The sequence below is a fragment of the Allobosea sp. P4_H5 genome, from assembly GCF_056400825.1.
Genome location: NZ_JBFUKM010000006.1, coordinates 54,328 through 105,874 on the forward strand (window position 1 = coordinate 54,328; position 51,547 = coordinate 105,874).

68 protein-coding genes (2 of these 68 running past the window's edge) are annotated in these 51,547 nt (G+C 65.9%); 13 read left to right on the top strand and 55 right to left on the bottom strand.

All coding sequences use genetic code 11. The annotated features are described in order from the left end of the window. On the bottom strand, positions 1-868 hold the 5' portion of the coding sequence (locus tag AC1DS0_RS13715; RefSeq protein ID WP_476814890.1) for a replication-associated recombination protein A. Its footprint begins 440 nt before the window's first position; only the first 868 of its 1,308 coding nucleotides appear in the window; the start codon lies at positions 866-868; the stop codon falls past the left edge of the window. 1 nt (position 869) lies between these two features. Next, positions 870-2,288: a DegQ family serine endoprotease gene (locus tag AC1DS0_RS13720; RefSeq protein ID WP_476815168.1), complete on the bottom strand. Its 1,419-nt coding sequence runs from the start codon at positions 2,286-2,288 to the stop codon at positions 870-872. Positions 2,289-2,459: 171 nt separating this feature from the next. On the opposite strand from AC1DS0_RS13720, the gene AC1DS0_RS13725 reads away from it, so the two are divergent. Beyond that, the gene (locus AC1DS0_RS13725) at positions 2,460-2,879 is read left to right on the top strand and encodes a BLUF domain-containing protein (protein WP_476814891.1); all 420 of its coding nucleotides are present in this window, start codon (positions 2,460-2,462) and stop codon (positions 2,877-2,879) included. 3 nt (positions 2,880-2,882) lie between these two features. On the opposite strand, the gene AC1DS0_RS13730 is transcribed toward AC1DS0_RS13725, so the two are convergent. The 7 genes from AC1DS0_RS13730 to AC1DS0_RS13760 form a co-directional block, all read right to left on the bottom strand. Beyond that, complete coding sequence (locus AC1DS0_RS13730; protein ID WP_476814892.1) at positions 2,883-3,839, bottom strand: tripartite tricarboxylate transporter substrate-binding protein; 957 nt, start codon at positions 3,837-3,839, stop codon at positions 2,883-2,885. Positions 3,840-3,974: 135 nt separating this feature from the next. Then, positions 3,975-4,955 carry a lysostaphin resistance A-like protein gene (locus AC1DS0_RS13735; RefSeq protein WP_476814893.1) on the bottom strand — a complete coding sequence of 327 codons (981 nt, stop codon included), beginning with the start codon at positions 4,953-4,955 and terminating at the stop codon, positions 3,975-3,977. A 115-nt stretch (positions 4,956-5,070) separates the two neighbouring features. Then, positions 5,071-5,490 carry a 50S ribosomal protein L17 gene (gene rplQ / locus AC1DS0_RS13740; RefSeq protein ID WP_100962331.1) on the bottom strand — a complete coding sequence of 140 codons (420 nt, stop codon included), beginning with the start codon at positions 5,488-5,490 and terminating at the stop codon, positions 5,071-5,073. Between the two features lie 113 nt (positions 5,491-5,603). Beyond that, complete coding sequence (locus AC1DS0_RS13745) at positions 5,604-6,620, bottom strand: DNA-directed RNA polymerase subunit alpha (RefSeq protein ID WP_152013690.1); 1,017 nt, start codon at positions 6,618-6,620, stop codon at positions 5,604-5,606. Between the two features lie 92 nt (positions 6,621-6,712). After that, the gene (rpsK, locus tag AC1DS0_RS13750) at positions 6,713-7,102 is read right to left on the bottom strand and encodes a 30S ribosomal protein S11 (protein ID WP_043237079.1); all 390 of its coding nucleotides are present in this window, start codon (positions 7,100-7,102) and stop codon (positions 6,713-6,715) included. A gap of 122 nt (positions 7,103-7,224) precedes the next feature. Beyond that, complete coding sequence (gene rpsM / locus AC1DS0_RS13755) at positions 7,225-7,593, bottom strand: 30S ribosomal protein S13 (RefSeq protein ID WP_057193225.1); 369 nt, start codon at positions 7,591-7,593, stop codon at positions 7,225-7,227. 227 nt (positions 7,594-7,820) lie between these two features. Then, positions 7,821-9,017: an ABC transporter substrate-binding protein gene (locus AC1DS0_RS13760; RefSeq protein WP_476814894.1), complete on the bottom strand. Its 1,197-nt coding sequence runs from the start codon at positions 9,015-9,017 to the stop codon at positions 7,821-7,823. Between the two features lie 279 nt (positions 9,018-9,296). Here AC1DS0_RS13760 and AC1DS0_RS13765 point away from each other — a divergent pair, with 279 nt between their 5' ends. Together AC1DS0_RS13765 and AC1DS0_RS13770 are read left to right on the top strand one after the other, a co-directional pair. Further along, entirely contained in the window at positions 9,297-9,533 is a 237-nt protein-coding gene (locus AC1DS0_RS13765) for an antitoxin (RefSeq protein WP_476814895.1), read from the top strand. After that, positions 9,530-9,931: a PIN domain-containing protein gene (locus tag AC1DS0_RS13770; protein WP_476814896.1), complete on the top strand. Its 402-nt coding sequence runs from the start codon at positions 9,530-9,532 to the stop codon at positions 9,929-9,931. The genes AC1DS0_RS13765 and AC1DS0_RS13770 overlap by 4 nt, the downstream gene beginning before the upstream one ends. 12 nt (positions 9,932-9,943) lie before the next feature. On the opposite strand, the gene AC1DS0_RS13775 is transcribed toward AC1DS0_RS13770, so the two are convergent. The 27 genes from AC1DS0_RS13775 to AC1DS0_RS13905 form a co-directional block, all read right to left on the bottom strand. Then, positions 9,944-10,246, bottom strand: coding sequence for an alkylphosphonate utilization protein (locus tag AC1DS0_RS13775; protein WP_152013687.1), 303 nt, complete (start codon positions 10,244-10,246; stop codon positions 9,944-9,946). A 76-nt stretch (positions 10,247-10,322) separates the two neighbouring features. Beyond that, entirely contained in the window at positions 10,323-10,904 is a 582-nt protein-coding gene (locus tag AC1DS0_RS13780; protein ID WP_152013686.1) for an adenylate kinase, read from the bottom strand. Further along, positions 10,904-12,241 (bottom strand): preprotein translocase subunit SecY, encoded by a 1,338-nt coding sequence (gene secY / locus AC1DS0_RS13785; RefSeq protein WP_476814897.1) that lies wholly within the window; start codon positions 12,239-12,241, stop codon positions 10,904-10,906. Before secY ends, AC1DS0_RS13780 begins: the two co-directional genes overlap by 1 nt. Positions 12,242-12,339: 98 nt before the next feature. Further along, positions 12,340-12,819, bottom strand: a complete 480-nt coding sequence (gene rplO, locus AC1DS0_RS13790) for a 50S ribosomal protein L15 (protein WP_152013684.1) — start codon at positions 12,817-12,819, stop codon at positions 12,340-12,342. A 13-nt stretch (positions 12,820-12,832) separates the two neighbouring features. Then, positions 12,833-13,027: a 50S ribosomal protein L30 gene (gene rpmD / locus AC1DS0_RS13795; protein WP_091842304.1), complete on the bottom strand. Its 195-nt coding sequence runs from the start codon at positions 13,025-13,027 to the stop codon at positions 12,833-12,835. A 10-nt stretch (positions 13,028-13,037) separates the two neighbouring features. Continuing rightward, positions 13,038-13,601 carry a 30S ribosomal protein S5 gene (gene rpsE, locus AC1DS0_RS13800; RefSeq protein ID WP_091842240.1) on the bottom strand — a complete coding sequence of 188 codons (564 nt, stop codon included), beginning with the start codon at positions 13,599-13,601 and terminating at the stop codon, positions 13,038-13,040. Between the two features lie 134 nt (positions 13,602-13,735). After that, a complete protein-coding gene (rplR, locus tag AC1DS0_RS13805; RefSeq protein ID WP_110489260.1) occupies positions 13,736-14,098 on the bottom strand; it encodes a 50S ribosomal protein L18 in 363 nt (120 codons plus the stop codon). Between the two features lie 11 nt (positions 14,099-14,109). Beyond that, the gene (gene rplF, locus AC1DS0_RS13810) at positions 14,110-14,643 is read right to left on the bottom strand and encodes a 50S ribosomal protein L6 (protein WP_476814898.1); all 534 of its coding nucleotides are present in this window, start codon (positions 14,641-14,643) and stop codon (positions 14,110-14,112) included. A 35-nt stretch (positions 14,644-14,678) separates the two neighbouring features. After that, positions 14,679-15,077 (bottom strand): 30S ribosomal protein S8, encoded by a 399-nt coding sequence (gene rpsH, locus AC1DS0_RS13815; protein ID WP_057193248.1) that lies wholly within the window; start codon positions 15,075-15,077, stop codon positions 14,679-14,681. Positions 15,078-15,089: 12 nt separating this feature from the next. Then, a complete protein-coding gene (gene rpsN / locus AC1DS0_RS13820) occupies positions 15,090-15,395 on the bottom strand; it encodes a 30S ribosomal protein S14 (RefSeq protein WP_057193250.1) in 306 nt (101 codons plus the stop codon). A 36-nt stretch (positions 15,396-15,431) separates the two neighbouring features. Continuing rightward, a complete protein-coding gene (rplE, locus tag AC1DS0_RS13825) occupies positions 15,432-15,998 on the bottom strand; it encodes a 50S ribosomal protein L5 (RefSeq protein ID WP_091842249.1) in 567 nt (188 codons plus the stop codon). After that, positions 15,991-16,308, bottom strand: coding sequence for a 50S ribosomal protein L24 (gene rplX / locus AC1DS0_RS13830; protein WP_057193254.1), 318 nt, complete (start codon positions 16,306-16,308; stop codon positions 15,991-15,993). The genes rplE and rplX overlap by 8 nt, the downstream gene beginning before the upstream one ends. Further along, complete coding sequence (rplN, locus tag AC1DS0_RS13835; RefSeq protein WP_091842252.1) at positions 16,308-16,676, bottom strand: 50S ribosomal protein L14; 369 nt, start codon at positions 16,674-16,676, stop codon at positions 16,308-16,310. The genes rplX and rplN overlap by 1 nt, the downstream gene beginning before the upstream one ends. 110 nt (positions 16,677-16,786) lie before the next feature. After that, positions 16,787-17,029 (bottom strand): 30S ribosomal protein S17, encoded by a 243-nt coding sequence (gene rpsQ / locus AC1DS0_RS13840; RefSeq protein WP_091842255.1) that lies wholly within the window; start codon positions 17,027-17,029, stop codon positions 16,787-16,789. Between the two features lie 13 nt (positions 17,030-17,042). Continuing rightward, the gene (gene rpmC / locus AC1DS0_RS13845) at positions 17,043-17,255 is read right to left on the bottom strand and encodes a 50S ribosomal protein L29 (protein ID WP_476814899.1); all 213 of its coding nucleotides are present in this window, start codon (positions 17,253-17,255) and stop codon (positions 17,043-17,045) included. Between the two features lie 10 nt (positions 17,256-17,265). Continuing rightward, the gene (gene rplP / locus AC1DS0_RS13850; protein ID WP_057193262.1) at positions 17,266-17,679 is read right to left on the bottom strand and encodes a 50S ribosomal protein L16; all 414 of its coding nucleotides are present in this window, start codon (positions 17,677-17,679) and stop codon (positions 17,266-17,268) included. 18 nt (positions 17,680-17,697) lie between these two features. Continuing rightward, on the bottom strand, positions 17,698-18,414 hold the full coding sequence (rpsC, locus tag AC1DS0_RS13855; RefSeq protein WP_152013680.1) for a 30S ribosomal protein S3: 717 nt from the start codon (positions 18,412-18,414) through the stop codon (positions 17,698-17,700). A gap of 10 nt (positions 18,415-18,424) precedes the next feature. Continuing rightward, positions 18,425-18,808 carry a 50S ribosomal protein L22 gene (gene rplV, locus AC1DS0_RS13860; RefSeq protein ID WP_091842262.1) on the bottom strand — a complete coding sequence of 128 codons (384 nt, stop codon included), beginning with the start codon at positions 18,806-18,808 and terminating at the stop codon, positions 18,425-18,427. A 3-nt stretch (positions 18,809-18,811) separates the two neighbouring features. Continuing rightward, positions 18,812-19,090, bottom strand: a complete 279-nt coding sequence (rpsS, locus tag AC1DS0_RS13865) for a 30S ribosomal protein S19 (protein ID WP_057193275.1) — start codon at positions 19,088-19,090, stop codon at positions 18,812-18,814. A gap of 8 nt (positions 19,091-19,098) precedes the next feature. Further along, positions 19,099-19,941 carry a 50S ribosomal protein L2 gene (gene rplB, locus AC1DS0_RS13870; protein ID WP_057193278.1) on the bottom strand — a complete coding sequence of 281 codons (843 nt, stop codon included), beginning with the start codon at positions 19,939-19,941 and terminating at the stop codon, positions 19,099-19,101. A gap of 16 nt (positions 19,942-19,957) precedes the next feature. Next, positions 19,958-20,266, bottom strand: coding sequence for a 50S ribosomal protein L23 (locus AC1DS0_RS13875; protein WP_091842271.1), 309 nt, complete (start codon positions 20,264-20,266; stop codon positions 19,958-19,960). Beyond that, complete coding sequence (rplD, locus tag AC1DS0_RS13880) at positions 20,263-20,883, bottom strand: 50S ribosomal protein L4 (RefSeq protein WP_091842274.1); 621 nt, start codon at positions 20,881-20,883, stop codon at positions 20,263-20,265. Before rplD ends, AC1DS0_RS13875 begins: the two co-directional genes overlap by 4 nt. After that, complete coding sequence (gene rplC, locus AC1DS0_RS13885) at positions 20,883-21,617, bottom strand: 50S ribosomal protein L3 (RefSeq protein WP_152013679.1); 735 nt, start codon at positions 21,615-21,617, stop codon at positions 20,883-20,885. The genes rplD and rplC overlap by 1 nt, the downstream gene beginning before the upstream one ends. A 69-nt stretch (positions 21,618-21,686) precedes the next feature. Then, positions 21,687-21,995, bottom strand: coding sequence for a 30S ribosomal protein S10 (gene rpsJ, locus AC1DS0_RS13890; RefSeq protein WP_043237115.1), 309 nt, complete (start codon positions 21,993-21,995; stop codon positions 21,687-21,689). Positions 21,996-22,061: 66 nt separating this feature from the next. After that, the gene (tuf, locus tag AC1DS0_RS13895) at positions 22,062-23,252 is read right to left on the bottom strand and encodes an elongation factor Tu (protein ID WP_476814900.1); all 1,191 of its coding nucleotides are present in this window, start codon (positions 23,250-23,252) and stop codon (positions 22,062-22,064) included. Positions 23,253-23,338: 86 nt separating this feature from the next. Continuing rightward, positions 23,339-24,121, bottom strand: coding sequence for a hypothetical protein (locus AC1DS0_RS13900; protein WP_476814901.1), 783 nt, complete (start codon positions 24,119-24,121; stop codon positions 23,339-23,341). Between the two features lie 108 nt (positions 24,122-24,229). After that, positions 24,230-25,135 carry a DUF1444 domain-containing protein gene (locus AC1DS0_RS13905; RefSeq protein ID WP_476814902.1) on the bottom strand — a complete coding sequence of 302 codons (906 nt, stop codon included), beginning with the start codon at positions 25,133-25,135 and terminating at the stop codon, positions 24,230-24,232. 145 nt (positions 25,136-25,280) lie between these two features. On the opposite strand from AC1DS0_RS13905, the gene AC1DS0_RS13910 reads away from it, so the two are divergent. Continuing rightward, entirely contained in the window at positions 25,281-25,592 is a 312-nt protein-coding gene (locus tag AC1DS0_RS13910; protein ID WP_336530991.1) for an Rdx family protein, read from the top strand. A gap of 177 nt (positions 25,593-25,769) precedes the next feature. Here the strand turns inward: AC1DS0_RS13910 and cysE are convergent, their stop codons facing one another. Together cysE and AC1DS0_RS13920 are read right to left on the bottom strand one after the other, a co-directional pair. Beyond that, positions 25,770-26,618, bottom strand: a complete 849-nt coding sequence (gene cysE / locus AC1DS0_RS13915) for a serine O-acetyltransferase (RefSeq protein WP_476814903.1) — start codon at positions 26,616-26,618, stop codon at positions 25,770-25,772. A gap of 173 nt (positions 26,619-26,791) precedes the next feature. After that, entirely contained in the window at positions 26,792-27,559 is a 768-nt protein-coding gene (locus AC1DS0_RS13920; RefSeq protein ID WP_476814904.1) for an alpha/beta fold hydrolase, read from the bottom strand. A 130-nt stretch (positions 27,560-27,689) separates the two neighbouring features. Here AC1DS0_RS13920 and AC1DS0_RS13925 point away from each other — a divergent pair, with 130 nt between their 5' ends. From AC1DS0_RS13925 to AC1DS0_RS13940, 4 genes are all read left to right on the top strand, one after another. Then, positions 27,690-28,661: an acetyltransferase domain-containing protein gene (locus AC1DS0_RS13925; protein ID WP_476814905.1), complete on the top strand. Its 972-nt coding sequence runs from the start codon at positions 27,690-27,692 to the stop codon at positions 28,659-28,661. A gap of 121 nt (positions 28,662-28,782) precedes the next feature. Next, the gene (locus AC1DS0_RS13930; protein WP_057191132.1) at positions 28,783-29,037 is read left to right on the top strand and encodes a zinc-finger domain-containing protein; all 255 of its coding nucleotides are present in this window, start codon (positions 28,783-28,785) and stop codon (positions 29,035-29,037) included. A 37-nt stretch (positions 29,038-29,074) separates the two neighbouring features. After that, positions 29,075-30,271, top strand: coding sequence for an FAD-dependent monooxygenase (locus AC1DS0_RS13935; RefSeq protein ID WP_476814906.1), 1,197 nt, complete (start codon positions 29,075-29,077; stop codon positions 30,269-30,271). Between the two features lie 91 nt (positions 30,272-30,362). Continuing rightward, the gene (locus AC1DS0_RS13940; RefSeq protein ID WP_476814907.1) at positions 30,363-30,674 is read left to right on the top strand and encodes a hypothetical protein; all 312 of its coding nucleotides are present in this window, start codon (positions 30,363-30,365) and stop codon (positions 30,672-30,674) included. A 3-nt stretch (positions 30,675-30,677) separates the two neighbouring features. On the opposite strand, the gene AC1DS0_RS13945 is transcribed toward AC1DS0_RS13940, so the two are convergent. From AC1DS0_RS13945 to AC1DS0_RS13970, 6 genes are all read right to left on the bottom strand, one after another. Further along, positions 30,678-31,310: a pyridoxamine 5'-phosphate oxidase family protein gene (locus AC1DS0_RS13945; RefSeq protein WP_476814908.1), complete on the bottom strand. Its 633-nt coding sequence runs from the start codon at positions 31,308-31,310 to the stop codon at positions 30,678-30,680. A gap of 95 nt (positions 31,311-31,405) precedes the next feature. Continuing rightward, positions 31,406-31,774 carry a hypothetical protein gene (locus AC1DS0_RS13950; RefSeq protein ID WP_476814909.1) on the bottom strand — a complete coding sequence of 123 codons (369 nt, stop codon included), beginning with the start codon at positions 31,772-31,774 and terminating at the stop codon, positions 31,406-31,408. 1 nt (position 31,775) lies between these two features. Beyond that, the gene (gene chrA, locus AC1DS0_RS13955) at positions 31,776-33,176 is read right to left on the bottom strand and encodes a chromate efflux transporter (RefSeq protein WP_476814910.1); all 1,401 of its coding nucleotides are present in this window, start codon (positions 33,174-33,176) and stop codon (positions 31,776-31,778) included. Between the two features lie 10 nt (positions 33,177-33,186). After that, on the bottom strand, positions 33,187-34,005 hold the full coding sequence (locus AC1DS0_RS13960) for a chromate resistance protein ChrB domain-containing protein (protein ID WP_476814911.1): 819 nt from the start codon (positions 34,003-34,005) through the stop codon (positions 33,187-33,189). 110 nt (positions 34,006-34,115) lie between these two features. Continuing rightward, positions 34,116-34,655 carry a 2'-5' RNA ligase family protein gene (locus tag AC1DS0_RS13965; RefSeq protein WP_476814912.1) on the bottom strand — a complete coding sequence of 180 codons (540 nt, stop codon included), beginning with the start codon at positions 34,653-34,655 and terminating at the stop codon, positions 34,116-34,118. 49 nt (positions 34,656-34,704) lie between these two features. Beyond that, entirely contained in the window at positions 34,705-35,964 is a 1,260-nt protein-coding gene (locus AC1DS0_RS13970) for a hemolysin family protein (RefSeq protein WP_476815169.1), read from the bottom strand. 108 nt (positions 35,965-36,072) lie between these two features. Between AC1DS0_RS13970 and AC1DS0_RS13975 the strand changes: the two genes are divergently transcribed. After that, the gene (locus tag AC1DS0_RS13975) at positions 36,073-36,696 is read left to right on the top strand and encodes a DUF938 domain-containing protein (protein WP_476814913.1); all 624 of its coding nucleotides are present in this window, start codon (positions 36,073-36,075) and stop codon (positions 36,694-36,696) included. A gap of 4 nt (positions 36,697-36,700) precedes the next feature. On the opposite strand, the gene AC1DS0_RS13980 is transcribed toward AC1DS0_RS13975, so the two are convergent. The 6 genes from AC1DS0_RS13980 to dps form a co-directional block, all read right to left on the bottom strand. After that, the gene (locus AC1DS0_RS13980) at positions 36,701-37,378 is read right to left on the bottom strand and encodes an SH3 domain-containing protein (RefSeq protein ID WP_476814914.1); all 678 of its coding nucleotides are present in this window, start codon (positions 37,376-37,378) and stop codon (positions 36,701-36,703) included. Next, the gene (locus AC1DS0_RS13985) at positions 37,365-38,309 is read right to left on the bottom strand and encodes a hypothetical protein (protein ID WP_476814915.1); all 945 of its coding nucleotides are present in this window, start codon (positions 38,307-38,309) and stop codon (positions 37,365-37,367) included. Before AC1DS0_RS13985 ends, AC1DS0_RS13980 begins: the two co-directional genes overlap by 14 nt. Before the next feature lie 206 nt (positions 38,310-38,515). Beyond that, entirely contained in the window at positions 38,516-39,097 is a 582-nt protein-coding gene (locus AC1DS0_RS13990; RefSeq protein ID WP_326874163.1) for a YqaA family protein, read from the bottom strand. Between the two features lie 171 nt (positions 39,098-39,268). Continuing rightward, the gene (locus tag AC1DS0_RS13995; RefSeq protein ID WP_476814916.1) at positions 39,269-40,897 is read right to left on the bottom strand and encodes an alkaline phosphatase D family protein; all 1,629 of its coding nucleotides are present in this window, start codon (positions 40,895-40,897) and stop codon (positions 39,269-39,271) included. Positions 40,898-40,967: 70 nt separating this feature from the next. Beyond that, positions 40,968-43,796 carry a valine--tRNA ligase gene (locus AC1DS0_RS14000; protein WP_476814917.1) on the bottom strand — a complete coding sequence of 943 codons (2,829 nt, stop codon included), beginning with the start codon at positions 43,794-43,796 and terminating at the stop codon, positions 40,968-40,970. A gap of 133 nt (positions 43,797-43,929) precedes the next feature. Continuing rightward, the gene (dps, locus tag AC1DS0_RS14005) at positions 43,930-44,409 is read right to left on the bottom strand and encodes a DNA starvation/stationary phase protection protein Dps (RefSeq protein ID WP_152013641.1); all 480 of its coding nucleotides are present in this window, start codon (positions 44,407-44,409) and stop codon (positions 43,930-43,932) included. A gap of 131 nt (positions 44,410-44,540) precedes the next feature. On the opposite strand from dps, the gene AC1DS0_RS14010 reads away from it, so the two are divergent. Together AC1DS0_RS14010 and AC1DS0_RS14015 are read left to right on the top strand one after the other, a co-directional pair. Continuing rightward, positions 44,541-45,026, top strand: a complete 486-nt coding sequence (locus tag AC1DS0_RS14010; protein ID WP_476814918.1) for a pyridoxamine 5'-phosphate oxidase family protein — start codon at positions 44,541-44,543, stop codon at positions 45,024-45,026. Positions 45,027-45,036: 10 nt separating this feature from the next. Next, complete coding sequence (locus tag AC1DS0_RS14015) at positions 45,037-45,252, top strand: hypothetical protein (protein WP_476814919.1); 216 nt, start codon at positions 45,037-45,039, stop codon at positions 45,250-45,252. A 107-nt stretch (positions 45,253-45,359) separates the two neighbouring features. Here the strand turns inward: AC1DS0_RS14015 and AC1DS0_RS14020 are convergent, their stop codons facing one another. The 4 genes from AC1DS0_RS14020 to AC1DS0_RS14035 all read right to left on the bottom strand — a co-directional run bounded on the left by AC1DS0_RS14020 (position 45,360) and on the right by AC1DS0_RS14035 (position 49,748). After that, positions 45,360-45,968 carry a PopZ family protein gene (locus tag AC1DS0_RS14020; protein WP_476814920.1) on the bottom strand — a complete coding sequence of 203 codons (609 nt, stop codon included), beginning with the start codon at positions 45,966-45,968 and terminating at the stop codon, positions 45,360-45,362. 266 nt (positions 45,969-46,234) lie between these two features. Next, on the bottom strand, positions 46,235-47,632 hold the full coding sequence (locus tag AC1DS0_RS14025; protein WP_476814921.1) for a TolC family outer membrane protein: 1,398 nt from the start codon (positions 47,630-47,632) through the stop codon (positions 46,235-46,237). A gap of 241 nt (positions 47,633-47,873) precedes the next feature. Then, positions 47,874-48,515 (bottom strand): protein-L-isoaspartate O-methyltransferase family protein, encoded by a 642-nt coding sequence (locus AC1DS0_RS14030; RefSeq protein ID WP_476814922.1) that lies wholly within the window; start codon positions 48,513-48,515, stop codon positions 47,874-47,876. A gap of 132 nt (positions 48,516-48,647) precedes the next feature. Further along, on the bottom strand, positions 48,648-49,748 hold the full coding sequence (locus AC1DS0_RS14035; protein WP_476814923.1) for a hypothetical protein: 1,101 nt from the start codon (positions 49,746-49,748) through the stop codon (positions 48,648-48,650). 185 nt (positions 49,749-49,933) lie between these two features. Between AC1DS0_RS14035 and AC1DS0_RS14040 the strand changes: the two genes are divergently transcribed. Further along, a complete protein-coding gene (locus AC1DS0_RS14040) occupies positions 49,934-50,245 on the top strand; it encodes a hypothetical protein (RefSeq protein ID WP_476814924.1) in 312 nt (103 codons plus the stop codon). A gap of 132 nt (positions 50,246-50,377) precedes the next feature. Continuing rightward, positions 50,378-51,328 carry a hypothetical protein gene (locus AC1DS0_RS14045; RefSeq protein WP_476814925.1) on the top strand — a complete coding sequence of 317 codons (951 nt, stop codon included), beginning with the start codon at positions 50,378-50,380 and terminating at the stop codon, positions 51,326-51,328. 154 nt (positions 51,329-51,482) lie between these two features. Here AC1DS0_RS14045 and AC1DS0_RS14050 read toward each other — a convergent pair whose 3' ends face one another. Then, positions 51,483-51,547: the end of a hypothetical protein gene (locus tag AC1DS0_RS14050; RefSeq protein ID WP_476814926.1), read on the bottom strand. 91 nt of this gene lie beyond the right edge of the window; the window shows 65 of its 156 coding nt (coding positions 92-156); its start codon lies off the right edge, out of view; the stop codon is at positions 51,483-51,485.

Consider the following 51,547-nt stretch of genomic DNA (forward strand, 5'->3'; position numbering starts at 1 on the left):
GCACCAGCCGCCGCGCCAGGAAGCGCGGGTCCTCGCCGGCATCGAGCATGCGGGCGAAATAGTAGAGCGCCGCGTCGGGATCGGAGCCGCGGATCGTCTTGTGCAACGCCGAGATCAGATTGTAGTGGCCGTCCTGTGCCTTGTCGTAGATCGGCGCGCGGCGCTGGATCACCTCGGAAAGGCCGGCCTCGTCGAAGATCTCGCCCGGCTTGGCGGCGCGCCAGGTCTCCTCGGCCAGCGTCAGCACCGCCCGCCCGTCGCCATCGGCGAAGCGCGCCAAAGCGAGCCGCGCCTCCGGCGTCAGCGGCAACTCGCGATTCTCCAGCGCCTCGGCCCGGCCGAGCATGAAGAGCAGCGCGCCCTCGTCGAGCGCCTTGAAAGTCAGGACGCGGGCGCGCGAGAGCAGCGCAGCATTGAGCGCGAAGGACGGGTTTTCGGTGGTGGCGCCGACCAGCGTGATCGTGCCGTCCTCCATCACCGGCAGGAAGGCATCCTGCTGGGCCCGGTTGAAGCGGTGGATCTCGTCGACGAACAGCAAGGTGCCCTTGCCGCCGAGCCGGCGGCCGCGGGCGGCGTCGAAGGCCTTCTTCAGGTCGGCGACTCCCGAGAAGATCGCGCTGATCTGCTCGAAGCCGAGATCGGTCTGCCCCGCGAGCAGGCGCGCCACCGTGGTCTTGCCGGTGCCGGGCGGGCCCCAGAAGATCAGGCTGCCGAGCGAGCCCGAGGCGATCAGCCGGGTCAGCACGCCGTCCTCGCCGGTCAGGTGGTCCTGGCCAGAGACCTCGCCGAGCGTTGTCGGCCGCACCCGGTCCGCGAGCGGGCGCGGACCGGATTTGTCGAGGCCGGATACGGCGAAGAGGTCGCTCACCTCACCCGCCGAAGGTCGAGGTGACCGTCTGGCCGCCCCGCGAGATCGTCACCTCCCAGGAGCGCTTGCGCTCGCGCGTCGCCAGCTCGATCTCGCGCGAGGCGTTGATGCGCTCGCCATTGATGGCGAGGATGAGATCGCCCTTCTGGAAGCCGACGCGCGCGGCCGGGCTGCCCTCCTCGATATTGCCGACGACGACGCCCTCGGTCGAGAGGTCGATCGAGAGCTCCTCGGCCACCGCAGGCGACAGGTTCAGCACGGTGAGACCCGTGAAGGGCGAGCGGCCGGCGACCTTGACCGGCTCGCGCGGGCGCGTCTCCGGCGCCGGCGTCAGCTTGATGGGGATGGTGATGCGCTTGCCGCCGCGGAGCACGGTGAGCTGCGTCGTGCTGCCGATCGGCCGCGTGGCAAAGCGATAGCCGAAGCTCTCGGGATCGTCGACGCCGACACCATCGACGGCGAGGATCACGTCCGAACGCTTGAGGCCGCCTTCGGCCGCAGGCCCGGAGTCGACGATGCTGGCGACCACCGAGCCGGCCGGCCGGTCGAGCCCGAGCCCGTCGGCGACATCCTGGGTCAGCGCCTGCAGCCGCGCCCCGAACCAGGCCCGGCGGACCGTCGTCGCGCCCGTCTTGGCGCTGTCGACGACGACGCGGACCATGGCCGAGGGAATGGCGAAGCCGATACCGACGCTGCCGCCCGACTTCGAGAAGATCGCGGTATTGATGCCGGTGAGCCGGCCCTGCATGTCGACCAGCGCGCCGCCGGAATTGCCGGGGTTGATGGCGGCGTCGGTCTGGATGAAGGACTGGGCGTCGCCGACGCCGACCTGGGTGCGGGCCAGCGCCGAGATGATACCTTGCGTGACGGTCTGGCCGACGCCGAACGGATTGCCGATCGCCAGCACGAGATCGCCGATCTGCAGCGCGTCGGAATCGCCGACCTCGATCGCCGCGAGGTCCTTGGCGCCCTTGAGCTTGAGCACGGCGAGATCCGTGCGCGGATCGCGCAGCAGGATCGTCGCCTCGTATTCGCGCTTGTCGGCCAGCGCCACCTTGACCTCGGTCATCCCCTCGATGACGTGGTTGTTGGTGACGACGAGCCCGGCAGCGGCATCGACAATCACGCCCGAGCCGAGCGAGCGCTGCACCTGCTCGCGCGGCAGGCCGAAGCCGCCATCACCGAAGAAGCGGCGGAAGAACGGATCGTCCATGAACGGGTTCTGCGGCCGCCGCTCGACGCGCGCGCCATAGACGTTGACGACCGAGGGCGCGGTCTTCTGCACGACGGGCGCGAAGGACAGCGTGATCTGCTGGCGCGCCTCGGGGACTTGCCGGGCCTGGGCGAGGGCCAGCGTCGATGCTCCCGCGGACAGTGCAAGGCCGAGGGTCAGGGCGACAAGCTTGCTACGACCCGGCATGATGGAACGGCGCATGCCGATCTCCTTCTTGAAACAAAACAACTGCCTCGGGCGTTCGTTTCCCGAACTATCCCTCCACGGCAGCAGCCCGAACAGTCCCGGAAACACGCGCTGCGTGCTTCCGTTCCGGGTCGCGAAACACCCCACCCTACCCCCGAAAGGACCGTCGACGTGAGCCTCGTGCGCCTTGTTTATGCCAGCCGCAGCCGACTCGTCGAGGCGGATCGACGCGTCGAGCTCGCGCGCATTCTCGAGACGGCGCAGCGGCTCAATGCCGAAAGACATCTCACGGGTTTCCTGATGGCGACACCGGGCGGATTCGCCCAGGTCCTCGAAGGCGAGGCCGGCTCTATCGCGGAAACCTATGGCCGGATCATGGTCGATCCGCGCCATGGCGATCTGCGCCTGCTGGCGCAGGATGCCATCGCTCACCGGCAGTTCGCCGGCTGGGCGATGGCCCTCGCCGAACGCAACGAGACGACCGCTTTCATCTTCGGTCTCTACGGCATCTCGCCGGACGCCGAGATCTTCGCACAGCCATTGGACGTGCTGCTCGATCTCGCCGCCGAACTCGCCAGCACCCGAACCTGAAACCTACTTGGCGTCGCTGAGCAGCACCTTGTACTTCTCGATCTCGGCCGGGACCATCTTGGCGACGAACTCCGGCGACATCTCGTCGCTCGAAGGCAGCACCGAGGAGAGTTCCTTGAAGCGCCCATGCAGCTTCTCGCTGGAAAGGGCGGTGCGCAGCGCCTGGTTCAGCCTGTCGATCACCGGCTGCGGCGTGCCCTTCGGCGCGAAGATCGCGTTCCAGCCCTGCGCCTGGAACGCCGGCAGCCCGGCTTCGGCCGAGGTCGGCACGTCGGGCAGGCTCGGCAGGCGCTGCGGCGTCGCCACCACCAGCGCCTTGACCTTGTTGCCCTGGACCGCGCCGGAGAGCGAGGTCGCGGCATCGCAGACGCCGTCGATCTGCCCGCCCATCAGGTCGTTCAGCGCTGGGCCGGCGCCGCGATAGCTCACCAGCGCCACGTCGAGGCCGGACGCCTTCAGGAAGTTGCGGCAGATCAGATAGTTCGACGAGCCGACGCCGGCATGACCGAGGCTGAGCTTGCCGGGATTGGCCTTGGCGTAGGCGAGGAACTCCTTGAGGTCCTTGGCCGGGAAGTCGAGCTTCAGCGCGATCATCGGCGAGGTCTTGGCGACCAGGCCGATCGGCACGAAATCGGCGGGCGTGTATTTGAGATCGTTATAGATCGTGTAGGAGGCGGCATTGGTGCCGCTGTTGCCGATCACGATGGTGTAGCCGTCGGGCTCGGCCCGGGCCGCCCGCGTCAAGGCGGTCGCGCCGCCCGCCCCGCCCATGTTCTCCATCACGATGCGCTGGCCGAGAACCTGCGCCATCTCCTCACCGACGAGACGCGCGATCACGTCGGAGGAGCCGCCGGCCGCGAACGGCACCAGCATGTTGATCGGCTTGGACGGATACTTGTCCTGGGCCCCGGCCGGCAGGACGGCGATGGCGGCGAAAACGGCCAGAGCAGCGCGCTTCATGTGATCTCCCCATTTTGCCGGGCTTGTTGCGCTGGCGATACTGAGCTGCCCTGCCCGTTCAAACTAGGAGGTTAACACCGGCCCTGCGCCGCAAAAAGCGCGAGTGGGCGCAACAATTTCCCGCAGCAATCGTCCCTAAAGCTCCGCGCGTTCCGACAACGATCGCAGCCGCACCGGTGAGGCGCGGTGCAGCAGCAGGGCTTGTGTACCCCCAACCACCAGAACGCCATACAGGCCGAGCATGATGGCCTGTGAGGTCGTCCATCCTGGATCAAGGATAGAGCGCCCCTTGAGTAGGGCAGCCGCTCCATAATCTGGAGAGGAGGAGAAGAGCATTATGGCGCTGATGTTGTTGCCAAAGTGCACTCCCATTGAAGCTCCCAGATTTCCGGTCGCTACGAGAAAACGGCTCATACTCAACGATAGCGCCAGAATGACGAATAGGCCTGCCAAATTCATGGCTGGCGAGGCCTCACTCTGCCAGTGCAGTAGTGTGAAGAGAGCCGTCGGCACGGCGAGCCAAATCAAGGGCGCCGCAAAACGTGCGGCAAGTACTTGGTGGAAATAGCCGCGAAAGACGATTTCCTCTGCCGAGCTCTGCAGGAATACGGCGACAAGCAGTAGCGGCGCCACAGCAAGCCAGCTGAACAAACTGAGGTTGCCGCGGATGAGCGTTGGGTCAATCAGCAAGACGACCGGGGCACTAAGAGTGGCCAAGATCAACGTCACAACGGTGGCTCTTGCGAAATCCGGCCAATGCAAACGGCGTTCGGTGCCCAACAGGTCGCGAATGGATCGCTTGTGAACAACCTTCAACGCTAGCCAGGTTCCGAGCCACAGCGAGGCGACTGACAATAGCAGAATCCCGGTCCCTATCGGATCCGCAACCAACACCTTCAAATCGGCGGCTTCGGCGATTTCGTCCGAGCTCAGTGGCCAATTCCCATCACGGATCGAGATGGCGACAAGGCCAGCGGCGGCAAGGACGACAGATGTAGCGAGCCAGACCCCGGCGATGACCGCGACCGCAAGGACGATACGCCACAGCGCGTTCTTCCCATTGCGAGCCGCGTCGACATAGGCGGCAAAACGACTCTCTCGCATGGGGATATCCAAGCTCGCATCCACCCGTATGCGTATATACTTCGAAGCGCAGGCCCGTCAGGCCCTCAGAAACAAAAAAGGGCGGTCCGAAGACCGCCCTTTCCGAAATGCTTGATGCCGGTGCGGCTCAGGCCGCCTGCTCGTCATCCGCCGTGAAGACCGGGCCGGAATCCTTGCCCTTGGCGTCGACGTCGCGATCGACGAACTCGATCACGGCGAGCGGGGCGTTGTCGCCGAAGCGGAAGCCCGCCTTCATGATGCGCAGATAGCCGCCATTGCGCTCCTTGTAGCGCGGGCCGAGGACCGCGAAGAGCTTGCCGACGAGGGCGACGTCCTTGATCTGCGCGATCGCCTGGCGGCGGGCGTGCAGGTCGCCGCGCTTGCCGAGCGTGACCAGCTTCTCGACGACCGGACGCAGGTCCTTGGCCTTCGGCAGCGTGGTGGTGATCTGCTCGTGCTTGATCAGGGCCTGGGCCATGTTGGCGAACATCGCCTGGCGATGCTCGGCAGTGCGGTTGAAACGACGACCGCGGAAACCGTGACGCATGTTTGGCTCCTTCGTTGCTTACGGCCGCCGTGCCACGGAACGGCCGTCCTTTATGCTCCGGTGCTCATGCGCCGGGCGGGAAGTGGCGCGGGAAGCAGTCCCGCGCCGGGGTCTCAGTAGTGCTCTTCGAAGCGCTTCGCCAGCTCTTCGATGTTCTCCGGCGGCCAGCCCTGCACGTCCATGCCGAGATGGAGGCCCATGGTGGCGAGCACTTCCTTGATCTCGTTCAGCGACTTGCGGCCGAAGTTCGGGGTGCGCAGCATCTCGCCCTCCGACTTCTGGATGAGATCGCCGATATAGACGATGTTGTCGTTCTTCAGGCAGTTCGCCGAACGAACAGACAGTTCGAGCTCGTCGACCTTCTTGAGCAGGGCCGGGTTGAACGGCAGCTGCGGCGCGGTCGAGACGGCCTCTTCCTTGCGCGGCTCTTCGAAGGTGATGAAGACGGCGAGCTGGTCCTGCAAGATGCGGGCGGCGAGCGCCAGCGCGTCCTCAGGCGAAACCGAGCCGTTGGTCTCGATCTGCATGGTCAGCATGTCTCGGTCGAGATTCTGGCCCTCGCGGGTGTTCTCGACGCGATAGGAGACCTTCTTGACCGGCGAGTAGAGGCTGTCGACGGGGATCAGGCCGATCGGCGCGTCCTCGGGACGGTTCTGCTCGGAGGGGACGTAGCCCTTGCCGGTGTTGACCGTGAACTCCATGCGGATCTCGGCCCCGTCGTCGAGCGTGCAGAGCACGAGCTCGGGGTTGAGGATCGAGACGTCGCCGATGGTGTTGATGTCGCCGGCGGTGACGGCGCCAGGGCCGGTCTTGCGCAGGGTCATGCGCTTGGGACCCTCGCCCTGCATCTTGATGGCGATCGCCTTGATGTTCAGGACGATGTCGGTGACGTCCTCGCGCACGCCCGGGATCGAGGAGAACTCATGCAGCACACCGTCGATCTGGACGGCGGTGACGGCAGCACCCTGGAGCGAGGAGAGCAGCACGCGACGCAGCGCGTTGCCGAGCGTCATGCCGAAGCCGCGCTCGAGCGGACGCGCGATCACGGTAGCCTGACGCTTCGGGTCGTCGCCGACCTTGACTTCGAGCTTGTTAGGCTTGGACAGATCCTGCCAATTCTTGCTGATCACGACCGCACTCCTGGTGATTCAATAATGGCGGCGGCGGGCCGCCCCGTACCGGCGTCCGCCCCTGCGGACGCCGCTTCGATCCGGCTTATAGCTCAGACGCGGCGACGCTTGCGCGGCCGGCAGCCATTGTGCGGGATCGGCGTCACGTCGCGGATCGAGGTGACGGTGAAGCCGGCGGCCTGCAGCGCGCGCAGCGCCGACTCGCGGCCCGAACCCGGACCGGTGACCTCGACTTCGAGGGTGCGCATGCCGTGCTCGGCAGCCTTGCGGGCGGCGTCTTCGGCGGCGACCTGGGCGGCATAGGGGGTCGACTTGCGCGAGCCCTTGAACCCCATCGTACCGGCGGACGACCACGAGATCGTGTTGCCCTGCGCGTCGGTGATGGTGATCATGGTGTTGTTGAACGAGGCGTTCACATGCGCGACGCCGGAAACGATGTTCTTGCGTTCGCGACGACGGACGCGTTGGGCTTCCTTGGCCATAGTCTCTTTCTTCCATCCTTCAGGCGCGCCCGTGATGCCAGGCGCTGGGGATATCGCCTGCCCGCGAGCGGGTCAGGCGACGCAAAACAATGCAGCGAGCCGGTTATCCGGCCCGCCGCCACTCACTTCTTCTTGCCGGCGATCGGCTTCGCCTTGCCCTTGCGGGTGCGGGCGTTGGTGTGGGTGCGCTGGCCGCGCACCGGCAGCGAGCGGCGATGGCGCAGGCCGCGGTAGCAACCAAGGTCCATCAGGCGCTTGATGTTCATCGAAACTTCGCGGCGCAGATCGCCCTCGACGAGATAGTCGCGGTCGATCGTCTCGCGGATCTGCAGCACCTCGGCGTCGGTCAGCTGGTTGACCCGGCGCTCGGCGGCGATGCCGACCTTTTCGCAGATCTCCTTGGCCTTCTGGGCGCCGATTCCGTGAATGTACTGCAGACCGATGACGACGCGCTTGCCGGTCGGAATGTTAACGCCCGCGATACGAGCCATGTTCTTCACCTCTCCATTGCGGCCATGACGCCAGGCGCCATGACAATGACAAGAACTCCGCGTCCGGTGGAGGCCGGCCCTTGCGGAGCGCTGAATCCAGTCCACGCGAGAAAGCGACGTCGACCCTTCTTGCGAAGGCATCGGCATCGCTCAGCTGAAACCGGATGGCGCGCTGGTAGTCGGTTAAGCGCGCCCTGTCAACCCAGGCGCGCCCGCCCCCGCTGCCTCTACTTCTTCACCAGCGGGCACTTGCTCTCCGACAGCGGCGCGATGATCTCGGCCGCCGGGATCTTGCGGACCACCTTGAAATAGTCCCAGGGCGCCTTCGATTCGGAGGGGGCCTTGGCCTCGACCAGCAACATGTCGTTCAGCAGCCGGCCATCTTCGCGGATCTTGGCGCCGGGCGCATAGAAGTCGTCGACCGGCAGCTCCTTCATCTTGGCCGCGACAGCAGGGCCCGCCGCCGTGCCGGCCGCCTTCACCGCCTTGAGGTAGTGCAGCACCGAGGAGTAGACGCTGGCCTGGATCATGCCCGGCATCTTCTTCGTCCGCGCCATATAGCGATCGGCGAAGGCGCGACTCGGCTTGTCGGCGTCATGGTAGTAGGCAGCGGTGGTGATCAGCCCCTTGGCCTTGTCGAGGCCGAGCCCATGCACGTCGCTCAGGACCACGACCATGGCGGCGAGCTTCTGGCCGCCATCGACGAGGCCGAACTCACCGGCCTGCTTGATCGAATTGATCGTGTCGCTGCCGGCATTGGCGAAGGCGACGATCTTGGCTTTGGAGGCCTGCGCCTGCAGCAGGAAGGAGGAGAAATCGGGCGTCGAGAGCGGCGCCCGCACAGTGCCGAGCGTCTTGCCGCCATTGGCGGCGACAACCTTCTCGATGTCGGCGGTGAGCTGATGGCCGAAAGCGTAGTCGGCGGCGATGATGTACCAGCTGCCGCCGCCCTCGCGCAGGATCGACAGCGCCGTGCCCTTGGCCGAGGTCGCCGTATCGAAGGTCCACATGAAGCCGGTCGCCATGCAGTCCTCGTTGAAGAGGCGCGTCGTCGCCGGGCCATTGTAGAGCGCGACTTTCTGCTTCTCCTTGGCGATGCCCGCTACGGCGAGCGCCACGGCCGAATTGGTCAGGTCGGCGATGGCGGTGACGCCATCGACATCGTACCAGCGCCGCGCCAGGCCGGCGGCGACGTCCGGCTTGTTCTGGTGGTCGCCCGAGACGACCTCGATCGGCTTGCCCAGCACCGAGCCGCCGAAATCCTCGATCGCGAGCTTGGCCGCCTCGACCGAGCCGAGCCCGCCGAACTCGGCATAATTGCCCGACTGGTCGTTGAGGACGCCGATCTTGACCGCATCCTGCGCCTGCACGGTCGAAGCCGTCGCCAGCAGCGCAGCCGCCACAAGGCAAGCAACCCGTTTCATGTCGTCCTCCCGTTTGCCGGCCGATCGGCCCACCGGCGATGGCGCGTGCCACCGGCATCGGCTGCCGTCGTCCCGTGTCTTGGCCGTCATCGGCCTGGGGCCGAGTTCAGTCGGCGGGAAGAGATGTGTCAATTGCAACCGCGGCGCGCGAAACCGCGCCTGCGCTGGCGTAAATCCGCACGAGCACATCCGGCTGAACCGAGTCTCCGGCCCAAGTCTTGCGGTCGGCATCGTCGAGGCATATGCTCAGGCATATGCCGATAGCCTGGAGCGACGCGAATGAACGAGATTCGACATGTCAGGCTGTTTCGCAATGGCCGCAATCAGGCTGTTCGCATCCCTGTCGAGTTCGAACTTCCCGGGGATGAGGCTCTGATGCGCCGAGATGGCGACCGCCTCGTCATCGAGCCACTGGCTAAACGGGGTCTATCCGCCCTGCTCGCAAGCCTGGAGCCGCTCGACGAGGCCTTCCCGGAAATCGCCGATCCTCCGCCGACACCGGAACGCGACCTTTGACGCGCTATCTGCTCGACACCAACATCATCTCCGATCTGGTTCGGCAGCCACAGGGCCGCGTCGCGCAACGCATCGCCGAGGTCGGCGACCGCCAGGTTCTGACGAGCGTGATCGTCGCGGCCGAGTTGCGCTATGGCTGCAGGAAAGCCGGCTCGGCCAGGCTGTCAGCAACCGTCGAGGCTCTGCTCGTCGAGATCGAGACCATTCCTTTCGACGAAACCGCCTCGCGCGCCTATGCTGACCTGCGCACGGCGCTCGAAGCGAAAGGCCAACCGATCGGCGGCAACGACATGCTCATCGCTGCGCAGGCTCTGGCACTCGGCTGCATCATGGTCACGGCGAACATCGATGAATTCGCCCGCGTCGACGGGCTCGAAGTCGAGAACTGGCTGGGCTGACCTGAGCCCCCCTCACCGCTTGCGCACGAACTCCGTGCGCAGCACCAGGCCCTTGATGCTCTCGTGGCGGCAGTCGATCTCTTCGGGGTTGTCCGTCAGCCGGATCGAGCGGATCACCGTGCCCTGCTTCAGGGTCTGGTTGGCGCCCTTGACCTTGAGATCCTTGATCAGCGTCACCGCGTCGCCGTCGGCCAGGATGTTGCCGGAGGCGTCGCGGACCTCGAGCTTTTGCGCCGCGGCGGCTGCCAGTTCCGAAGCCGGGCGCCACTCGCCGGTCGCTTCGTCATAGACATAGTCGTCATCGCCATCGGCCATGGGCCCGGCTCCTTTGCCAAGAAAAAACCGCGCGACGAGAGCCGCGCGGCATCTGAATGACCGATCTGGCTGGATATCAGCCCGCCAGCGCCTGGTCGATCGCGCTCGCCACTTGCTCGATCGGCTGCATGCCGTCGATCGGCGTCAGCTGGCCGCGCTTCTCGTAATAGGGCGCGACGATCGCGGTGTCGCGGTTATAGGCCTCGAGCCGGGTCTTGAAGACCTCCGGGTCGTCGTCCTTGCGCACCGGCTGGCCAGCGGCCTTGGCCTCCTCGGCCCGGCGCACGATCCGGTCGACGAGCTTGCTCTGGTCGACGCGAAGTTCGAGCACCTTGTCGAGCTTCAAGCCCTTGCCGGCCAGCATCGAGTCGAGTGCCTCGGCCTGCGCCAGCGTGCGCGGGAAACCGTCGAGGATGAAGCCCTTCCTGGCATCGGCTTCTTCGATGCGATCGGCGACGATACCGATGACGATCTCGTCCGAGACCAGCCCGCCGGCATCCATAACGGCCTTGGCCTTGAGGCCGACCGGCGTGCTGGCGGCGACTGCCGCACGCAGCATGTCACCGGTCGAGAGCTGCGGAATGCCGTGCTTCGCGACGATCCGTGTCGCCTGAGTGCCTTTGCCCGCCCCCGGCGGCCCCAGGAAAATCAGCCTCATCAGCGCCTTGCCCCCCTCAACTTCGCCTTTTTGACCAGCCCCTCATACTGATGGGCCAGCAGATGACCATGGACCTGAGCCACCGTGTCCATGGTCGTCGTCACCACGATCAGCAGCGAGGTGCCGCCGAGCAGGATGATCGGAATCTGGGCATAGGTGATCATGAACTCCGGGATCAAGCAGACGATAGTCAAATAGGCGGCGCCGAGCACGGTGATGCGGGTCAGAACCCGGTCGATATGCTCGGCCGTGCGCTCGCCCGGGCGGATGCCGGGCATGAAGCCGCCATGCTTCTTGAGATTGTCCGCCGTCTCGACCGGATTGAACACGATCGCGGTGTAGAAGAAGCAGAAGAAGACGATCAGCGCCGCATAGAGGAACATGAACAGCGGCCGGCCATGCGCCAGATAGGTCGCCAGCGTCGACAGGATGCCGGTGCCGCCCGAAGCCTGCGAGAAGCTGGCGATGGTGGTCGGCAGCAGCAGCAGCGACGAGGCGAAGATCGGCGGGATCACGCCGGCGGTGTTGAGCTTCAGCGGCAAGAACGAGGTCTGGCCCTCATACATGCGGTTGCCGACCTGGCGCTTGGGATAGTTGATCAGCAGGCGGCGCTGGGCGCGCTCGACGAAGACCACGAAGGCGATGACGCAGACCGCCATCACCATGACGAGCAACAGCAGGCCAGTCGAGATCGCGCCCTGGCGGCCGAGCTCGAGCGTCTGCGCCAGCTGGGCCGGGAATTCGGCGATGATGCCGGCGAAGATGATCATCGACGTGCCGTTGCCGATGCCGCGGCTGGTGATCTGCTCGCCGAGCCAGAGCAGGAACATGGTGCCGCCGACCAGCGTGATCGTGGTCGAGATCAGGAAGAACGGTCCCGGCTCCAGCACGAGATTGCCCGAGCCCTGCAGGCCGACGCCGATGCCCCAGGCCTGGAACAGCGCCAGCACCAGCGTCAGATAGCGCGTGTACTGGTTGAGGATCTTGCGGCCCGCCTCGCCTTCCTTCTTCAGCGTCTCGAAGGTCGGGACGACGCTGGAGAGCAGCTGGATGATGATCGAGGCCGAGATGTACGGCATGATCGCCAGCGCGAAGATCGCGAGCCGGCCGACCGCGCCGCCGGAGAACATGTTGAACAGGCCGAGCACGCCCGACTGGGTCTGCTTGAACAGGTCGGCGACCGCATCCGGATTCATGCCGGGCAGCGGGATATAGGTGCCGAGCCGGTAGACGATCAGCGCCCCCAGCGTGAACCAGATCCGCTTCTTCAACTCGTCGGCCTTGGCCAGCGCGCCGAAGTTCAGGTTTGCCGCAAGCTGTTCAGCCGCCGATGCCATGCGTCCGGTCCTTGGGTGATTCTCTGGTCTAGACAGTCGAACGGCGGCCAGGGCTTCGGGCCCGGCCGCCGCTCGCGTTAGTCATGTAAGCGTGGAAGTCACGCCTGTGAAGCGGCAGCCGCCAGGATCTTGACCGTGCCGCCAGCCTTCTCGATCGCCTCGACGGCCGACTTCGACGCACCGGCCACCTCGAAGGCGAGCTTCGCCTTGAGTTCGCCGACGCCGAGGATCTTGACGCCGTCCTTGGCCTGCCGGGTGATGACGCCCGCGGCGACCAGCGCCTCGATCGTCACCGCACCCTTGGCATCGAGCTTCCCGGCTTCGACCGCCTGCTGGATGCGACCGAGGTTGACCTCGTTCAGATCCTTGGAGAACAGGTTGTGGAAGCCGCGCTTCGGCAGGCGCCGATAAAGCGGCATCTGACCGCCTTCGAAGCCCTTGACCGCCACGCCGGCGCGAGCCTTCTGGCCCTTGACGCCACGCCCGCCGGTCTTGCCCTTGCCGGAGCCGATGCCGCGGCCGACGCGGATGCGCGACTTGGTCGCGCCTTCGTTGTCACGAATATCAGTGAGTTTCATGGGTTCGCCCTCCTCACTTCGCGTCGACGACGCGGACGAGGTGCTTGACCTTCTCGACCATGCCACGCGCAGCCGGCGTGTCCTGCAGGGTCGATTGGCGGCGGATCTTGTTCAGGCCGAGACCGATCAGGGTCTGGCGCTGCGAGGCGTCGCGGCGGATCGGCGAACCGATCTGCTCGACGGTGAAGGTCTTCTCAGCCTTTGCCATCGAACCCTCCTCACGCGTCCGCGCCGGCATCCGCGCCGGCATCGCGGCGGCGGGTCTGCAGGGCCGAAACCTTGAGCGAGCGACGCGCGGCGACGCTACGCGGCGAATCCTCGTTCTTCAGCGCATCGAAGGTGGCGCGCACGAGGTTGTACGGGTTCGAAGAGCCGAGCGACTTCGAGACCACGTCCTGCATGCCGACCGCCTCGAAGACGGCGCGCATCGGGCCGCCGGCGATGATGCCGGTACCGGCCGGGGCAGCGCGCAGGATGACCTTGCCGGCGCCGTGACGGCCGTGGACGTCATGGTGCAGCGTGCGGCCATCGCGCAGCGGAACGCGGACGAGGCCGCGCTTGGCAGCTTCCGTCGCCTTGCGGATCGCCTCAGGCACTTCACGGGCCTTGCCGTGGCCGAAGCCGACGCGGCCCTTCTGGTCGCCGACGACGACGAGGGCAGCGAAGCCGAAGCGACGGCCGCCCTTCACCACCTTGGCGACGCGGTTGATGTGGACCAGGCGGTCCACGAATTCAGAATCACGCTCTTCGCGGTTCTGACGGTCACGAGGTTCTCTCGCCATGTCTTCCTCTTACTTGCGCGGACGGTGCCAATCATGGCCCGCCGCTCGCTCGAGCGCTCCGGAATGGAGCGACTTTCCAAATGCGATATGCGGGAAGCCCGTGAGGCCTCCCGCATCCCGCGGTAGTCAACCAATCAGAAGCTCAGCCCGCCTTCGCGAGCAGCTTCGGCCAGCGCCTTGACGCGGCCATGGTACATATAGGCGCCACGGTCGAACACGACCTCCTTGACGCCGGCCTTGATGGCGCGCTCGGCAAGGATCTTGCCGATCTGCGCCGCGGCCTCGACATTCGCGCCCGACTTGATGTCGGCGCGGATATCCTTGTCCATCGACGAGGCCGAAGCGAGCGTCAGCCCCTTCGCGTCGTCGATGACCTGCGCATAAATCTGCTTGCCGGTGCGGTGCACCGACAGGCGGGCGCGGCCATTGGCCACCGCCTTGATCGCGCGACGAACGCGGGCCTTGCGGCGCGCAGTCGCAACTGTCTGCTTGCTCATGGCTCGCGTCCTTACTTCTTCTTGCCTTCCTTGCGGAAGATGAACTCGCCGGCGTACTTGACGCCCTTGCCCTTGTAGGGCTCGGGACCGCGATAATCGCGGATCTCGGCGGCGGTCTGGCCGACGACCTGCTTGTCGATGCCGGAGATCACGATCTCGGTCGGCTTCGGCGTGACGATCGCGACCCCGGCCGGGATCGGATAGTCGATGTCGTGGCTGTAGCCGAGCGAGAGCTTCAGGATCTTGCCGTTGACGGCGGCCTTGTAGCCGACGCCGTTGATCTCGAGCTTCTTCTCGAAGCCGGCCGTCGTACCGACGACCAGGTTGTTGATGCGGGCACGCGAGGTGCCCCAGAGCGCGCGGGCGCGCTTGGTCTGCGAGCGCGGCTGGACGGCGATGGCGCCGTTCTCCAGTGCGACCGAGACCTCCTCGGGAACCTCGAAGGACAATTCGCCCTTCGAGCCCTTGATCTTGACCAGTTGGCCCGAGACGTTGGCGGTGACGCCAGCGGGGACCGAAACGGGCTTCTTACCGATACGAGACATTGGATCTCTCCTGATGAGCAGCTGTGCGCGAAAGGTCAGAAGACCTTGCAGAGCACTTCGCCGCCCACGTTCTGCTCGCGGGCAAGATGATCGGACATCACGCCACGGGGCGTGGAGACGATGGTGACGCCGAGGCCGTCGGCCACGCGAGGCATGGTCTCGACCGAGGAGTAGACGCGACGGCCGGGCTTCGACACGCGCGAGATCGACCGGATGACCGGCTGTCCCTCGTGGTACTTCAGCTCGATGTCGAACTCGGTGCGGCCGTTGCCGAACTCGGTGGTCGAATAGCCGCGGATGTAACCTTCCGACTGCAGCACGTCCAGAACGCGGGCGCGCAGCTTCGAGCCCGGAGTGGAAACGCGCGACTTGCGCCGCATCTGCGCATTGCGGATGCGGGTCAGCATATCGCCAAGCGGATCGATGATCGCCATGATGCTACCTCCTCACCAGCTCGACTTGACGAGGCCGGGAACCAGCCCCTTGTTGCCGAGCTCGCGCAAAGCAACGCGCGACATCTTCAACTTGCGATAGAAAGCGCGCGGGCGGCCGGTGACTTCGCAACGGTTGCGCACGCGGATGCCGGCGGAATTGCGCGGCAGTTCGGCCAGCTTCAGGCGAGCGAGGAAACGCTCGTCCATCGACTGGTTCTCGTCATTAGCGATCGCGAGAAGGCGCGCACGACGGCCCGCGAATTTCTTCACGAGCGCCTTGCGGCGGTTGTTGTTCTCGACGGAGCTTTTCTTAGCCATCGATATCTCCTGGTTTCCGCGTATGAGCCCGAAGGCTCACTGCCGGAACGGGAAGTTGAAGTGCTTGAGCAGGGCGCGTGCCTCGTCATCCGACTTCGCAGTCGTGCAGACGATCACGTCCATACCCCAGACCTGGTCGACCTTGTCGTAGTTGATCTCGGGGAACACGATGTGCTCCTTGATCCCGAGCGCGAAATTGCCGCGCCCGTCGAACGACTTCGGGTTGAGGCCACGGAAGTCGCGCACTCGCGGAAGAGCAATGGTGACGAGCCGGTCAACGAACTCGAACATCTTGGTCTTGCGCAGCGTGACCTTGGCACCCACCGCCATGTTCTCGCGCAGCTTGAAGCCGGCGATGGCGAGGCGGGACTTGGTGATGACCGGCTTCTGGCCGGCGATCATGGCGAGGTCGCCGGCGGCGTTGTCAACCTTCTTGCGGTCAGCCGTGGCTTCGCCCACGCCCATGTTGATGACGACCTTCTCGAGGGTCGGCACTTCCATAACGTTCTTGTAGCCGAACTCGGCGATCATCGCGGGACGGACGACGTCCTCGTAATGCTTCTTCAAACGCGGCGAGAGAGCCGCCTGCTGATTGTCAGCCATCGATCAGATCCCCCGAACGCTTGGCGAAACGGACCTTGCGGCCGTCATCGAGCACCTTGAAGCCGACGCGGGTCGGCTTGCCGTCCTTCGGATCGGCGACGGCCAGGTTCGACAGGTCGATCGTGGCTTCCTTGCTGATGATGCCGCCCTCGGACTGGGCGGTCGCCTTGGTGTGCTTCTTCACCAGGTTCACGCCGCGCACGACAGCGCGGGCGTCCTTCGGCAGGACCTGGAGCACTTCGCCGTTCTTGCCCTTGTCGCGGCCGGCGAGCACGACGACCTTGTCGCCCTTCTTGATTTTCGCAGCCATCACAGCACCTCGGGAGCGAGCGAAATGATCTTCATGTGGTTCTTGGCGCGCAGCTCGCGCGGAACCGGTCCGAAGATGCGGGTGCCCACCGGCTCCTTCTGGTTGTTGATCAGCACGGCCGCGTTGCGGTCGAAGCGGATCACCGAACCATCGGCGCGCTTGATGTCCTTGGCGGTGCGCACGACGATCGCCTTCATGACGTCGCCCTTCTTCACGCGGCCGCGCGGGATGGCTTCCTTGATCGAAACCACAATGATGTCGCCGATGCGGGCATAGCGCCGCTTCGAGCCGCCGAGAACCTTGATGCACATCACGCGGCGGGCGCCAGAATTGTCGGCGACCTCGAGATTCGTCTGCACCTGGATCATGGCCTTGATCCTTCCATTCCATATCAGCGCGGTTTCCGGACAAAGGCGTTATGCCCTGCCCGGACTACGACTGACGGGGGTCGATCGCCCCCTGGCCTCAATGATTCGACTTACGCCTTGGGAGCGTTGTCGAGCACAACCCAGCTTTTCAGCTTGGAAATGGGCTTCGACTCCTCGATCCAAACCGAGTCACCGACCTTGAACGACCCCGCCTCGTCATGGGCGTGATAGTTCTTCGAACGGCGCACCGTCTTCTTGAGGAGCGGGTGCGTATAACGCCGCTCGACCTTGACCACAACAGTTTTGTTTTGCTTGTCGCTGACGACGACGCCCTGCAGCACGCGCTTCGGCATGGTCCCCTACTCCTCAGGCGCTCACTGCCGCGGTCTTCGACCGCTGCAGTGTCTTGATGCGGGCGATCTCCTTGCGCACCAAGGTGACCCGAGCGGTATTCTCGAGCTGACCGGTGGCGCGCTGGAAACGCAGGTTGAACTGCTCCTTCTTGAGCTTCAGAAGCTCGTCCTGGAGCTGGTCCGTGCTCATCACTTTGAGATCGGACAGGCGTTGAGTCGATTTCATCTCGCCCTCCTTACTCGGCGATTCGCTGGATGAAGCGGGTCTTGATCGGCAGCTTGGCGGCACCGAGACGGAGCGCCTCGCGGGCGATATCCTCCGGCACGCCGTCGAGCTCGAACATGATCCGGCCCGGCTTGACCTTGGCCGCCCAGAACTCGGGCGAACCCTTGCCCTTACCCATGCGGACTTCGGTCGGCTTCTTCGAGACCGGCACGTCCGGGAAGATCCGGATCCAGACTCGACCCGCGCGCTTCATGGCGCGGGTGATGGCACGACGGGCCGCCTCGATCTGGCGGGCCGTGACGCGCTCCGGCTCCTGGGCCTTCAGGCCGAACTGGCCGAAGTTGAGATCCGTACCGCCCTTGGCGACGCCGGAAATGCGTCCCTTAAACTGCTTACGGAACTTAGTGCGCTTTGGTTGCAGCATGGCTCTTCTCGATCAGCCTTACGCAGCCTGCTCGCGACGTTCGCGGCGCTCACCACCGGAGCGGCCGCCCTCGTCCGAGAGGCGCTTGTCCTGGGCCATCGGGTCGTGTTCGAGGATCTCGCCCTTGAAGATCCAGACCTTGATCCCGCACGTGCCATAGGTCGTGAAGGCGGTGGCGACGCCGTAGTCGACGTCGGCGCGCAGCGTATGCAGCGGCACGCGGCCTTCACGATACCACTCGAGGCGCGCGATTTCCGCGCCGCCGAGACGGCCCGAGCAGTTGATGCGGATGCCCTCGGCGCCAAGACGCATCGCCGACTGCACGGCGCGCTTCATGGCGCGACGGAAGGCGACGCGGCGCTCGAGCTGCTGCGCGATCGAGTCGGCGACCAGGGTCGCGTCGATCTCGGGCTTGCGCACCTCGACGATGTTGATCGTCACGTCGGCGTTCGTCAGCTTCGAGACCGTCTTGCGCAGCTTCTCGATGTCGGCGCCCTTCTTGCCGATCACCACGCCCGGACGAGCCGAGTGGATGGTGACGCGGCACTTCTTGTGCGGACGCTCGATGATGATCTTCGATACGGCGGCCTGCTTCAGCAGCTTCATCAGGGCGGCGCGGATGGCCATGTCCTCATGAAGCAGCTTGCCGTACTCGCCCTTGCTGGCGAACCAGCGCGAATCCCAGGTCCGGTTGATGCCGAGACGAAGGCCGATCGGATTGATTTTCTGACCCATCGTTCTCTCCTCAGGCCTTCGCAGCCTGAACTTCGCGCACCACGATCGTGATGTTGGCGAAGGGCTTCATGATGCGGGCGCCACGGCCGCGAGCGCGGGCATGGAAGCGCTTCATGACCAGCGCCTTGCCGACGAAAGCCTGGGACACGACCAGATCGTCGACGTCGAGATCATGGTTGTTCTCGGCGTTGGCGATCGCGCTCTGCAGGCACTTGCGCACATCGGTCGAGATCCGCTTGCGCGAGAACTCGAGGTCGGCGAGCGCGGTCGAGACCTTCTTGCCGCGGATGAGCTGGGCGAGAAGGTTCAGCTTCTGCGGGGAGACGCGCAGGTTGCGCGCCACCGCCTTGGCCTCGTTCTCGGGCAGCGCACGGGGGGCGGAGGGCTTACCCATGGCTTACTTCCTCTTCGCCTTCTTGTCGGCAGCGTGGCCGGGGAAGGTGCGCGTCGGCGAGAACTCGCCGAACTTGTGGCCCACCATCTCCTCGGAGACGTTCACCGGCACATGCTTGTGGCCGTTGTAGACGCCGAACGTCAGACCGACGAACTGCGGGAGGATCGTGGAGCGGCGGCTCCAGATCTTGATGACTTCCGACCGGGCCGCCGAACGGGCGACCTCGGCCTTCTTCAGGAGGTATCCGTCGACAAACGGACCTTTCCAAAGCGAACGCGCCATGACGGACCTCAGTTCTTCTTCTTGCGGGCGTGACGGCTCGACACGATGAACGTATCGGTCCGCTTGTTCGAGCGGGTCTTCTTGCCCTTGGTCGGCAGACCCCAGGGCGTGACCGGATGACGGCCGCCCGAGGTGCGGCCTTCGCCGCCGCCGTGCGGATGGTCGACCGGGTTCATCGAGACACCACGGTTATGCGGACGACGACCCAGCCAGCGCGAGCGCCCGGCCTTGCCGTCATTCCGGTTCATGTGGTCGGGGTTCGAGACCGCGCCCACCGTCGCATAGCACAGGCCGCTGATCAGGCGCTGTTCGCCCGAGTTCAGACGGACGATGACGTAGCCCTGGTCGCGACCGACGATCTGGGCGTAGTTGCCCGCCGAGCGCGCCAGCGCCCCGCCCTTGCCGATCTTGAGCTCGACATTGTGGACGATCGTGCCGATCGGCAGCGAGCCCATCGGGGCCGCGTTGCCGGGCTTCACGTCGACGCTGTCGCCGGCGATGACGCTGTCGCCGACCGCCAGGCGCTGCGGCGCCAGGATGTAGGCGAGCTCGCCGTCCTGATACTTGATCAGCGCGATGAAGGCCGAGCGGTTCGGATCATACTCGATCCGCTCCACGGCAGCCGGGATACCGGCCTTGCCGCGACGCTTGAAATCGATCAGGCGCAGCGTGCGCTTGTGACCACCGCCGCGGAAGCGGACGGTGATGCGGCCGAGGTTGTTGCGGCCACCCGAGGACGACTTGCCCTCGGTCAGCGCCTTGACCGGCTTGCCCTTGTAGAGCTCGCTGCGGTCGACGATCACGAGCTGGCGAAGGCTCGGCGTGATCGGCTTGAAACTCTTCAAAGCCATGATGACGATCCTTCCCTCAAAGCCCAGTGGTCACGTCGATGGAGTGACCTTCTTCGAGGGTCACGACCGCCTTCTTGACGTCCGAGCGCTGACCGAGACGGCCCCGGAAGACCTTCATCTTGCCCTCGGTGACCATCGTGTTGACGCTGATCACCTTGACATCGAACAGCTTCTCGATCGCCGCCTTGATCTGCGGCTTGGTCGCGGTCTTCGCGACCTTGAAGACGACCTTGTTGTGCTCGGAGAGCATGGTCGCCTTTTCGGTGATCACCGGGCCACGGATGACGTCGTAGTGGCGCGGATCCAAGTTCTTGGACTGGCTCATTTGAAGCGCGCCTCCAGCGCATCGACAGCCGAGCGCGTCAGCACGAGCTTGTCGCGACGCAGGATGTCATAGACGTTGATGCCCTGAACCGGCAGGACGTCGACATTCGGGATCGAACGCGCCGCCAGGCCGAAATTCACATCGATCTCGGCGCCGCCGATCACCAGAGCGCTCGACAGGTCCAGCTTGCCGAAATGGCCGAGCAGGATCTTGGTCTTGGGCTCGGCGAGCTTGACGTCGTCGATGATGATCAGGCCGGCGTCCTTGGCCTTGGCCGAGAGCGCATGGCGCAGGGCGAGCGCCTTGACCTTCTTGGGCAGGTCATGGGCGTGATCGCGCACGACCGGGCCGAAGGCCTTGCCGCCGCCGCGGAACTGCGGAGCCGAAGCCGCACCGTGACGAGCGCCGCCGGTGCCCTTCTGCTTGTAGATCTTCTTGCGGGTGCGATCGACTTCCGAACGACCCTTCGACTTGTGCGTGCCGGCGCGGCGCTTGGCGAGCTGGTAGCGCACCATGCGGGCGAGCAGGTCGGCGCGCGGCTCGAGGCCGAAGATCGCGTCGGACAGCTCGAGCGAGCCGGCATTGCCGCCTTCAAGAGTGACGATATCGAGTTTCATCACACGTTCTCCTCAGCCTGGGCCGCAGGAGCCTCGACAATCTCGGCCTTGCCCTCGCCGGAGACCTTGAACTTGCCCGGCAGGGGCGCGTCCTTCGGCAGCGAGCGCTTGACCGCGTCGCGGACATGGATCCAGCCGCCGGCAACGCCGGGGACGGCGCCCTCGACCAGGATCAGGCCGCGCTCGGCGTCCGTCTGGACGACGCGCAAGTTCTGCGTGGTGACGCGCTCGGCACCCAGATGGCCCGGCATCTTCTTGTTCTTGAAGGTCTTGCCCGGGTCCTGACGGCCACCGGTCGAACCGATCGAACGATGCGAGACCGAGACGCCGTGCGTGGCGCGCAGACCGCCGAAGTTCCAGCGCTTCATGCCGCCGGCGAAGCCCTTACCGGTGGTCGTGCCCGACACGTCGACGAACTGGCCGACGACGAAGTGGTCGGCGGTCAGCTCGGCGCCGACCGGAATCAACGCGTCGTCGCTGACGCGGAACTCGACCAGCTTCTGCTTCGGCTCGACCTTGGCAACGGCGAAATGGCCGCGCTGCGCCTTCGAGACGTTCTTGACCTTGGCACGGCCCGTCCCGAGCTGCACGGCGACATAGCCGTTCTTGTCCTTCGTGCGGTGCGCGACAACCTGACAGTTGTCGAGCTTCAGCACGGTGACCGGGATGTGCTCGCCGGCATCGGTAAAGATGCGGGTCATCCCGACTTTCTGTGCAATCACACCGGAACGCATCGGTGCATACCTTCCTTTGGGGTCATGTCCATCCGGGGGCACCGGAAACAGAGGACCCGTTTAATCGGATCAGAGCTTGATTTCGACGTCGACGCCGGCGGCGAGATCGAGCTTCATGAGGGCGTCGACCGTCTGCGGGGTCGGATCGACGATATCGAGAACCCGCTTGTGGGTCCGCATCTCGAACTGCTCACGCGACTTCTTGTCGATGTGGGGCGAGCGGTTGACGGTGAACTTCTCGATCAAGGTCGGCAGCGGAATCGGGCCGCGGACCTGAGCGCCGGTGCGCTTGGCGGTCGAGACGATCTCGCGCGTCGACGCATCGAGGATACGATGGTCGAACGCCTTGAGGCGGATCCGGATATTCTGACCGTTCATGGTCGTGTTATCTCCGTGACGTGAAAAGACGAAAGCCCCGAAGGGCTTCCGCCCTCAGATCAGCCGTTACGCGATGATCGAAGCGACGACGCCGGCGCCGACGGTGCGTCCGCCTTCGCGGATGGCGAAGCGCAGCTTCTCTTCCATCGCGATCGGCACGATCAGGTGGACTTCCATGGTGATGTTGTCACCAGGCATCACCATCTCGGTGCCCTCGGGCAGGTGCACCACGCCGGTCACGTCCGTCGTGCGGAAGTAGAACTGCGGGCGGTAGTTGGTGAAGAACGGGGTGTGGCGACCGCCCTCCTCCTTGGTCAGGATGTAGGCCTCGGCCTTGAACTTGGTGTGCGGCTTCACCGAACCCGGCTTGCACAGGATCTGGCCGCGCTCGACGTCCTCGCGCTTGGTGCCGCGCAGCAGCGCGCCGATGTTGTCGCCCGCCTGGCCCTGGTCCAGCAGCTTGCGGAACATCTCGACGCCGGTCACGGTCGTCTTCACCGTGTCCTTCAGGCCGACGATCTCGATTTCCTCGCCGACCTTGACGATGCCGCGCTCGACGCGGCCGGTCACAACCGTGCCGCGGCCCGAGATCGAGAACACGTCCTCGACCGGCATCAGGAACGGCAGGTCCAGCGGACGCGCCGGCTGCGGGATGTAGTCGTCGACCGTCTTCATCAGCGCGATCACCGCATCATGCCCGATCTCCGGGGTGACGCCGTCCAGCGCCGCCTTGGCCGAGCCCTTGGTGATCGGGATGTCGTCGCCCGGGAAGTCGTACTTCGACAGRAGCTCGCGGATCTCCATCTCGACCAGCTCGAGCAGCTCGGCGTCGTCGACGAGATCGACCTTGTTCATGAACACCACCAGCGCGGGAACGCCGACCTGGCGCGCCAGCAGGATGTGCTCGCGGGTCTGCGGCATCGGGCCGTCGGCAGCCGACACCACCAGGATCGCGCCGTCCATCTGCGCCGCGCCCGTGATCATGTTCTTCACATAGTCGGCGTGCCCGGGGCAGTCGACGTGCGCATAGTGACGGGCCGGCGTCTCGTACTCGACGTGAGCCGTCGAGATCGTGATGCCGCGCGCCTTCTCCTCAGGCGCCTTGTCGATCTGGTCATACGCCGTGAACGACGCGCCGCCAGACTCAGCCAGAACCTTCGTGATCGCAGCCGTCAACGACGTCTTGCCATGGTCGACGTGACCAATCGTTCCAATGTTGCAGTGCGGCTTCGTCCGAGCAAACTTCTCTTTGGCCATGACACCTTAGTTCCTGACGACGCCCGCGCAGGGCCGGAAAACGCGGTCGCATTAGGGCGTTTTGGGGCGGGATGCAAGGCTGCCGCTCAGGTCCCGGCTCGCTTGAACAGCCAGTCGGAGAATTTCGACCGCAGCGAGATCAGCATCCGCACCATCGGATCGGGATCGGTCACCGTCACCGTCAGCGGCCCCAGATCGACGACCGGCTCTCCACCGAAGCCCTTCTCGCGGATGTTCGGCAGGCGCAACAGGCTCTGCCCGGATCTCGCATCGACGATGTCGAAGCTCACGACAACGGTGTTGTCGTTGCCGGATTGGCCGCTCAGGATCGTACGCATCACCCGGGCTCCCCGCGTCGGAATATCGACGAAGTGGAGGGTGGCAACAATCCGGACGGGGCGAGTACCTTTCAGTTCTTGCGCCATCGGCCCGCCAAACGCCTTTGAGAGGCGCTCGGTGAACTGACGACCGAGAAAAGCGCGGAGCTCATCGTGAGAGAACTCCGGCACCTTCGGTTGACCACCGGGATTCCCATAGTCGGGCTCCGGAATGGCGATAGCTTTCGATTTGAGGAAATCTTCCTTCATCGAAAGCCAGGTGCCGCTGATCGCGGGATCGATGCGTCCTTCGATCCCGGCGAACTTGAAGCTCTGGACGAGCTCCAACGACAGAGCATGCTGTGGCTGCGTCGAGACACAGCCGGCGAGCAGCGGCGCTCCCGCCAGAATGAAAAACGCACGTCGTGAGATCATCGGCAGGCTCGGCAGGGGGTGCGGCGCGGTCGTGCGCTGGACGATTAGCGCGCTTGGGCCATGACATAAGCTGCCCGCCCGCACAACCATGCCGCGCAACCGGCCCACAGAAGGCATGGGCAGCGATCATCGGAGGTTACTGGCAGCCGCCACTTGCCCCGAAATCGAACATGCCCCCCACCGGAGTGCAAGGAGCAGTTGATCGCTTGGACTTCGAGCAGCCATCTAGCGAAACGGCTGCAATCCGCCAGGTGCGAGGCGGAACAGCATACGGCTGACGGGATAGTCGTCCTTCATCGTGGCGATCGCTCGCAGGGCCGCCACGGCTTTCGGGTCGTCGCCGTCGCCGAAGACGAGCACGCTGCGCCCCGGCATGGCGATCACGACGGTCTTCGGCAGATCAGGGATGTCCTTCCACGGATTGGGCAACAGAAGCAGCGAGACATTGTAATCCGGCGACTTGAAGTCGAAGGCCCGGATGAGCCCGTGATCGCGGATCTCGAACCGCTTGGCGCGCCGTTCGAGATTGGCGAGCGCCGCCTCGAACACCTGCGCATCGCTCATGCCATAGCGTCGCCCTTCCCCGATCGAGACGAAGCGGGTGATGCGTGGCAGATCGAGCGCCGGCACGACGATGATGTCCCCGGCGAGCGGCAAGTGCAGCAGCTTGCCCTCGGGCACACCCTGCTTGCGTGCGAGCGCCGCGAACTCGTCGACATAGGAGCGGTTCTTGAGGACAGGAAGCAGTGCCTCTCGGAAACGGGTGACCTCCGCCGGGCTGGGCTTGCTCGGGTCGCCGCCGGCCGCGACGCGGTCGAGCCTTTGCAGCAGGCTGTCGAAGGCCCGCTGCCGGCGGTTCGCATCGGGCTCCGCATTGAGCTGGACCGACAGGCTCGCCAGCCCGAAGCGCATCTCGGTACCGCCGGCGATGACGACGAAGTCGCCGGCATCGACACGCGCGCCGCTGACGCCGTTCCGCCCGCGACTGGCCGCCTGCAGCAGCGCCGCCAGTTCGGCCTCGCTGATCGGACGTGCCTCGTTCAGCCGCGTGCGGTCCAGCGCCTCTGCAGGCGCAATCACGCCCGTCAGGCACATCAATGCCAGCACGAACGCACGCAACGCTCTGCCCATGACGCTCCCCACCCACACGTCACAAGCAATGCTTGCACACAACCTGAGCGGGAGCAATGACGTTACGACACTCACCCTGGAAGAGGCTGGCGCACTGGGCCGACCGCGGCTTAAGAGAGCTTTTCCATCCGCTGAGGATCGTCCAATGACCGAACCCAAGCCCGGCCCGCGCATCGCCATCACCTATTGCAGCATGTGCAACTGGCTGCTCCGTTCCGCCTGGATGGCGCAGGAACTGCTCCAGACCTTCGGCCAGGATCTCGGCGAGGTCGTGCTGATCCCGCGCACCGGCGGCATCTTCCAGATCCACTACAATGGCGACTTGATCTGGGATCGCACCGTCGATGGCGGCTTCCCCGATGTGAAGCAGCTCAAGCAGCGCGTGCGCGACCGGCTCGATCCCGAGCGCGATCTCGGCCATCTCGACGATCACAAGAAGAAGCTCGTGCAAGGCTGATCAGAGCCCACACCTGACATGGGCCTGAAGGCCACCCGGAGACCTTCTCGAAATTCGCTCCAGCGAGTCGACTGGCGGTGTTTTCGCGAACCGGAGCGCAGCGGACATTGGTCCGTGAGCACCGGAAGCGCAGAAAACGCCGTCAGACGGCCGCTGGAGTAGAGTTTCGGGACGGCCTCAGATGCCGCCGCCGCAATCGCCGGCGAGGATCTGGTCCATCGAGCGCGAGGGCTCGGCGCAGCCAGCTTCCCCCACCACCTTCGCCGGCACGCCGGCGACCGTGGTATTGCGCGGCACCGCCGCGAGCACGACCGAGCCGGCGGCGACGCGGGCGCACTGCCCGACTTCGATATTGCCGAGGATCTTGGCGCCGGCGCCGATCAGCACGCCCTTGCGGATCTTGGGATGGCGATCGCCGCCCTGCTTGCCGGTGCCACCCAAAGTCACGTCCTGCAGCATCGAGACATTGTCCTCGATCACCGTGGTCTCGCCGACGACGAGGCCGGTGGCATGGTCGAGGAAGATGCCCTTGCCGATCTTGGCGGCCGGGTTGATGTCGGTCTGGAACACCTCGGAGGAGCGGCTCTGCAGATAGAGCGCGAAGTCGCGCCGGTCCTGCCGCCACAGCCAGTTCGCCAGGCGGTGCGTCTGCAGCGCGTGGAAACCCTTGAAATAGAGCACCGGCTCGATCAGCCGGTAGCAGGCCGGGTCGCGGTCGAGCACGGCGAGAACGTCGGCGCGGATGCCCTGCCCGATCTCGGGATCGGCGTCGAGCGCCTCGTCGAAAGCCTGCGCAATCAGTTCGGCCGGCACGGCGCCATGGCCGAGCCGCGCCGCGATGCGATGGCCCACCGCCGCCTCGAAGCTCGGCTGGTTCGCGATCGTCGCCAGGATGAAGCTCGCCATCGCCGGCTCGCTCGCGATGGCCAGCTCAGCCTCGTTGCGCAGCCGCGACCAGACGGGATCGACACGGTCTAGGCCGGTGGCGGGATCGCGGATCTCGATATTCGGGCGCCCGGATGGCATGGCGTTCTCCGCTGCGGTTCGCTCGTAGTTGAATCTGACACGATCAGCTCGCGCCAGAGCACGTGGTGCCGCCTTCTAGCTGAATCAAGCCGCGAAGAACAAGAATCGATTTGCGAGGCAATAGTCACAAGCCATTGCCGTAGAATAATATTCTACCTGAGGAGAATTTTATTCTACGTGCGGCGTGCCAGAAACTCGACGACTGCCTGCTTGTGCGTGCGATCGCCGACCGCGAGATTATGGTCGCGCCCTTCGATGGCAAAGCTTTGCGCGCCCGGGATCAGCGCCGCCAGCTCCGGACCGGAGCCGGAGACGTCATCCTTGGTCCCGACGCTGACCAAAGTCGGCACGGCGATCTGGCCGACCTCCTCCTTGCTCAGCGTCTGGCGCGTACCGCGAATGCACGCCGCGAGGGCCCGCAAATCGCTGCCGGTGTTCTCGGCGAAGGCGCGGAACATGCGCTGCATCGGATCGGTCAGGTCGGCGAGCGAAGGCGCCTCCATCGCGTCGGCGATGCCGAGCGGCAGGCCGACGCCCTCGACCAGATGGATGCCGAGCCCGCCAAGCAGCAGCGAGCGCACGCGCTCAGGGTGAGCCAGCGTGAGATGCGAGGAGATCCGCGCCCCCATCGAATAGCCCATGATGTCGGCACGCTCGATCGCGAGATGATCCATCAGCCGGCGCGCATCCTCGGCCATGATGTTGGAGTGGTAGGCCTCGGGATCGTAGAGTTTCTGGCTGCGGCCGTGGCCGCGATTGTCGAACAGCACGACGCGCCGGCCGGCATGGGTCAGTGTCTTGGTCCACTGCGTGTTGACCCAGTTCACCGCATGGCTCGAGGCAAAGCCGTGGATCAGCACGATCGGATCGCCGGTCCCCTCCCCGGTTGGGGCGAGGTCGAGATAGGCGATGGAGACGCCGTCGGAATCGAATGTCTGCATGGCCCTGTCGCCGGCTGCTTGATCTGAGGGCTGGTCTGCCATGCCCGCGCGGCTTTGGGTAGCATCCTTGGCGGTTGGCAGGCACGCCCCACCCCTTCCCCAGCCGCATCGCGCCGCTTATGACGGGACCATGAGCGAGCAAGCCCAATCCTCGGCCGGCGGCCGTATCGAACTGGTCGATCTGGCCCGCGGCATCGCGCTGCTCGCGATGTTCGTCTACCACTTCGCCTATGATCTTTCCTATTTCCGGCTGATCCGGGTCGATGTCGTCACTGACCCTGGCTGGCGCGCCTTTGCCCGGCTGATCGCCGGCTCCTTCCTGGCGATCGTCGGCTTCAGCCTGGTCCTGGCGACACAAAAGGGCTTCGACCGCGGCAATTATCTGCGCCGTGTCGCCCTGATTGCCTGCGCCGCGATCCTCGTCACCTCCGCAACCTGGTTCGCGCTGCCGGACGTCTTCATCTTCTTCGGCATCCTCCACCACATCGCGCTGGCGAGCGTGCTGGCCCTGCCCTTCCTGTTCCTGCCGACGCTGGTCATCGCCATCACGGCGGTCATCGTCTTCGCTCTGCCGTTCATCCTCGGCAGTGGCGTCTTCACGCAGGACTGGCTCTCCTTCCTCGGCTTCGGCCCCTGGCCGCTCACTGCCGATTTCGTCCCGGTCTTCCCCTGGTTCGGCTGCGTGCTCGCCGGCATGGCGCTGGCGCGGACAGCTCTGCCGAAAGCGCAGGGGAGCAGCTGGGCGAGTTGGCAGGCGAGTTCGGCCCCGGCCAAGCTCGTCGTCTTCGGCGGCCGCAACAGCCTCTTCGTCTATCTCGTCCACCAGCCGCTCTTCATCGGCGCGCTGTTCCTGTTCATGCAGGCGACCGGGCATATGGCCGCGAAGCTGCCGGATGCCGAGGCCGCACCGTTCCTGACCGCCTGCCAGCGTTCCTGCACCGGTACCGGCACGCCGAAGGAGATCTGCGAGCGCGTCTGCGGCTGCTCGATGGACGGGCTCAAGCAGGCGAATCTCTGGGTCAAGGCAATGGCCGACGCGCTCAGTCCGGCGGAAACCGAGCAGGCTCGCGGGATCGGCCAGAGCTGCGCCCGCCAACCCTGATCGCCTCGCCGCGCGCAGCGGCGACAGGTCACGGCAGCATCGAGGCCGATCTGTCGCGCACACGCTGGCGCGGCCCGCGGCGAGCGATTATGGTGCCGCCCAAATCGCAAGGACGAGAGCCATGGCCGATCACGGCACCCCGCATTTCCACAATGATCCCGGCGTCGCCGTGATCCATGTCGGCGCGCGCGAGTTCATGTGCATCGGCGCCAAGCCGCCGTTCGACCATCCGCATGTCTTCCTCGACATGGGCTCGGATGACGAGATCGTCTGCCCCTATTGCTCGACGCTGTTCAAATACGAGCCGTCGGTCGGCCATGGCCACTGCAAGCCGGCCGAGTGCGAGTATCACGACACCGCCGCCAAAGCGGCGTGAGAGGCATCCCGCCGGGGGCGCGGCGGGGGCTGACCAGATGGCTAATCTCCCGATCCTCATCGCGGGCGCCGGCATCGGCGGCTTGACCGCCGCGATCGCGCTCGCCCGCCGCGGCATTCCCGTCGCCATCGCCGAGAAGCGCACCCGTTTCGACGAGGCCGGCGCCGGCATCCAGGTCTCGCCCAATGCCGGGCGAGTGCTCGAATCGCTCGATCTCGGCCTGGCCCTGCGCCGCGCCGCGATCCGGCCCGAGGCGCTGGCGATCGGCCATTGGGGCGGCGGCAAACCCCTGCTCGCCATGCCGTTCGCCCCGCCGGTCGAAGGCGCGACGCCCTCGCGCTCGCTGAAGCGCGCCGACCTGCATCAGCTCCTGCTCGATTCGGCCAGGACCCTGCCGAACATCCGCTGGATCATCGGCCGCGGCCTCGTCGATGCGCATGAGACTGAAAGCAGCGTCGCCGTCACGCTCGGCAGCGAGAGCGGTGGAACCGAGACGGTCGAGGCCATGGCCCTGATCGGCGCCGACGGCCTCTGGTCGCGCGCCCGCGCCCTCGTCGGCGATGCGGGTGAACCCGGCTTCACCGGCTGGGAGGCCTGGCGCTCGCTGATCCCGGCGGAAGGATTGCCGGAAGCGTTGCGCCGTCCGGCGGTGGCGCTGCATCTGGGCTCAGCCCGCCATGCGGTGCATTACCCGGTCTCCGGCGGCAAAGAGATCAACCTCGTCCTGATCCGCGCCGCGCGCGAGGCACGCCCCGGCTGGTCGCGCGAGGGCGAGGCCTCGCAACTGACCGAGATCGCCGGCAATGCCGGCCCAGGCCTGCGCGAACTGATCAAGCGCGCGCCGAACTGGCGGATCTGGTCGCTCTACGACCGCGCCCCGGCCCGGATGGCGAAGGGCCGCATCGCTTTGCTCGGTGACGCCGCTCATCCGATCCTGCCTTTCCTCGCCCAGGGCGCCGCCCTTGCGATCGAGGACGCCGCCGTTCTGGCGCATGAGCTTGCGATGCGATTGGCGAGCGAAGGTGCATCGTCGGTGCCGGCGGCGCTGGCGGCTTACGCGAAGGCGCGCGGCGAGCGCGCGGCGCGGGTCCAGCAGGCCAGCCGCAAGAATGGCGAGGCATACCATCTCGGCCGGCCCTGGAGCTATGCACGTGACTTCGCCATGCGCCGCATGGGCCCCGACGGCATGCGCCGGCGCCATGCCTGGATCTACGACTGGCGCGCGCCGGGCTGACGAAATCGTCATCTCGTAGGCTCACGTGATCTCGTCAACGCCGCATTCGCTTCCTAGATTGTCGGCGGGTGACACGAAACGAAACGAGCCAATGATCCGTATCGACCTCAACAATGCCGCCAGCGCCCGCCTGGTCCGCTTGCCCCGCTGGGCGAGCTGGCTCGTCATGGCCGGTGCCTTTGTCGTCGGCGTGCTGATTTTCCTGGTCGCGGCCAGCCTGGCACTGATCCTCGTGCCGCTGGTCATCGCCGGCGCCGCCTTCGCCGCCTGGCAGATGCGCCGCCGCATGCGCGCCGCCGGCATCGATCCGCAGAACCCCTTCGAGCGCAGGCAGCCCGAGACGGCGCGCGGCGAGATCGTCGATGCCGAATACCGGGTGATCGAGCCCGGCGAGCGGCGCTAAGCTCTAGGCACTGGCGCGGACCGCGAGTTCGGCCCGCAGTCGAGCATTCTCCGCTTCCAGCTCTTCCAGACGCTGCCGCACCGGCGCGAGCGCCGGCGCTAGCTCGGCCTCGCTGAAGCGCGGCGTGATGTGCTGCGGGCAATTCCAGTCGAAGGCCTCGACCTTGATGGTCATGCCGCGCTCCGGCACGGCACGATAGCCCGGCACGATCAGGCGCTGGGCCAGCTCCGGCTCGGCGGCGAGATCGTGAAAGCTGGCCCGGCCGAAGATCTTCAGCCGCGCCCGGTGGCCGTAGTCCATCAGGAACAGGCAGAGCCGGTCGTCCACGGTGAGATTGCCGAGGCTGAGATATTGCCGGTTGCCGCGCAGATCGGCGAAGCCGAGCGTCGTCTCGTCGAGCACGCGAAGAAAACCTTCCGGCCCGCCGCGATGCTGCAGATAAGGCCAGCCAGTTTCCGACACGCTCGCCAGATAGAAGGAATCGCGCGCCGCGATGAAGCCGGCCTCGGCCTCGCCGAGCCGGTCATTATGCGGCTCGCCCTCTTCCTGCCTGGCATAGGCGCGCCGGCTGCCTTGCGCCTCCTGCGCCGCCTTTACGGCCGGTGTCGTCGCAATCTCAAGGAAACGGTGGGTCATCTCATGGGCCTCCACCCGAGGAGATGACCATTTCACCCTCGCGCCGCAATCACTGCTGCGGACAGTTCAGAATTCCAGACAGTGAAACAATTCGATCAAGGGAGCAGCCGCGATACGGTTCCCTCGAACGGCGCGCCGATTCCTTGCGGCAGCAATTGCACCGCGCTGCCGGAGGTCCAGACCTCGAAACACTCCTCCCCGGCCGCGATATCCCAGCACAAGCGATCGTCCCTGACCCGCCAGCGCATCTCCTGCCGCCGACTCATCGCATAGCCGACAAGGCCGCCATCCGGCCGGAAGCTGTAGCGCCAGTGGACTCCGTCGCTGTACTCCTTGCCGGCGAGCAGCCGCTCGATCGCGACGCCGTGGATGCGCTTCGAGCCCGGTTGCTGCGCCAGCGCCTCAGCGCAAAAGCAGGCAGCGGCCAGCGCTGCCAGCCCTGCCCTCCTTGCTATCACGCCCATCTCAGCCTCCGGTCAGCCGCACCAGCACGACGCCTGCCGCCGCGCAGGCGGCCAGCACCGGAACCATGCCGAACTTGAAGCGCAGCAGCGCGATCATCGCCAACGCCGCCAGCAGCGCGGCCCGCCAGTCGAGCGAGGCCAGAACCGGYAGGTCCGGCGCCAGCGGTCCGAAGACGACGGGCTGCACCGTCCTGAACAGCACATGCAAGCCGAACCAGAGCGCCAGATTGGCGATGACGCCGACGACCGCGGCGGTGATCGCGGTCAGCGCCGCCGAGAGCGCCTTGTTGCCGCGCAGTGCTTCGATGTAGGGCGCGCCAAGGAAGATCCAGAGGAAGCAGGGCGCGAAGGTGACCCAGACCGTCAGCAGCCCGCCCAGGCTGCCGGCGACGAGCGGATCGAGTCCGCCAGGTGCCCGCCAGGCGGCGAGGAAGCCGACGAACTGCAGCACCAGGATCAGCGGCCCCGGCGTCGTCTCGGCAAGGCCGAGCCCGTCGACCATCTCGCCGGCGACGAGCCAGCCATAGGTCTCGACCGCCGCCTGCGCGACATAGGCCAGCACGGCGTAGGCGCCGCCGAAGGTGACGACCGCCATGGCGCTGAAAAAGCCGCCGATCTGGGTGAAGACGTTGCCGCCGCCGAGCAGAGCCCAGAGCAGCACGACCGGCCCGAGCCAGAGCGGCAGCCACACCGCCAGCACCCGAAGTGCCTTCCCCGCCGAGGGCTCGGCATGGGCGAGCTCGCCACGCTCGAACATCAGGTCGACCACGCCCTTGAATTCCGGCGCGCCGTCCTTGCCGGCATGGCCCCCACCTCCGAACAGTGCCGGCGCCCAGTGATGGCCGAGCCAGCCGATCAGCCCGGCGCAGAGGATCACGAGCGGGAACGGCGCCTTCAGCAGGAAGAGCGCGAGGAAGGCGGCGATCGCGATCGCGACCATCGCCCGGTTCTTCAGCGCCCGCCGGCTGATCCTGAGGCCCGCCTCGATCACGACGGCGAGCACCGCCGCCTTGACGCCGAAGAAGATCGCATCGACCAGCGGGACCTGGCGGTAGAGCACGTAGAGCAGGCTCAAGCCCCACATCACCAGCGCGCCGGGCAGGATGAAGAGCAAGCCGGCGATCAGCCCACCCACCGTCCGGTGCATCAGCCAGCCGATATAGGTGGCGAGCTGCTGCGCCTCGGGGCCGGGCAGCAGCATGCAGTAGTTCAGCGCATGCAGGAAACGGCGCTCGCCGATCCAGCGGCGCTCGTCGACCAGCTCCTTGTGCATCAGGGCGATCTGCCCGGCCGGCCCGCCAAAGGAGAGCAGGCCGATCTTGAGCCACACCCGCGTCGCCTCGGCGAGGGTCGGCGTGGCGGGGGCGGCCAGCGCCGCCCCTTCATTCGTCACAGTCGTCATCGCCCGGTCCTCAGATCTTTCCCGGCGCGGACGGCCAGTTATGGGTTTCCTCGCCAGCGTCCCGGCACCAGCGATAGAAGGCGTCGTAGAGCAGCATGCCGGCGTCGAGCTGTGCCAGGTCGTCGCGATACATCCGTGACAGACCGAGCGACGCCGCAAGGAAGCCGGCCGCTTGCGGCATGAGATCAAGCCGCGCGGTATCGGCCGCCCGCACGATCATGGCGAGTTGGTCGAGCGCCGGCGACGACAGCCCGAACTCCTCGATCATCGTGTCGAAGCTGCAGCGCTCGCCGCGATGGCTCCAGAACACGCCGTCGATGTCGAACGGCGTCGCCCCGAAGCGGTCGGCGACATCCGCGACCTCCGAAGCCGAGACGAACAGGAAGACAGCCTCGCGATCGACGAAGCGGCGGATCAGCCAGGGACAGGCGATGCGATCGACCTTCGGCCTTGCCCGCGTCACCCAGAGCGTGCGCCCGGCGGCATCGCGCTGCGGCAGCTTGCCGGTCTCGACCAGGAGCCCGCCCGCCTCGCGCCAGGCCTCGAAGCCGCCGGTGAGGTTTTCCGCCTCGACGCCTTCATGCCGCAGCCAGGCGGCGACGCCCTCGCTGAGCTTCTGCCCCCTCTGGCAGATGACGACGACCTTGCGGCCGGCATAGGCCGAGGCCCAAGCGGCAACGTCGCGATGGCTGCGCCGCTTGCTTGCCGGCAGCAGGCGCGGATCGGCGGCGACGTCCTCGTCGATGCGGACGTCGATCAGGGTAGGCGCATCAGGCAGGCCGACGAGCCGGGACAATTGTGCAGGCGTGATCTGGATATTGGAAGACATGAGCGTCCATCCTTGAGCAAGGAGTGTGGACGCGATCCTTGGGCTGACGCCTCACGGGGCGGTCGCGATAAGCCCCTGCGGGGAGTTTAGATCATCAGTAATTGTTAGCGTCAACGGCCGTCTGCTCCTCCGGCCAGAGCCAGCCTGTGCAGGACCTGTACTGGCGGCCAGGAGACGCAATCGACGCTGTCGAATGTCAGCTCGAACCCATCAAGAGATCGCGAAACCAGCTTCAGTACATCTGGCCGCTTCGAAGCTGGAATCGCCATCGCGACGGTCAGATGCGGCTTCCACTGCGCAGGGGCATAGTGGACGTCACTGGGCGACGCCTTCGATTCCAGCACCGCATGCAGCCGGCCATGCAGGTCGAGCAGGCGCTGGTCCTGTCGTGGCGCCAGCCAGAGCACGAGCGGCTCAATGTCGAAGAAATCGAGCCGGTCGAAGCACAACGAGATGGCGGCTTGGCCGTCGAACACCTCCATGCCCTTTCGGAGCACGGAGGGGTCAACCGTTGAATAGCGCGTCAGCGTCAGGTGAGGCCGATAGCCGAGCACTCGGATCGACGGGACGGCTTCCAAGGCCGAAACCTCATCGACATGTTCCCAGAAAGGCTGTGCGAGAGAACTTGAACTCAAGGTGATGCCCAGCATGGCGCTCCCCTCGCTCAGCCTTCCGGTCGGATAGCTGTCAGCCTCTGTCTCAATCCACTCGGCTGACCAGGAGCTTGTCGATCCGCCTGCCATCGAGATCGACCACCTCGAAGCGCCAATGGCCCTTTTCGAAGCTCTCGCCGACATTGGGCAGCCGGTTCATCTCGGCCAGCACGAAGCCGGCGACGGTCTGGTAGTCGGCGTCGCGCGGCACATGGATGCCGAGCTCATGCGAGAACTCGTCGACCTGCATCCAGCCCGCGACCAGGAAGGAGCCGTCGGCGCGCGTGACGATTGCGGGCTCCTCCTCATCCTCGTCCTGGAAGACGCCGGTGATCGCCTCGAGCACGTCGCTCGAGGTGATGATCCCCTCGAAATGACCGTACTCGTCGAAGACCAGCGCCATATGGACATGGGTGGCGCGAAGCGCGCGCAGCACTTCGAGCGCACCGGTGGTGTCGAGCACGACTGGAGCCTCGCGGACCAGACTGCGCAATTCGACCTTGTCGTCGGCGAGCGCCTCGAACAGGTCCTTCATCTCGATGATGCCGATGATCGAATCGGCCTCGCCATCCTGCACCGGCAGCCGGTTGCGCCTCGTCGCGCGAACCTGAGCGCGGATCTCGTCAAGCGAATCGCTGAGATCGATCACCTCGACCTCGCGACGCGGCGTCATCAGTGCCCGGGCCGAGCGGTCGGCGAGGCGCATCACGCCCGAGATCATCTCGCGCTCGTCACGCTCCAGCACGCCGGCGTTCTCGGCCTCGGCGATGATGGTGCGAACCTCCTCCTCGGTGACCGTCTCCTCCGATTCGCCCTTCTGGCCGAGCAGCGCCAGCACCAGCTTGCCCGAGGCGTCGAGCAGCCAGACCAAAGGCGAGGCAACCTTGGCCAGCACCACCATGGCCGGGGCGACACGCGCCGCCACGCGCTCGGCATCGCGTAGCGCGATCTGCTTCGGCACCAGTTCGCCGAGAATCAGCGAGAGATAGGTGATGAGGACGACGACGGTACCGACGCCAAGTGCGTCGGCAGCGGCATTCGACAGCCCGTGCGTACCAAGCCATTCCGACAGGCGCGCACCGAGTGTCGCACCTGAGAAGGCGCCGGAGAGCACACCGACCAGCGTGATGCCGATCTGTACGCTGGACAGGAAGCGGCCCGGATTCTCGGCAAGCTTGATCGCCTTCGCGGCGCCTTTGCTGCCTTGATCGCTGAGGACTTTCAGCCGTGCCGGGCGGGATGAGACGACCGCAAGTTCCGACATGGCAAGCACACCGTTAATGACGGTGAGGACGACGACGACCAGGATCTCCGTTAACAAAACCAGCTCGGGGGCTGCAGGACCGCGCTCGCTATCGGCCTGCTTCTTTGCCGCTTATAACGCATTGACGGCCGAACGCGATGGGAGAAGACGATGCCCCAGGACGATCTCCATCACCACGATCCCCGCCAGCTTGCCCCGGCGACGCAGCGCAACCGCGAACCGATCCTCGCGGTGCTGCGTGAAGTCCTGCCGGCGCAGGGGCAGGTTCTCGAGATCGCCAGCGGCTCCGGCGAGCATGCCATCCACTTCGCAGCCGCCTTCCCGGACCTGGGCTTCCAGCCGAGCGACCCCGATCCGGCCGCGCTGGCCAGCATCGACGCCTGGGCGCGCGCGAGCACCCTGCCGAACCTGCGCCCGGCCATCCGGCTCGATGCGATGGCACCGCGCTGGCCGGTCACGCAGGCGGATGCGATCCTGTGCATCAACATGATCCACATCTCGCCCTGGGCGGCCACCGAGGGGCTGATCCGGCAGGCGGGCCAACTCCTGCCGGCAGGTGGGCCGCTCTACCTCTACGGCCCGTATCGGCAGCACGACGTGCCGCTGGCGGCGAGCAACGCCGTCTTCGACGACAGCCTGCGCCGGCGCAATCCGAAATGGGGCCTGCGCGAGCTCGAAGCCGTCACCGAGCTTGCGAGAGCCGCCGGCTTCGGCGAGCCAGCTGTGACGGCGATGCCGGCGAACAATCTCAGCGTGGTGTTCCGGAAGACCTGATCGTTCAGCCGCCGTCGCAGCTCGTCTCCTGCGTCGCGCAGATGCGGTCGACCCAGGCGCGGAAGCGACCGGCCTCGGCCCCCGCCTTCGCTGCTGGGGCGATGGTGAGCCCGGACACGGCCTCGCTGTCGGCAGGGAACGGACCGTATTCGACCTGCACCCATTTGCCGCTGCAACCGAGAAGACGGCCGTTCTGGACGAAGGCATCGCCGTCGAAGCTCAGCCCGTCCTGACCCGAGAGGACGGTCGGCGCCTTGGCGTCCGGGCGCAGCCGGCCGGCGGCAGCCTGCGACTTCACCGTCAGCTTGCGCCCGCTGACCCAGCCCGAGCCCTTGAACATCGGCCGTGGCGCGGCATCGGTCAGCATCTCGTTGTCGCGCGCCTTGGCGATCCTGAACCAGCCATTGGCGCCGGCCGAGACCTCGACCTCGACCATGGCGCGCACCGGCGGATCGTCACCGCTGAGCTTCACCGGCGGCAGCGTGCCGACCACCTTGTGATTGGTGCCCGGGCCGGCGCGGACGTTCAGCCCCGCGGGGTCGGTCTCGCTGACGAAGGCGCCGAAGGAGCAGGCGACCTGCCCGCCAGGCGCAGGCGTGACGCCCTCCGATTGCGCCCGCACGGCAGGAGTAGCGAGGAGGACGACTGCCAGGCCAGCGGCAAGGGCTTCAGGACGCAGCATTGACCAGCACATAGTGGAAGGCGCCCGGGGTCCCGACCGCCTTGAGGAAGGTCGGGTAGCGATTCTTCGGGATGGTCTGGCAGCCGGCCGACCAAGTGTTGGGCTCCAGCACATTGTCCGCCCCGCCGCGGTGAATGTACATGCTGGTCCCCGCCCCTGACGGGTCGATCCGGCTCTTGTCGTCCTGCGTGAAGCGTCCGTCGCCATCGGTGTCGCGCTCGGCGACCTGCGTGCTCTTCACCTGGAAGGCGCGATCTCCCAGGAAGCCGCCCTTCTTCTCGAAATACTGGTAGGTGCCCTCGGTCAGGCGCCCGGCATCCTTGATGCCGTCTTTGTTGATGTCGACGCCGTCGGCCTTGCTGAACTTGACGCCCTTGTAGCGTGCATCGCCGCCGCTGGCGCGCTGCGAGTACTGGGCGCCCGGCTCGGTGCAGATCGGAAAGCTCGTGAGCTCGCGAAAGCGCCCGGTCCGGCGCATCACCACGACGAGGTCGTCATAGGAGCCCTTGCCGCGATTGGCGATCGTGCTGCTTTCCCTCCGCAATGCCAGCAGGACGAGGCGGCCGAACCTCTGGTCGAAGCGCGCATCGGTCGAGCCGAAGCGCCAGAAGATCGCCGAATAGGAATCGAAGGCCTGCTTCGGCGTGCGGAACTGCGGGCGCTCGGCGGACGGGCGCCGGAAGCGGGTGTCGAGGACCTCGCCATGGAAGTCGCGCCAGTCCCGCAGGCCCCGCAGCCGCGTCTCCGCGGCCGGGCTGAGATGAGCCTCGACGACCCGCCAGAAGAAGTCCTGCAGGCCAGGCGGCACCGCTTCGACGATGTCGCGCCAGCGCGAGAAGGCGATGACCTTGTCCTGCCGCAGGCAGCGGTCGAACTGCCGGGCAAAATTGGCGAAATCGAGTTCGGCGAGATCCGGGCGACGGGCGCTCATGCCTCGCCATCCGATCGTTGGAGTGGGCGCATCGAACCCTCCAGCGCTGCATCGTTCAGGGCGACCATAAGGCATCGCCGCCCGAAGGTCAGGCGGCGAGCAGCCGGTCGATCAGCAGCTTGTGGAGGTCTGAGGGCTTTTCTCTAGAGCATTTTCGAGCGAAGTGGACACCGGTTCGCGTGAAGAAAATGCGATAAGCAAGAGTCTCAGAGCACCATCGGCAGCACGAAGAAGCCGCCGATCACGACCACCGCCAGCGCCAGCGCCGTCATCGGCAGGTGCTTCTCGATGAAGATGCGGATGTCGTCGCCGTAATAGCGCAGCGCGACCGCAATCATCGCGAAGAAGGTGACGCGCGAGATCACCATGCCGAGCGTGAACTTCCAGATGTCGAAATGCAGGAAGCCGGACATGATCGTGACGATCTTGAACGGGATCGGCGTCAGGCCCTTGGTCAGCAGCACCCAGAACCAGTAGTCCTGCGAGGTGTGGATCAGGTGCGCGGCCTTCTCCTGCAGGCCGTAGATGCCGATCAGCCAGGCACCGACCGATTCATAGAGCAGCGCGCCGATCGCATAGCCGAGATAGCCGCCGGTCACCGCACCGAGCGAGCAGACGCCGGCATAGACCCAGGCGCGGTCGGGCCGCGCGATGCACATCGGGATCAGCAGCGGGAGCGGCGGCAGCGGGCTCACCGAACTTTCGACGAAGGTGATCGCGAAGAGCAGCCAGGGCGCGGCAGGGTGGGACGCGTAGGAAACGCACCAGTCGTAAGCACGCTTGAGCATGAAGGGGAAACCGTTCCTGGGTTCTCGCGCCGGTTGCAGGGCTGCCCCGCGTCCCATGCATTAATTCAATTGGCGCGGTCAGGCCACTAATCTCTTGGGCTAGAGTCAATATGACGACAGGTTCGTGGCGGCGCAGAGGCATCCTGGTTGCCGCGCCCCGCAACGGCGCCTTCACACCGGCTTCATGCCCGGCTGCCCGGCCTCGACGACGAAACTCGCCCGGGTCGAGACCGCGGCGCCGGCCACGGTGACCTTGTCGAGAACGCGGTAATCCGCCTGCCAGCGATCCTTCGACAGGCTGTGGCGCATATAGCCGCGCTGGTTGTTGAAGAAGCCGATATGCGGGTTCTTCTTCAGCCCCGCCTGCCCCGCCTTGGTCATGTCGGCGCCGTCACCGCCCGAGGTGATCGAGGTCGATACGAACTCGACGCCGAGCGTCTTCGATTTCGGATCGTCGAAATCGGCCTTGAGCTCGCCGGCCCAGTTCTGGTGGATGTCGCCGGTCAGCACCACGGCATTGCCGATCCGGGCGCCCTCCAGCGTGTCGAACAGCCGCTTGCGGGCCGCGACGGCGCCGTCCCACTTGTCCATGCTGTAGCCGGTCTTCTCCGGATCCGGATCACGGTCGTGGCGCATGAGCATGACCTGCTGCGCCAGCACGTTCCAGCGCGCTTTCGAGACGCGCAGGCCCTCGCCGAGCCAGGCCTCCTGCTTCTCGCCGAGCATGGTGTTCTCGGGTTTCAGCGCATCGGCGCAGGCCGCGTGCGAACCATCGCCGCAAGGCTGGTCGCTGCGGAACTGGCGGGTGTCGAGCACGTCGATCTGGGCGAGATCGCCAAAGTGGAAGCGGCGATAGGCCTGGATCCACGGCCCATTCGGCAGCGAGGTCCGGCGCAGCGGCATGTGCTCGTACCAGGCCTGGAAGCCGGCGGCGCGGCGCAGCGCGAAAATCTCCGGCGGAATGTTCTCCTCGGAGACCATGCCGGCGAAATTGTTGTCGACCTCGTGGTCGTCGAATGAGACGATCCAGGGCGCCGAGGCATGGGCGAGCTGGAGATCGGGGTCCATCTTGTAGATGGCATAGCGCTGGCGGTAATCGGCGAGCGCGTAGATCTCGTCGGGCTCGCCCGGCATCACTCGCGCCACCGGCAGCGGCCGCTCGTTCGTCCTGACCATCCGGTATTCGTAGATGTAGTCGCCATAATGGAAGACGAAGTCGAAGCGCTCCTCGGCGACATGACGGAAGGCGCTGAAGAAGCCGTCCTCGTAGCGCTGGCAGCCGAGCACGCCGAAATTGACGCGCTCGAGGCTCGTGCCCGCCGCCGGCAGCGTCCGGGCGCGGCCGATCATGGTGCGCTCGCCGCCGCAGCTGAAGCGGTAGAAATAATCCCGGTTCGGCTCCAGCCCGGCGATCTCGACATGGACCGCATGGCCGAGCTCCGGCCGCGCCAGCGCCGTGCCGCGCTGCACCACCCCGCGCATATTGGCTTCGGTCGCGATCTCGTAGGCGACTTCGACCGCCTTCATCGGCATACCGCCATTGCGGGCGAGCGGCAGCGGCGCCAGCTTGGTCCAGATCACGAAGCCGTCGGCGGACGGGTCGCCCGAGGCGATGCCGAGCCCGAACGGATAGGCGGCGAAGACCGGATTGGCCCAGAGGCGCTGGTCGATGATGCCGCCGCCGGTCAGCAGCAGGCCCGAGGCGGCGAGCCCGGTCAGGAAGCGCCGCCGCGACGGCGTGCCGGCCTCGGTCAGGAAGTCATCGACGCTGAACTGACCGAAGGCATTGCGGCGGAACATGACGGGGGCTCCAGGCTCATTGCCTGGAACCATACCAAGTTTCGCCTGACGCGCACGTGACAGAAGCGGCTCAGGCGAGCCGCTCCAATGCCTCCGCGATCTTGAGCTTGCGGGCTTCCGCCGCAGCCTTGCGCTCGCGGTTCTCCTCGACGATCTCCTCGGGCGCGCGCGCCATGAAGTCGGGATTGCCGAGCTTGCGCTCGACCGCGAGGATGTCCTGGCCCAGCTTGGCAAGTTCCTTGTTGAGGCGGCCGCGCTCGGCGTCGAGATCGATGATCCCGGCGAGCGGCAGCGCCGCCACCTCGCCGCGCACGATGATCTGCGCCGACTGGCCGGGAGCCTCATCGGCGAACTCGATCGCGGAAAGCCGCGCCAGCCGCTCGATCATCGGCGCCCAGGCCTCGACCGCCGCCTTCGTCGCGGCGCTCGCCTTGACCAGCACCAGCGGGACCTGCGTCCCACCCGGCACATTGGTCTCCGAGCGGATCGAGCGGATATCGGAGATGAGATCGACGACGAAGCCGATCTCGGCCTCCGCCTTCTCATCGACGAGCGAGGAGAGTTCGGGCCAGCGCGTCAGGCAGACCAGACCCGCCTCCCCGGCCGGCACCGCGCGGGCTGCGCCGGCGTTGGCCTTCTGCGCCCAGAGCTCCTCGGTCAGGAACGGCATGAACGGATGCAGTAGCTGGCAGATCAGGTCGATGACATGAGCGACCGTCGCCTGCGTTTCTGCCCGCGCCGCAGTGCCGGCCGCGTCCAGCTCCTCGGCCTGCAGCACCGGCTTCGACAGTTCGAGATACCAGTCGCAGAACTGGCCCCAGACGAAGCGATAGGCTGAATCCGCCGCCTCGTTGAACTTGAAGCTCTCGATGCCGGCGGCGACCATCTCGGCCGTGCGGGCCGCCTCGGACAGGATCCAGCGGTTGAGCGGCAGCTTGACCGCGGCCGGGTCGAAGCCTTCGGCGCGCAGGCAGCCATTGATCTCGGCGAAGCGGGCCGCGTTCCAGATCTTGGTCGCGAAGTTGCGGTAGCCCTCGACGCGCGAGGTTGCGAGCTTGATGTCGCGGCCCTGCGCCGCCATCGCCGCGAAGGTGAAGCGCAGCGCATCCGCGCCATAGGTGTCGATGAGCACGAGCGGGTCGATGACGTTGCCTTTCGACTTCGACATCTTCGCGCCCTTCTCGTCGCGAACCATCGCGTGGAGATAGACGTCGCGGAACGGCACCTCGTCCATGAAATTGAGGCCCATCATCATCATCCGGGCGACCCAGAAGAAGATGATGTCGAAGCCGGTGACCAAGGTCGCCGTCGGATAGTAGCGCTTGAGCTCGGCCGTCTCTTCCGGCCATCCCAGCGTCGAGAACGGCCACAGCGCCGACGAGAACCAGGTGTCGAGCACGTCGTCGTCGCGCCTGAGCTCGACCGGCCCGCCATAATGGCCGAGCGCCAGCGCCTGCGCTGATGCTTCCGACTCGGCAACGAAGCATTCCCCGTCCGGCCCGTACCAGGCCGGGATCTGGTGGCCCCACCAGAGCTGGCGCGAGACGCACCAGGGCTCGATGTTCTCGAGCCAGTCATTATAGGTCTTGGTCCAGCTTTCCGGCGTGATCTTCGTCTTGCCGTCCTTGACCGCCGCGAGCGCGCGCTGCGCCAGCGGCTGGACGTCGACATACCACTGGTCGGTCAGCCATGGCTCGATCACCACGTCCGAACGGTCGCCATGCGGCACGGTGTGGGTGTTCGGCTCGACCTTGCGCAGCAGGCCGCGCGCCTCCATCAGCCCGACCACGGCCCTGCGCGCGGCAAAGCGGTCGAGACCGTCGAGCGCCAGTGTCTCGCGCTCGGGCGCCGCGCCTTCCAGGAAGTCGGCATTGTCCTGAATCAGGATGCGAGCTTCACCGTCCAGGATATTGACGACCCTGAGGGAATTGCGCTTACCGACATCGAAGTCGTTGAAGTCGTGCGCCGGGGTGATCTTGACCGCGCCGGTGCCCTTCTCCGGATCGGCATAGTCGTCGCCGAAGATCGGAATGACGCGGCCGACCAACGGCAGAACCGCGTTCTTGCCGATCAGCCCCTTGAGCTTGTCATTCTCGGGATGGACCGCGACGCCGGTATCGCCCAGCATCGTCTCCGGCCGGGTCGTCGCGACGGTGATGTAGGTCGCAGGATTCTCCGCATCGTAGGCAGCGCCTTCGATCGGATAGTCGAAATAATAGAGATGGCCGTTCGGGTCCTTGGCCAGCGCCTTCTCCAGCTTGCCGGCGTCGAACGCCTCCTCGCCGCCACCATGCCATTTGAACGAACCGGTCTTCTCGAGCTGCAGCACCTCGATGTCCGAGATCGCCGTCTGGAACTTCGGATCCCAGTTCACCAGCCGCTTGGCGCGGTAGATCAGCCCCTGCTTGTGCAGGCCGACGAAGACCTTGAGGACGGCGGCCGAGAGCCCCTCGTCCATGGTGAAGCGCTCGCGCGACCAGTCGCAGGAGGCGCCGAGGCGCTTCAGCTGGTTGACGATCGTCCCGCCCGACTCGTCCTTCCACTTCCAGACCTCAGCGAGGAAGGCCTCGCGGCCCATCGTCCGGCGATCGGTCTTGTTTTCGGCGGCGAGCTTGCGCTCGACCACCATCTGCGTCGCGATGCCGGCGTGGTCGGTGCCCGGTTGCCAGAGCACGTCCTTGCCGCGCAGGCGCTCGAAGCGGCAGAGCAGGTCCTGCAGCGTGTTGTTGAGCGCATGGCCCATATGCAGCGAGCCGGTGACGTTCGGCGGCGGGATCACGATGCAATAGGGCTCGGCCCCGGGCGCGGCCCCGCGGCCGGCCTTGAAGGCGTCCGCCTCTTCCCAGGCCTTATTGATGCGCGCCTCGACGGAGGCCGGCTCGAATGTCTTGTCCATCATCGCTCTGCTCGAACGCCAAACGGCCGGGGAGCCTGCCCCGGCCGTGAAAACGAAGCCAAAAGGTCTACGGCCTTAAGAGCGCACGGACGGGCGTCCCGTCAACGATTTCGATGCATGGCGGCCTTGTCGGCGTTCAGGCGGCGCTCGATTGCAGGAACCACAAGGCCTTGTCGAGGCTCTGCGAGTAGGCCGTGAGCAGATCGGCAGTGCCGGCATCCCCCGCCTCGTCGGTCTTGTCGATCGCATCGCGAACGCTGTTCGCCGCGCCGGCATAGCGCTCGATCAGCGCGTCGAGATGGTCTTTCACGGCGACGATCTCCGTCGGATAGGGCTTCAGGCTACTGCCGGACGCGACCGTCTGGGTCGTGCCGAGCGCCGTGCCGCCCAGCTGGGCCACGCGCTCGGCGACGGTGTCGACATGCTCGTCCAGTTCCTTGCGGAAGCCGTCGAGCATCAGATGCACGCCGATGAAGCCCGGACCTTTCAGGTTCCAGTGCGCCTGCTTGGTGGCAAGCGCCAGATCGATGCCGTCCTGCAGGCGCTCGTTCAGAATGGCGATCACTTCGTTCTTGGCGTTCGACGGCATGTCGATCCGCGAGGCGGGCTTCTTCATGGGGACACTCCAGGACAGGCGCTCGTGCTTTGGCGCCGCACGACCTGTCGAACGCGGATCCCGCCCAAGCGTTCCGCGGGAACAGACCGGCCTGACGCCAGTTGGGCATAGAACCGCAGAAGGAGGCCCCAATGACCAGAAAGACCGACCAGGATCGCGCCTGGGAGCTGATCGAGGAGATCGGCCTGTGCATGCTTGTCAGCCATGACGGAAATGGCGACCAGCTGCGCGCCCGCCCGATGAGTGCCCATGCCCACCGCGACGAGGATGCGATCTATTTCCTCACCGACCTGCGTGCCCACAAGGACGACGAGATCGAGATCAACGAGAATGTCTGCCTCTGCTTCGGCGACAACGGCTCGTACAAATATGTCTCCGTCACCGGCACGGCGAACCTGCTGGATGACCGCGATCGCGTTGCCGAGCTCTGGTCCCCGGCGGCGCGCGCCTTCTGGGAGAGCAAGGACGATCCCAACATCCGCGTCCTCAAGGTGCGGCCCGCTTTGGCGGAGTTCTGGGACAGTCCCGGCAAGATCGTGACTTCGGTCAAGATGGCGGCCGCAGCGATCACCGGCTCGCGGCCCGATCTCGGCAGCAACCGCAAAGTTCTGCTCTGAGGGGGCGACGATGAGACTTTTCGTTCACCTGGTCGGCGCCTGGGTGGCGTCGGAAGCGGCGTCTGGCCGCTATCCCCGTCCCCTGTCCCTTGGCATGCAGCTTCTGGTCTCGCGGCTCGGCCCTCAGACCGCGCTGATGGCGCTCGCCGGTTATGCGATCCAGAGCCTCAACGAAGGCGGCGCGTTCGGGCCGCGCCGGACACCCGCCCGGAAACGGCGTCGCTAAAGCATTTTCGAGCGAAGTGGGCACCGGTTCGCGTGAAGAAAATGCGATAAAACAAAGATCTAGAGAATTGCCGCGCTTCGGAGAAACGCGGCAATTCTCTAAAAGCCTCAGCGTCGCCCGCCGCGGGCGACGCGCTCGATCTCCGCCCGCACCAGCCGCTCGACCATGGCCGGCAGGTTGTCGTCGAGCCAGGTCTTGAGCATCGGCTTGAGCATCTCCTTGACCAGATCCTCCAGCGTGCGCGCATTGTTGCTGAGCACGGTGTTGGCGAGCGCGCCGAAGGCGTTCTGCACGGCTGCGCCGGTCTGGTCGGAAATCAGCGCCGCCATGTCCATCGGCGGCACCGATTGTGGCTGGATCGGCGGCGCCGGCTGCTGCTGGATCGGCGGCGGCACGAAGGCCTGGGGCTGGGGTGACTCCGGTTCGGGCTCGGGCAGCGCCACGGCCTGCGGCTCGACGAAATCGATATCGTCCGCAGCTACCGCGATCGGCTCTTCAACGATGCGCTCGGCCTCGGCACCGAGGTCCAGCACGTCGTCCTCGATCGGCTCCGGCTCTGGTTCGGGTTCCGGCTCGGGCTGCGGCGCCAGTGCGACCGGCTCCGGGGCGGCTTCCTCCGGCGGCGCGGCAGGCTTCTCGTCATCGGCGATGATCCGCCGGATGGAGGCGAGAATCTCCTCCATCGAAGGTTCATTGGCCTTGGGCTGCGCGCTCATGCTGATTCCGGTCACTCGACTCAGAGGACGCCTAAGGAATCAGTGCGCCCCGCTGCATGAGTATTTCATCGGAAAACCGGCAGGCAAGGCGCCCGGGGGCCGGCCCACAGGAGAAATCCGGAGTGTTGCGCCGATGCGTCGACGCGCCGGCTTCAAAGCATGTTCGGGCGAAACGAATCCCCGGGTCACGCTGAGGCTACGACGTGGCAAAGCGCGAGAGCATGTCCGCGTTTCGAAAACACGCGGACATGCCCGAGAGCGCCGGCTCAGCGCCCGTCCGGCGTCTGCGTGCCCCAGAGCAGGCCCTTGACCTGATCATAGTGCTTGCGCGCATCGTAGTGCTCGGCCTTGAGCTTCAGCGTTTCGGACGAGAGCTTGCCGATCGCGGAGAGGACGGCATAGGACGCCACGACGCGGTCGCGCTGTGCCGTGACCAGCGTCGAGCGGGCGCTGACCAGCTCCTGCTGGGCGTTCAGCACGTCGAGCGTGGTGCGCTGGCCGACCTTGGCCTCTTCGCGCACACCGGCGAGCGCGGTCTCGGCCGCCTGCACCTGTGCCTGTGCGGCGACGATCTGCGCCTTGGCCGCATCATGCGCGCCCCAGGCGGACACGACCGCGGCCCGGACGGTGTCGCGCGAGGTGTCGACCTCGATCCGGCGCTGCCCGGCCGTCTCTTTGGCCTGGCGGGTGCGCGAATAGACCTGCCCGCCCTCATAGATCGGGATGGTCAGCGTCGCCACCGCGCTGGCCGAAGTGCGGTTGTCGCCGAAGAACTGGTTGTCGTAGCGCTGCGTCACCAGGCCGCGCACGCCGACGGTGGGACCGAGATCCGCCTCAGTGACCTTGACCTGCAGCTCCGCCGCATCGACGCCGTGCAGCGCCGCGATGATCGCCGGATGCCCCTGCAAGGCGCCGTTCAGCGCGGCCGGCAGCGACTTGGGCAGCAGGTTCTCGACCGGACGGCCGGGAGCGAGCTGCTTGGGCTCGGTACCGACATTCTGGCGGAAGCGCGCGATCGAGGTCTTGAGATTGGATTCGGCCAGGATCGCCTGCGACTGCGCCGAGGACAGGCGTGCCTCGGCCTGGGCCACGTCGGTGCGCGTCACCTCGCCGACCTGGAAACGATCTTTGGTCTGGCGCAGCTGCTCCTCCAGAACCTCGACGTTGTTCCGGTTGAGGTTGAGGATCGCCGTGTCGCGCAGCACGTTCATATAGGACGTCGCCGCGTCGAGCAGGACGTTCTGCTCGGTGTTGCGCAGCGTCGCGCGCGCCGCCAGCACCTGCGATTCGGCCTGGCTGACGGAGCTGCGGGTCTTGCCGCTGTCGAAGATGTTCTGGTCGACCTGCAGCCCGCCGCCACGCGGGTTGAGGCGGGAGACGGAGTTGCTGTGCGCAGCGCCGCTCTTCTGTGCGTTGAACGGAATGTCGCTCTCGGTGATGCTGGCGCCGATATCGGCCGACGCGGTGATGCGCGGCCGGTAACCGGAGAGCGCCTGCGGCACGTTCTCGTTGGTGGCGCGCACCAGGGCGCGCTGTGCGTTCAGCGTCGGATTGGCCGAATAGGCACGCCCCAGCGCCGCTTCCATCGTCTGCGCCAGCACCGGCGAGCCCGTCACGGCTCCCAGCATGCCGGCGAGCAGCAGGCGGCTCGCGGTCTTCTTCAACGTCGGTCGCGTTACAATCACTGGACGCCTCTTGTGCGGACTCTAGTCACGCCCAGGCATCGCCCTAGCCTCGGCACTCGATTCAAAATCATAAGCTTCGCAGCCCGCCTCGCCAATGTCGCGAGACGAACCGGTCGCTTTTCAATTCTGCACTGCCGCAAAAATGCGACACTCTCGCCGGCGATTAGTACCGACGGCCTACCTCTCCTGGGGAAAACCGGCCCGAAGGACGGCTCTTTCCTCACAGTGCGAACACCTCCGCCTTGCGGAATTCACGCAGAATCGGCGCCGCCGCATCGAAGACCGGCCTGCCGGAGAGCGATTCGCCCACCTTGCGGTGGAGCATGACGCGCGCCGCGCGCCCCACTCCTTCGACGACGATCAGTCGTCCGCCCTGGCGGACATGGCGAAAGAGCGCCTCGGGCTGCGTCTCGCAGGCGCCGCTGACCAGCACGGCGTCGAACTGCCTGTGCTCCGGCAGCTTCGCGAGCAATTCGGCGGCCGCAACGCCCGGCTGGGCGAAGGCGGCGCGCGCCAGCGCCAGAGCAGCCTCGTCCGGCTCGAGCAGCGTCGTCGTGGCGCCCATCGCCGCCATCAGCGCCGCGCCATAGCCCGAGCCACCGCCGTATTCGAGGGCTTCCTCGCCCGGCTGCAGGTCGAGCACCTGGATCATCCGCGCCGTCACCATCGGCGCCGGCAGGGCCCGGCTCGTGCCCGGCAGCGGCTCCTGGCGGTCGAGATAGGCCAGATGCGAGAGCTCGCCCGGCAGGAATGCCTCGCGCGGCACCGTGTCGGCCGCGGCGAGCACGGCGCGATCGGTCACGTCATAGGTGCGCAACTGGCAATCGACCATCATGCGCCGCAGTTCGGCGAAGCTGCTCATGCTCAAATCTCCGGAGGAAGGCGCCCGAACGGACACCTCGACCCTGCCCGCGGGTTTTGGGCGAGGCGGCGGCAAAAGGCAAGCCGTCGCGGCGGTGCGCCGAACCCGCGTCTTTCGGAAAGGAGCTTCGACTCAGCTCGGCCGCCGGCGCGCCTTCAGCACCTCGTCGGCCTCCAGCAGGGTCTCGAAGGCGTAGACGAACTTGTCGTCGATCGTATCGCCGTACCAGATCTCTGGCACGATGGTGCGGAAGCGGGTCTCGAGCAGGTCGGCCAGGGCCTCGTTGTCCTTCATCCACTCCAGCATGTCGGCATAGAGGTTGAAATTGCTCGGCGCCGGGAAGCGGGCGAGGAGATCCTCGAAGCCCTGCTTGACCAGCACGGGATCGCAGAGCGTGTCCTCGATCTCATGCTCGCCGACCTCGGTATTGGCCGCCTGGATCAGGGCGTAGAAGCTATAGCCGAAGCACTCCTTGGTCAGCTCGGCGGCGCGGCGGGCGAAGACCTCGAGGTCATGCTCGTCGCGGCCGAGCCAGCGCGGCATGATCATCCGGGCGAAGTTGCGGCAGAGGTCGATATTGTGGCGGTCGAGCGCCCAGGCCGCCTCGAATCGGCGCTGGTACTCGCTGAAAGAGCCGGTCTCGGCCCCGCGCCGGAAATCGCTGGCGCGCCAGGCGAAGTCCGCAGGATCGGGCTGGCTGTCGAGCACCGCATCCGCCTGCCGCAGGAATTTACGGAACTGATCGGCCTGGTCCAGGTTGACGTCGGCGGCGCAGGCCGTGCCGCGCCAGGCATAGGCCGTGACCCGCAGCGCATCGGCATAGGTCGCCGCCGAGAAGGGCGAGGGATCCTCGCGGAAATAGCTGGCGAAGCCGTCGAGCAGCGCCTCGTGCCGCGGCCCGGCATCGTCGCTGTCGGGAATCGCCGTGAATTCCTCGAGGAACCAGTCCTTCACCAGGAGGTAGCGCGGCTTGCCGTTCTCGGCGAGGTCGCCCTGCGCCCGCGCCGCCTCGAAAGCCGCACGATAGGCGGCGAAATCGCGCTCCTGCCAGGCCCGGCGCATCGCGTCGCGCTCGCCATAGAGGCGCGGGATCTCGTCATGCAGGAAGAGCGAGCCGATCCCGTATTCTTGCAGCAGGATCTCGTATTGGGTGAGCTCCTCGGCCGGCTCCGGCGCGGCCCGTCCGCCCAGCACCTTGTCGCGCATGCTGCGGACCAGGTCTTTCCAGCCCATCTCGTCTTCCCCGCCCCTGCTCGTGCCGGCGCGGCATTTGGCCGCCCGGCGCCCCGTCCCGGCGCCTTGGGGCTGTCAGCGCTGCTTTCGTATCCCATTTCTCGATCGTCTCCGCAGCTGTGGAGAACGACGAACGATCGCGCCGGCCGCGCGTTTCCGTCGAGTAGCGACAAGCCCGAGGTGACATGAGCTTTCCATCCGCGAGACAGGAGCTAAGGATCGCCTTCAAGCGGATCGAGGCCGAGCTCCCTCCCCGCCTCGCCAAGGCGATGCGCTGGCTCCGCCATCGCGATTCCCGCCTGATCAGGATTCCGGCCGGGCTCGCGCTGATGATCGGCGGCGTGTTCTCGCTCCTGCCGATTCTCGGCGCCTGGATGCTGCCGCTCGGCCTGATGCTGCTCGCCGCCGACGTGCCGCCGCTGCAGCGGCCGATGGCGCGCTTCGCCCATTGGGGCCTTGGGTTGCTGGAGCGCTTCAGGCGGCGTCGTTCTGGCTGAATTGGTGGTCGCCCTTGGGAAATCCGCGATAAGGCGAGAGCGAGCGATACAAGCTGACCAACAGCTGACACGCTAAAGGCTCGCCGGCGCAGACTGGCAGGGGGACCTCGCCAGTTCCCCTTGCGACATTCGTTGGAGCTGATATTTCACTTCAAACAAGAATTAATGGAAAAATCAATGCATTGGAAGCGAATGGGCCGAATCTGCAAGCCGGCGAACCTTGGCGAATGGGCTGTATCGCATGCTTCCTATCCGGTCCCGCTCGTACTGGGGAACGATATTGTTCGGATCTTTTTCAGCGTGCGGGACAAAGACAACCGCGCTCACGCAGCTAGCATCGATTTTTGTATAGAAGAAGATTCGATCAGCCAAGCCTCAGATGTTCGTGGACCTCTTTTCGCTCCTGGTCCGCGCGGTGCCTTCGACTGCGACGGGGTTACGCTCGGTTGTACAGTACCACATGACGGTAAGCTTCTCGCTTACTATCTCGGTTGGACGATCACACGAACGGTTCCATTCACCAATTTCATCGGCGTTGCTATAGGGGATGCCGAAGGTACCCGCTTCGAACGCGTTCGAAGATCCCCGATAATCGGTCGCTCCGAGCAAGACCCGTTCTCGGTCGGCTATCCGTTCGTGATGAAGGATGGAGACCGTTGGCGGATGTGGTACGGCACCCATCTTGAGTGGGGAGGGAATAGCCTTGAGATGACCCACGTCATCCGTGAGGCCTCCTCAGGCGACGGTATCAACTGGTCGCCGTCAGACGCCGTTTGCATTCCCGTTTTAGGCGGCGAGGAATTTGCCGTATCTCGGCCTTGGGTGCTCAAACAGCCTGATGGCTATCGCATGTTCTATGCTCGACGTTTTCCGAAGTACCGGCTCGGAAGCGCGTTCTCACATGACGGTCGAAACTGGACCCGAGACGACTCCGACTTTCCCTTTCTCGGCGAAGAGGAGGAGTGGGAAGCAGGAGAACAAACATATCCCAGCTTTTTCCGCGTCAAAGGCGAGACGTACATGCTCTATAACGGGGTGGGATACGGCCGCAGCGGGTTCGGCCTGGCTAAGCTCCAGCGTTGATTTCCCGAGGTTCAACCGACTTCGATATTGATCGCCACAAAGAAAAAGGCCCGGTCCCTCGTCGAGCGCGACCGAGCAAATCTAGAGAGAAACGCCCAAGGACGGCCGCCAGTTGCGCCGGCCAAGCGATCGCCGGGAGGAACCGGTGAGTCGATCAGAGCGGCTTGGGTGCCCACTCCACCATTATCTTGTCCGGAAGCCCCTCGCTCCAGCTGATGC

What these genes read in the sequence shown, in the direction of transcription:
- AC1DS0_RS13720 (WP_476815168.1), bottom strand. Translation starts at nt 2,288, where the DNA reads ATGCCGGGTCGTAGCAAGCTTGTCGCCCTGACCCTCGGCCTTGCACTG.
- AC1DS0_RS13730 (WP_476814892.1), bottom strand. Translation starts at nt 3,839, where the DNA reads ATGAAGCGCGCTGCTCTGGCCGTTTTCGCCGCCATCGCCGTCCTGCCG.
- rplQ (WP_100962331.1), bottom strand. Translation starts at nt 5,490, where the DNA reads ATGCGTCACGGTTTCCGCGGTCGTCGTTTCAACCGCACTGCCGAGCAT.
- rpsK (WP_043237079.1), bottom strand. Translation starts at nt 7,102, where the DNA reads ATGGCCAAGGAAGCCCAACGCGTCCGTCGTCGCGAACGCAAGAACATC.
- rpsM (WP_057193225.1), bottom strand. Translation starts at nt 7,593, where the DNA reads ATGGCTCGTATCGCGGGCGTTAACATTCCGACCGGCAAGCGCGTCGTC.
- AC1DS0_RS13760 (WP_476814894.1), bottom strand. Translation starts at nt 9,017, where the DNA reads ATGAAACGGGTTGCTTGCCTTGTGGCGGCTGCGCTGCTGGCGACGGCT.
- AC1DS0_RS13765 (WP_476814895.1), top strand. Translation starts at nt 9,297, where the DNA reads ATGAACGAGATTCGACATGTCAGGCTGTTTCGCAATGGCCGCAATCAG.
- AC1DS0_RS13775 (WP_152013687.1), bottom strand. Translation starts at nt 10,246, where the DNA reads ATGGCCGATGGCGATGACGACTATGTCTATGACGAAGCGACCGGCGAG.
- AC1DS0_RS13780 (WP_152013686.1), bottom strand. Translation starts at nt 10,904, where the DNA reads ATGAGGCTGATTTTCCTGGGGCCGCCGGGGGCGGGCAAAGGCACTCAG.
- secY (WP_476814897.1), bottom strand. Translation starts at nt 12,241, where the DNA reads ATGGCATCGGCGGCTGAACAGCTTGCGGCAAACCTGAACTTCGGCGCG.
- rplO (WP_152013684.1), bottom strand. Translation starts at nt 12,819, where the DNA reads ATGAAACTCACTGATATTCGTGACAACGAAGGCGCGACCAAGTCGCGC.
- rpmD (WP_091842304.1), bottom strand. Translation starts at nt 13,027, where the DNA reads ATGGCAAAGGCTGAGAAGACCTTCACCGTCGAGCAGATCGGTTCGCCG.
- rpsE (WP_091842240.1), bottom strand. Translation starts at nt 13,601, where the DNA reads ATGGCGAGAGAACCTCGTGACCGTCAGAACCGCGAAGAGCGTGATTCT.
- rplR (WP_110489260.1), bottom strand. Translation starts at nt 14,098, where the DNA reads ATGAGCAAGCAGACAGTTGCGACTGCGCGCCGCAAGGCCCGCGTTCGT.
- rplF (WP_476814898.1), bottom strand. Translation starts at nt 14,643, where the DNA reads ATGTCTCGTATCGGTAAGAAGCCCGTTTCGGTCCCCGCTGGCGTCACC.
- rpsH (WP_057193248.1), bottom strand. Translation starts at nt 15,077, where the DNA reads ATGGCGATCATCGATCCGCTTGGCGATATGCTGACCCGCATCCGCAAT.
- rpsN (WP_057193250.1), bottom strand. Translation starts at nt 15,395, where the DNA reads ATGGCTAAGAAAAGCTCCGTCGAGAACAACAACCGCCGCAAGGCGCTC.
- rplE (WP_091842249.1), bottom strand. Translation starts at nt 15,998, where the DNA reads ATGGCTGACAATCAGCAGGCGGCTCTCTCGCCGCGTTTGAAGAAGCAT.
- rplX (WP_057193254.1), bottom strand. Translation starts at nt 16,308, where the DNA reads ATGGCTGCGAAAATCAAGAAGGGCGACAAGGTCGTCGTGCTCGCCGGC.
- rplN (WP_091842252.1), bottom strand. Translation starts at nt 16,676, where the DNA reads ATGATCCAGGTGCAGACGAATCTCGAGGTCGCCGACAATTCTGGCGCC.
- rpsQ (WP_091842255.1), bottom strand. Translation starts at nt 17,029, where the DNA reads ATGCCGAAGCGCGTGCTGCAGGGCGTCGTCGTCAGCGACAAGCAAAAC.
- rpmC (WP_476814899.1), bottom strand. Translation starts at nt 17,255, where the DNA reads ATGAAATCGACTCAACGCCTGTCCGATCTCAAAGTGATGAGCACGGAC.
- rplP (WP_057193262.1), bottom strand. Translation starts at nt 17,679, where the DNA reads ATGCTGCAACCAAAGCGCACTAAGTTCCGTAAGCAGTTTAAGGGACGC.
- rpsC (WP_152013680.1), bottom strand. Translation starts at nt 18,414, where the DNA reads ATGGGTCAGAAAATCAATCCGATCGGCCTTCGTCTCGGCATCAACCGG.
- rplV (WP_091842262.1), bottom strand. Translation starts at nt 18,808, where the DNA reads ATGGGTAAGCCCTCCGCCCCCCGTGCGCTGCCCGAGAACGAGGCCAAG.
- rpsS (WP_057193275.1), bottom strand. Translation starts at nt 19,090, where the DNA reads ATGGCGCGTTCGCTTTGGAAAGGTCCGTTTGTCGACGGATACCTCCTG.
- rplB (WP_057193278.1), bottom strand. Translation starts at nt 19,941, where the DNA reads ATGGCTTTGAAGAGTTTCAAGCCGATCACGCCGAGCCTTCGCCAGCTC.
- AC1DS0_RS13875 (WP_091842271.1), bottom strand. Translation starts at nt 20,266, where the DNA reads ATGAGCCAGTCCAAGAACTTGGATCCGCGCCACTACGACGTCATCCGT.
- rplD (WP_091842274.1), bottom strand. Translation starts at nt 20,883, where the DNA reads ATGAAACTCGATATCGTCACTCTTGAAGGCGGCAATGCCGGCTCGCTC.
- rplC (WP_152013679.1), bottom strand. Translation starts at nt 21,617, where the DNA reads ATGCGTTCCGGTGTGATTGCACAGAAAGTCGGGATGACCCGCATCTTT.
- rpsJ (WP_043237115.1), bottom strand. Translation starts at nt 21,995, where the DNA reads ATGAACGGTCAGAATATCCGGATCCGCCTCAAGGCGTTCGACCATCGT.
- AC1DS0_RS13900 (WP_476814901.1), bottom strand. Translation starts at nt 24,121, where the DNA reads ATGCCTTCTGTGGGCCGGTTGCGCGGCATGGTTGTGCGGGCGGGCAGC.
- AC1DS0_RS13905 (WP_476814902.1), bottom strand. Translation starts at nt 25,135, where the DNA reads ATGGGCAGAGCGTTGCGTGCGTTCGTGCTGGCATTGATGTGCCTGACG.
- AC1DS0_RS13910 (WP_336530991.1), top strand. Translation starts at nt 25,281, where the DNA reads ATGACCGAACCCAAGCCCGGCCCGCGCATCGCCATCACCTATTGCAGC.
- cysE (WP_476814903.1), bottom strand. Translation starts at nt 26,618, where the DNA reads ATGCCATCCGGGCGCCCGAATATCGAGATCCGCGATCCCGCCACCGGC.
- AC1DS0_RS13920 (WP_476814904.1), bottom strand. Translation starts at nt 27,559, where the DNA reads ATGCAGACATTCGATTCCGACGGCGTCTCCATCGCCTATCTCGACCTC.
- AC1DS0_RS13925 (WP_476814905.1), top strand. Translation starts at nt 27,690, where the DNA reads ATGAGCGAGCAAGCCCAATCCTCGGCCGGCGGCCGTATCGAACTGGTC.
- AC1DS0_RS13930 (WP_057191132.1), top strand. Translation starts at nt 28,783, where the DNA reads ATGGCCGATCACGGCACCCCGCATTTCCACAATGATCCCGGCGTCGCC.
- AC1DS0_RS13935 (WP_476814906.1), top strand. Translation starts at nt 29,075, where the DNA reads ATGGCTAATCTCCCGATCCTCATCGCGGGCGCCGGCATCGGCGGCTTG.
- AC1DS0_RS13940 (WP_476814907.1), top strand. Translation starts at nt 30,363, where the DNA reads ATGATCCGTATCGACCTCAACAATGCCGCCAGCGCCCGCCTGGTCCGC.
- AC1DS0_RS13945 (WP_476814908.1), bottom strand. Translation starts at nt 31,310, where the DNA reads ATGACCCACCGTTTCCTTGAGATTGCGACGACACCGGCCGTAAAGGCG.
- AC1DS0_RS13950 (WP_476814909.1), bottom strand. Translation starts at nt 31,774, where the DNA reads ATGGGCGTGATAGCAAGGAGGGCAGGGCTGGCAGCGCTGGCCGCTGCC.
- AC1DS0_RS13960 (WP_476814911.1), bottom strand. Translation starts at nt 34,005, where the DNA reads ATGTCTTCCAATATCCAGATCACGCCTGCACAATTGTCCCGGCTCGTC.
- AC1DS0_RS13965 (WP_476814912.1), bottom strand. Translation starts at nt 34,655, where the DNA reads ATGCTGGGCATCACCTTGAGTTCAAGTTCTCTCGCACAGCCTTTCTGG.
- AC1DS0_RS13975 (WP_476814913.1), top strand. Translation starts at nt 36,073, where the DNA reads ATGCCCCAGGACGATCTCCATCACCACGATCCCCGCCAGCTTGCCCCG.
- AC1DS0_RS13980 (WP_476814914.1), bottom strand. Translation starts at nt 37,378, where the DNA reads ATGCTGCGTCCTGAAGCCCTTGCCGCTGGCCTGGCAGTCGTCCTCCTC.
- AC1DS0_RS13985 (WP_476814915.1), bottom strand. Translation starts at nt 38,309, where the DNA reads ATGAGCGCCCGTCGCCCGGATCTCGCCGAACTCGATTTCGCCAATTTT.
- AC1DS0_RS13990 (WP_326874163.1), bottom strand. Translation starts at nt 39,097, where the DNA reads ATGCTCAAGCGTGCTTACGACTGGTGCGTTTCCTACGCGTCCCACCCT.
- AC1DS0_RS13995 (WP_476814916.1), bottom strand. Translation starts at nt 40,897, where the DNA reads ATGTTCCGCCGCAATGCCTTCGGTCAGTTCAGCGTCGATGACTTCCTG.
- AC1DS0_RS14000 (WP_476814917.1), bottom strand. Translation starts at nt 43,796, where the DNA reads ATGATGGACAAGACATTCGAGCCGGCCTCCGTCGAGGCGCGCATCAAT.
- dps (WP_152013641.1), bottom strand. Translation starts at nt 44,409, where the DNA reads ATGAAGAAGCCCGCCTCGCGGATCGACATGCCGTCGAACGCCAAGAAC.
- AC1DS0_RS14010 (WP_476814918.1), top strand. Translation starts at nt 44,541, where the DNA reads ATGACCAGAAAGACCGACCAGGATCGCGCCTGGGAGCTGATCGAGGAG.
- AC1DS0_RS14015 (WP_476814919.1), top strand. Translation starts at nt 45,037, where the DNA reads ATGAGACTTTTCGTTCACCTGGTCGGCGCCTGGGTGGCGTCGGAAGCG.
- AC1DS0_RS14020 (WP_476814920.1), bottom strand. Translation starts at nt 45,968, where the DNA reads ATGAGCGCGCAGCCCAAGGCCAATGAACCTTCGATGGAGGAGATTCTC.
- AC1DS0_RS14030 (WP_476814922.1), bottom strand. Translation starts at nt 48,515, where the DNA reads ATGAGCAGCTTCGCCGAACTGCGGCGCATGATGGTCGATTGCCAGTTG.
- AC1DS0_RS14035 (WP_476814923.1), bottom strand. Translation starts at nt 49,748, where the DNA reads ATGGGCTGGAAAGACCTGGTCCGCAGCATGCGCGACAAGGTGCTGGGC.
- AC1DS0_RS14040 (WP_476814924.1), top strand. Translation starts at nt 49,934, where the DNA reads ATGAGCTTTCCATCCGCGAGACAGGAGCTAAGGATCGCCTTCAAGCGG.